The 55,583-nt window shown below is 69.9% G+C and carries 54 protein-coding genes (2 of these 54 only partly in view); 26 read left to right on the forward strand and 28 right to left on the reverse strand.

What is annotated here, in order from left to right; genetic code table 11:
* The 5 genes from IFU30_RS16865 to IFU30_RS16885 all read right to left on the reverse strand — a co-directional run.
* Window positions 1-830: the 5' portion of an ABC transporter substrate-binding protein gene (locus tag IFU30_RS16865; protein ID WP_192006250.1), read on the reverse strand. 745 nt of this gene lie to the left of the window's left edge; 830 of the gene's 1,575 nt are visible here — the first part of the coding sequence; the start codon lies at window positions 828-830; its stop codon lies beyond the left edge, outside the window.
* Window positions 827-2,053: an FAD-dependent oxidoreductase gene (locus tag IFU30_RS16870; RefSeq protein WP_192006252.1), complete on the reverse strand. Its 1,227-nt coding sequence runs from the start codon at window positions 2,051-2,053 to the stop codon at window positions 827-829. The genes IFU30_RS16865 and IFU30_RS16870 overlap by 4 nt, the downstream gene beginning before the upstream one ends.
* Window positions 2,050-3,342 carry an FAD-dependent oxidoreductase gene (locus IFU30_RS16875; RefSeq protein WP_192006254.1) on the reverse strand — a complete coding sequence of 431 codons (1,293 nt, stop codon included), beginning with the start codon at window positions 3,340-3,342 and terminating at the stop codon, window positions 2,050-2,052. Before IFU30_RS16875 ends, IFU30_RS16870 begins: the two co-directional genes overlap by 4 nt.
* 172 nt (window positions 3,343-3,514) lie before the next feature.
* A complete protein-coding gene (gene gdhA / locus IFU30_RS16880; RefSeq protein ID WP_064296885.1) occupies window positions 3,515-4,870 on the reverse strand; it encodes an NADP-specific glutamate dehydrogenase in 1,356 nt (451 codons plus the stop codon).
* 188 nt (window positions 4,871-5,058) lie between these two features.
* Window positions 5,059-6,348 carry an MFS transporter gene (locus tag IFU30_RS16885; protein ID WP_441005556.1) on the reverse strand — a complete coding sequence of 430 codons (1,290 nt, stop codon included), beginning with the start codon at window positions 6,346-6,348 and terminating at the stop codon, window positions 5,059-5,061.
* Between the two features lie 93 nt (window positions 6,349-6,441).
* Here IFU30_RS16885 and IFU30_RS16890 point away from each other — a divergent pair, with 93 nt between their 5' ends.
* The gene (locus IFU30_RS16890) at window positions 6,442-7,110 is read left to right on the forward strand and encodes a GntR family transcriptional regulator (protein ID WP_192006256.1); all 669 of its coding nucleotides are present in this window, start codon (window positions 6,442-6,444) and stop codon (window positions 7,108-7,110) included.
* Between the two features lie 120 nt (window positions 7,111-7,230).
* Here the strand turns inward: IFU30_RS16890 and pheA are convergent, their stop codons facing one another.
* Entirely contained in the window at window positions 7,231-8,193 is a 963-nt protein-coding gene (pheA, locus tag IFU30_RS16895; protein ID WP_086475276.1) for a prephenate dehydratase, read from the reverse strand.
* Window positions 8,194-8,482: 289 nt separating this feature from the next.
* Here pheA and IFU30_RS16900 point away from each other — a divergent pair, with 289 nt between their 5' ends.
* The 4 genes from IFU30_RS16900 to pgm all read left to right on the forward strand — a co-directional run bounded on the left by IFU30_RS16900 (window position 8,483) and on the right by pgm (window position 12,510).
* Window positions 8,483-10,051, forward strand: coding sequence for an alpha/beta hydrolase (locus tag IFU30_RS16900; RefSeq protein ID WP_192006258.1), 1,569 nt, complete (start codon window positions 8,483-8,485; stop codon window positions 10,049-10,051).
* A gap of 125 nt (window positions 10,052-10,176) precedes the next feature.
* On the forward strand, window positions 10,177-10,419 hold the full coding sequence (locus IFU30_RS16905; protein WP_192006260.1) for a ribbon-helix-helix protein, CopG family: 243 nt from the start codon (window positions 10,177-10,179) through the stop codon (window positions 10,417-10,419).
* A gap of 2 nt (window positions 10,420-10,421) precedes the next feature.
* Window positions 10,422-10,862, forward strand: a complete 441-nt coding sequence (locus tag IFU30_RS16910; RefSeq protein ID WP_342450887.1) for a type II toxin-antitoxin system VapC family toxin — start codon at window positions 10,422-10,424, stop codon at window positions 10,860-10,862.
* Window positions 10,863-10,890: 28 nt separating this feature from the next.
* Entirely contained in the window at window positions 10,891-12,510 is a 1,620-nt protein-coding gene (pgm, locus tag IFU30_RS16915) for a phosphoglucomutase (alpha-D-glucose-1,6-bisphosphate-dependent) (RefSeq protein ID WP_079706448.1), read from the forward strand.
* A gap of 133 nt (window positions 12,511-12,643) precedes the next feature.
* On the opposite strand, the gene IFU30_RS16920 is transcribed toward pgm, so the two are convergent.
* Window positions 12,644-13,495 carry a M15 family metallopeptidase gene (locus tag IFU30_RS16920; protein ID WP_342450888.1) on the reverse strand — a complete coding sequence of 284 codons (852 nt, stop codon included), beginning with the start codon at window positions 13,493-13,495 and terminating at the stop codon, window positions 12,644-12,646.
* Between the two features lie 81 nt (window positions 13,496-13,576).
* Between IFU30_RS16920 and IFU30_RS16925 the strand changes: the two genes are divergently transcribed.
* From IFU30_RS16925 to IFU30_RS16940, 4 genes are all read left to right on the forward strand, one after another.
* A complete protein-coding gene (locus IFU30_RS16925) occupies window positions 13,577-14,671 on the forward strand; it encodes an alpha/beta hydrolase (protein ID WP_192006264.1) in 1,095 nt (364 codons plus the stop codon).
* A 109-nt stretch (window positions 14,672-14,780) separates the two neighbouring features.
* Window positions 14,781-16,577, forward strand: a complete 1,797-nt coding sequence (locus IFU30_RS16930) for an MDR family MFS transporter (protein ID WP_192006266.1) — start codon at window positions 14,781-14,783, stop codon at window positions 16,575-16,577.
* 304 nt (window positions 16,578-16,881) lie between these two features.
* On the forward strand, window positions 16,882-18,330 hold the full coding sequence (locus IFU30_RS16935; protein ID WP_192006268.1) for a GH1 family beta-glucosidase: 1,449 nt from the start codon (window positions 16,882-16,884) through the stop codon (window positions 18,328-18,330).
* A gap of 137 nt (window positions 18,331-18,467) precedes the next feature.
* Window positions 18,468-19,481 carry a LacI family DNA-binding transcriptional regulator gene (locus IFU30_RS16940; RefSeq protein ID WP_192006270.1) on the forward strand — a complete coding sequence of 338 codons (1,014 nt, stop codon included), beginning with the start codon at window positions 18,468-18,470 and terminating at the stop codon, window positions 19,479-19,481.
* Window positions 19,482-19,558: 77 nt separating this feature from the next.
* Here the strand turns inward: IFU30_RS16940 and IFU30_RS16945 are convergent, their stop codons facing one another.
* Complete coding sequence (locus IFU30_RS16945; RefSeq protein ID WP_079706442.1) at window positions 19,559-20,425, reverse strand: DNA-methyltransferase; 867 nt, start codon at window positions 20,423-20,425, stop codon at window positions 19,559-19,561.
* A 70-nt stretch (window positions 20,426-20,495) separates the two neighbouring features.
* Between IFU30_RS16945 and IFU30_RS16950 the strand changes: the two genes are divergently transcribed.
* From IFU30_RS16950 to IFU30_RS16960, 3 genes are read left to right on the forward strand one after another with little or no spacing between them, the layout of a single operon-like run.
* Window positions 20,496-20,789 carry a GNAT family N-acetyltransferase gene (locus IFU30_RS16950; RefSeq protein WP_071260637.1) on the forward strand — a complete coding sequence of 98 codons (294 nt, stop codon included), beginning with the start codon at window positions 20,496-20,498 and terminating at the stop codon, window positions 20,787-20,789.
* A 60-nt stretch (window positions 20,790-20,849) separates the two neighbouring features.
* The gene (ppk2, locus tag IFU30_RS16955; protein WP_124767589.1) at window positions 20,850-21,770 is read left to right on the forward strand and encodes a polyphosphate kinase 2; all 921 of its coding nucleotides are present in this window, start codon (window positions 20,850-20,852) and stop codon (window positions 21,768-21,770) included.
* A gap of 41 nt (window positions 21,771-21,811) precedes the next feature.
* A complete protein-coding gene (locus IFU30_RS16960) occupies window positions 21,812-22,312 on the forward strand; it encodes a hypothetical protein (RefSeq protein WP_079706439.1) in 501 nt (166 codons plus the stop codon).
* A gap of 72 nt (window positions 22,313-22,384) precedes the next feature.
* Here the strand turns inward: IFU30_RS16960 and IFU30_RS16965 are convergent, their stop codons facing one another.
* The 4 genes from IFU30_RS16965 to IFU30_RS16980 all read right to left on the reverse strand — a co-directional run bounded on the left by IFU30_RS16965 (window position 22,385) and on the right by IFU30_RS16980 (window position 26,604).
* A complete protein-coding gene (locus IFU30_RS16965; protein WP_192006272.1) occupies window positions 22,385-22,930 on the reverse strand; it encodes a HEAT repeat domain-containing protein in 546 nt (181 codons plus the stop codon).
* A gap of 91 nt (window positions 22,931-23,021) precedes the next feature.
* Complete coding sequence (locus IFU30_RS16970; protein WP_192006274.1) at window positions 23,022-24,071, reverse strand: lipoate--protein ligase family protein; 1,050 nt, start codon at window positions 24,069-24,071, stop codon at window positions 23,022-23,024.
* A 57-nt stretch (window positions 24,072-24,128) separates the two neighbouring features.
* Window positions 24,129-25,547: an NAD(P)/FAD-dependent oxidoreductase gene (locus IFU30_RS16975; protein WP_342450889.1), complete on the reverse strand. Its 1,419-nt coding sequence runs from the start codon at window positions 25,545-25,547 to the stop codon at window positions 24,129-24,131.
* A gap of 172 nt (window positions 25,548-25,719) precedes the next feature.
* Window positions 25,720-26,604: an alpha/beta hydrolase gene (locus IFU30_RS16980; protein WP_192006276.1), complete on the reverse strand. Its 885-nt coding sequence runs from the start codon at window positions 26,602-26,604 to the stop codon at window positions 25,720-25,722.
* Window positions 26,605-26,913: 309 nt separating this feature from the next.
* Between IFU30_RS16980 and IFU30_RS16985 the strand changes: the two genes are divergently transcribed.
* From IFU30_RS16985 to IFU30_RS16995, 3 genes are all read left to right on the forward strand, one after another.
* The gene (locus tag IFU30_RS16985) at window positions 26,914-27,972 is read left to right on the forward strand and encodes a magnesium and cobalt transport protein CorA (protein WP_064295772.1); all 1,059 of its coding nucleotides are present in this window, start codon (window positions 26,914-26,916) and stop codon (window positions 27,970-27,972) included.
* 114 nt (window positions 27,973-28,086) lie between these two features.
* A complete protein-coding gene (locus tag IFU30_RS16990) occupies window positions 28,087-28,539 on the forward strand; it encodes a MarR family winged helix-turn-helix transcriptional regulator (RefSeq protein WP_229939713.1) in 453 nt (150 codons plus the stop codon).
* A gap of 5 nt (window positions 28,540-28,544) precedes the next feature.
* Window positions 28,545-29,960, forward strand: coding sequence for an MFS transporter (locus IFU30_RS16995; RefSeq protein WP_192006278.1), 1,416 nt, complete (start codon window positions 28,545-28,547; stop codon window positions 29,958-29,960).
* A gap of 115 nt (window positions 29,961-30,075) precedes the next feature.
* Here the strand turns inward: IFU30_RS16995 and IFU30_RS17000 are convergent, their stop codons facing one another.
* Window positions 30,076-31,005, reverse strand: a complete 930-nt coding sequence (locus tag IFU30_RS17000) for a methyltransferase family protein (RefSeq protein ID WP_192006280.1) — start codon at window positions 31,003-31,005, stop codon at window positions 30,076-30,078.
* Window positions 31,006-31,033: 28 nt separating this feature from the next.
* Complete coding sequence (locus tag IFU30_RS17005) at window positions 31,034-31,414, reverse strand: DUF3054 domain-containing protein (RefSeq protein WP_124767594.1); 381 nt, start codon at window positions 31,412-31,414, stop codon at window positions 31,034-31,036.
* A gap of 127 nt (window positions 31,415-31,541) precedes the next feature.
* Here IFU30_RS17005 and IFU30_RS17010 point away from each other — a divergent pair, with 127 nt between their 5' ends.
* Complete coding sequence (locus IFU30_RS17010; protein WP_192006282.1) at window positions 31,542-31,835, forward strand: DUF4287 domain-containing protein; 294 nt, start codon at window positions 31,542-31,544, stop codon at window positions 31,833-31,835.
* A gap of 197 nt (window positions 31,836-32,032) precedes the next feature.
* Here IFU30_RS17010 and IFU30_RS17015 read toward each other — a convergent pair whose 3' ends face one another.
* The 5 genes from IFU30_RS17015 to IFU30_RS17035 all read right to left on the reverse strand — a co-directional run bounded on the left by IFU30_RS17015 (window position 32,033) and on the right by IFU30_RS17035 (window position 37,713).
* The gene (locus tag IFU30_RS17015) at window positions 32,033-32,845 is read right to left on the reverse strand and encodes a CPBP family intramembrane glutamic endopeptidase (RefSeq protein WP_192006284.1); all 813 of its coding nucleotides are present in this window, start codon (window positions 32,843-32,845) and stop codon (window positions 32,033-32,035) included.
* A gap of 223 nt (window positions 32,846-33,068) precedes the next feature.
* Window positions 33,069-33,914: a transglutaminase family protein gene (locus IFU30_RS17020; protein ID WP_079706431.1), complete on the reverse strand. Its 846-nt coding sequence runs from the start codon at window positions 33,912-33,914 to the stop codon at window positions 33,069-33,071.
* Window positions 33,911-34,840 carry an alpha-E domain-containing protein gene (locus IFU30_RS17025; RefSeq protein ID WP_064295753.1) on the reverse strand — a complete coding sequence of 310 codons (930 nt, stop codon included), beginning with the start codon at window positions 34,838-34,840 and terminating at the stop codon, window positions 33,911-33,913. The genes IFU30_RS17020 and IFU30_RS17025 overlap by 4 nt, the downstream gene beginning before the upstream one ends.
* Window positions 34,834-36,543 (reverse strand): circularly permuted type 2 ATP-grasp protein, encoded by a 1,710-nt coding sequence (locus IFU30_RS17030; protein WP_192006286.1) that lies wholly within the window; start codon window positions 36,541-36,543, stop codon window positions 34,834-34,836. Before IFU30_RS17030 ends, IFU30_RS17025 begins: the two co-directional genes overlap by 7 nt.
* Window positions 36,544-36,771: 228 nt before the next feature.
* Window positions 36,772-37,713, reverse strand: a complete 942-nt coding sequence (locus tag IFU30_RS17035) for an aldo/keto reductase (protein WP_192006288.1) — start codon at window positions 37,711-37,713, stop codon at window positions 36,772-36,774.
* Between the two features lie 158 nt (window positions 37,714-37,871).
* Here IFU30_RS17035 and IFU30_RS17040 point away from each other — a divergent pair, with 158 nt between their 5' ends.
* The 3 genes from IFU30_RS17040 to IFU30_RS17050 all read left to right on the forward strand — a co-directional run bounded on the left by IFU30_RS17040 (window position 37,872) and on the right by IFU30_RS17050 (window position 39,787).
* The gene (locus IFU30_RS17040) at window positions 37,872-38,312 is read left to right on the forward strand and encodes a GNAT family N-acetyltransferase (RefSeq protein WP_191942152.1); all 441 of its coding nucleotides are present in this window, start codon (window positions 37,872-37,874) and stop codon (window positions 38,310-38,312) included.
* Between the two features lie 90 nt (window positions 38,313-38,402).
* Complete coding sequence (locus IFU30_RS17045; RefSeq protein WP_192006290.1) at window positions 38,403-38,834, forward strand: hypothetical protein; 432 nt, start codon at window positions 38,403-38,405, stop codon at window positions 38,832-38,834.
* A gap of 29 nt (window positions 38,835-38,863) precedes the next feature.
* Window positions 38,864-39,787 (forward strand): SMP-30/gluconolactonase/LRE family protein, encoded by a 924-nt coding sequence (locus IFU30_RS17050; RefSeq protein ID WP_192006292.1) that lies wholly within the window; start codon window positions 38,864-38,866, stop codon window positions 39,785-39,787.
* A 12-nt stretch (window positions 39,788-39,799) separates the two neighbouring features.
* On the opposite strand, the gene IFU30_RS17055 is transcribed toward IFU30_RS17050, so the two are convergent.
* Genes IFU30_RS17055 through IFU30_RS17065 form a run of 3 tightly spaced genes read right to left on the reverse strand, consistent with a single transcriptional unit; the run spans window position 39,800 to window position 42,147 of the window.
* Window positions 39,800-40,837: a LacI family DNA-binding transcriptional regulator gene (locus tag IFU30_RS17055; protein ID WP_192006294.1), complete on the reverse strand. Its 1,038-nt coding sequence runs from the start codon at window positions 40,835-40,837 to the stop codon at window positions 39,800-39,802.
* Window positions 40,838-40,891: 54 nt separating this feature from the next.
* Window positions 40,892-41,386, reverse strand: coding sequence for a carboxymuconolactone decarboxylase family protein (locus IFU30_RS17060; RefSeq protein ID WP_197977606.1), 495 nt, complete (start codon window positions 41,384-41,386; stop codon window positions 40,892-40,894).
* Window positions 41,387-41,397: 11 nt separating this feature from the next.
* Window positions 41,398-42,147: an SDR family NAD(P)-dependent oxidoreductase gene (locus tag IFU30_RS17065; protein ID WP_064295740.1), complete on the reverse strand. Its 750-nt coding sequence runs from the start codon at window positions 42,145-42,147 to the stop codon at window positions 41,398-41,400.
* 301 nt (window positions 42,148-42,448) lie between these two features.
* Here IFU30_RS17065 and IFU30_RS17070 point away from each other — a divergent pair, with 301 nt between their 5' ends.
* The 5 genes from IFU30_RS17070 to IFU30_RS17090 all read left to right on the forward strand — a co-directional run bounded on the left by IFU30_RS17070 (window position 42,449) and on the right by IFU30_RS17090 (window position 50,110).
* Window positions 42,449-43,765, forward strand: a complete 1,317-nt coding sequence (locus tag IFU30_RS17070) for an extracellular solute-binding protein (protein WP_192006296.1) — start codon at window positions 42,449-42,451, stop codon at window positions 43,763-43,765.
* A gap of 129 nt (window positions 43,766-43,894) precedes the next feature.
* Window positions 43,895-44,776 carry a carbohydrate ABC transporter permease gene (locus IFU30_RS17075; RefSeq protein WP_064295739.1) on the forward strand — a complete coding sequence of 294 codons (882 nt, stop codon included), beginning with the start codon at window positions 43,895-43,897 and terminating at the stop codon, window positions 44,774-44,776.
* A gap of 4 nt (window positions 44,777-44,780) precedes the next feature.
* Window positions 44,781-45,725 carry a carbohydrate ABC transporter permease gene (locus IFU30_RS17080; protein WP_228507330.1) on the forward strand — a complete coding sequence of 315 codons (945 nt, stop codon included), beginning with the start codon at window positions 44,781-44,783 and terminating at the stop codon, window positions 45,723-45,725.
* Window positions 45,726-45,759: 34 nt separating this feature from the next.
* On the forward strand, window positions 45,760-46,764 hold the full coding sequence (locus IFU30_RS17085; RefSeq protein ID WP_192006298.1) for an aldo/keto reductase: 1,005 nt from the start codon (window positions 45,760-45,762) through the stop codon (window positions 46,762-46,764).
* Between the two features lie 181 nt (window positions 46,765-46,945).
* Entirely contained in the window at window positions 46,946-50,110 is a 3,165-nt protein-coding gene (locus IFU30_RS17090; RefSeq protein WP_192006300.1) for a glycoside hydrolase family 2 TIM barrel-domain containing protein, read from the forward strand.
* On the opposite strand, the gene IFU30_RS17095 is transcribed toward IFU30_RS17090, so the two are convergent.
* Both IFU30_RS17095 and IFU30_RS17100 read right to left on the reverse strand, forming a co-directional pair.
* Window positions 50,088-51,344 (reverse strand): FAD-dependent oxidoreductase, encoded by a 1,257-nt coding sequence (locus tag IFU30_RS17095; RefSeq protein ID WP_192006302.1) that lies wholly within the window; start codon window positions 51,342-51,344, stop codon window positions 50,088-50,090. The genes IFU30_RS17090 and IFU30_RS17095 overlap by 23 nt on opposite strands.
* A 14-nt stretch (window positions 51,345-51,358) precedes the next feature.
* Window positions 51,359-51,664, reverse strand: a complete 306-nt coding sequence (locus tag IFU30_RS17100) for a DUF3072 domain-containing protein (RefSeq protein ID WP_079706423.1) — start codon at window positions 51,662-51,664, stop codon at window positions 51,359-51,361.
* 136 nt (window positions 51,665-51,800) lie between these two features.
* Between IFU30_RS17100 and IFU30_RS17105 the strand changes: the two genes are divergently transcribed.
* On the forward strand, window positions 51,801-52,517 hold the full coding sequence (locus IFU30_RS17105; RefSeq protein ID WP_192006304.1) for an NADPH-dependent F420 reductase: 717 nt from the start codon (window positions 51,801-51,803) through the stop codon (window positions 52,515-52,517).
* On the opposite strand, the gene IFU30_RS17110 is transcribed toward IFU30_RS17105, so the two are convergent.
* Complete coding sequence (locus IFU30_RS17110; protein WP_192006306.1) at window positions 52,514-53,299, reverse strand: alpha/beta fold hydrolase; 786 nt, start codon at window positions 53,297-53,299, stop codon at window positions 52,514-52,516. The two genes, IFU30_RS17105 and IFU30_RS17110, sit on opposite strands and share 4 nt — an antisense overlap.
* A gap of 73 nt (window positions 53,300-53,372) precedes the next feature.
* On the opposite strand from IFU30_RS17110, the gene IFU30_RS17115 reads away from it, so the two are divergent.
* Window positions 53,373-54,077, forward strand: a complete 705-nt coding sequence (locus tag IFU30_RS17115) for a helix-turn-helix transcriptional regulator (protein WP_192006308.1) — start codon at window positions 53,373-53,375, stop codon at window positions 54,075-54,077.
* Between the two features lie 9 nt (window positions 54,078-54,086).
* Here IFU30_RS17115 and IFU30_RS17120 read toward each other — a convergent pair whose 3' ends face one another.
* The 3 genes in view from IFU30_RS17120 to IFU30_RS17130 are tightly spaced (at most 10 nt apart) and all read right to left on the reverse strand, a layout consistent with a single transcriptional unit that may run on beyond the window.
* Window positions 54,087-54,950: an NAD-dependent epimerase/dehydratase family protein gene (locus tag IFU30_RS17120; protein ID WP_192006310.1), complete on the reverse strand. Its 864-nt coding sequence runs from the start codon at window positions 54,948-54,950 to the stop codon at window positions 54,087-54,089.
* Between the two features lie 10 nt (window positions 54,951-54,960).
* A complete protein-coding gene (locus IFU30_RS17125) occupies window positions 54,961-55,356 on the reverse strand; it encodes an AraC family ligand binding domain-containing protein (RefSeq protein WP_138945500.1) in 396 nt (131 codons plus the stop codon).
* Window positions 55,356-55,583, reverse strand: the 3' portion of a protein-coding gene (locus IFU30_RS17130) for a cupin domain-containing protein (RefSeq protein ID WP_138945501.1). It continues 213 nt past the right edge of the window; 228 of the gene's 441 nt are visible here — the last part of the coding sequence; its start codon lies beyond the right edge, outside the window; it ends in the stop codon at window positions 55,356-55,358. Before IFU30_RS17130 ends, IFU30_RS17125 begins: the two co-directional genes overlap by 1 nt.

Here is a 55,583-nt window from a genome sequence, read left to right on the forward strand (position 1 = left end):
AGGAACCGCACCGAACCGCCCGGCCCCTCGACGACCTGCAGGTCGGAGTCGCTCCGGAGGTCGGCGACGTCCGTCGCGGTCAGTGAGCGGTAGGCGATGTCGACGTCGCCCTTCTCCAGGTCGAGCCGCAGGTTCGACGCCGTCGTGTACGGCTTGAGCACGACGTGCTGCGTCTTCGCGCGCGTCCCGGAGTAGCGCGAGTTCGCCTCGAGGGAGAGCAGTCCGCCCGCCTGGTAGCTGTCGACGGCGTAGGGGCCGGAGCCGATCACGTCGTCGTCGCTCAGCAGCTTGTCCGCCGGGAAGACCTCTTCGTCGACGATCGGCCCGGCCATGCTCGTGAGCACGTAGGGCCAGGTCTGGTCGTTCGGCACCGTGAGGTGGAAGACGACCTGGTTGTCGTCGCCCTCCTCGACGCTGTCGAGGTTCGCGAGCAGCGGCGACGGACCGTTGTCGGCGGCGATCTCACGGACGCGGGTGAAGGAGTAGACGACGTCCTCGGCCGTGAGCGCGTGGCCGTTGGAGAAGGTCAGCCCCTCCTTGACCGTGCAGACGTAGGTGGACTCGTCGGTGAAGTCGCACGATTCCGCCGCGTCGGGGGCAGGGACGACGTCGCCCTCGTCGTAGCTGAGGAGGTGCTGGTAGATCTGGTTCTGCGGCGTGAACGAGCCGCGATCCCAGGCACCGGCCGGGTCGAGCGAGACGATCTGATCGGTCGTGCCGATGACGAGCGCGGTGGTCGTGGTGGTCCCGCCCTGGGCCGTGCAACCGGTGAGGGCGGCGACGACACCGAGGCCGATGGCGACCGTGGCGAATCTGGCGGATCGGTTCATGGAGCGGTTCCTTCGGGTGACTGCGGGGGTGCTGATGCTGATGGCGCGACGGGGACCGCGTGGGAGGCGAGCGCGAACCTCGGGTGCGGTTCGGCTCCGTCGACGAGCTCGGCGATGAGGCGTCCCAGCACCGGGCCGAACTTGAACCCGTGACCGGAGAATCCCGTCGTGACGATGATGCTGTCGATCCGGTCGATCACGAAATCCTCGCTGGGGCTCAGATCGTAGAGGCAGCTGATGGTATGGGGTGCGGACGCGTCGACGCCGGGCACCCATTCGGCGACGTAGGCGGTGAGCCGCGCGAGTTCCACGGGTTCGGCGAGGCCGTCGCGTTCGTCGGGGTGGACGTGGACGGCACCGCCGTGCAGCCCGACCTTGACCCCCTCGCCCGGCGTCAGCAGGCCGTACACGCTCGACCCCTCGGCGGGATAGTGGACGAAACTCGGCCAGGCGTCCGCGCCCAGTTCGCTCGGGAAATGCGCGGGCTGGACCTGCGTCACGACGATCTCGGGCAGCGGACGACCGACGCTGCGAGCGAGGTCGCCGACGAGGTCGGGTGTCCAGGAGCCGGCCGCGACGACCACGTGGTCCGCGGCGACGTCGCCCAGCTCGGTGCGGACGACGGCGCCGGCGGCACCCGCGGTCGGGTCGTTCGACTCGGCCGGTTCGACGCCCGTCACCCGCACGCCGAAGCGCAGGGTCGCTCCGGCCACCTCGGCGAGGTCGAGCAGGGCCTCGATCGCCTCGGCGGAGTACAGTCGCCCGCCGGTCGCGTGGTGGAGGACCTCGCGGTCGAACCGCAGTCCGGGCCAGCGGTCGCTCGCCTGCTCCGGGGTGAGGCGCTCCGACGCGATCCCGCCTCGGGTCATCGCCGCCTCGATCGCCGAGAGCATCTCGGGTCGGCCGTGGTCGAGCGCGCCGGTGAGGTCGAGCAGCGTCCGTCCGCTCGCCGACTCGAGCTGCCGCCAGGCCGCGAGCGCCTCCGACGTCAGGGCGACGTAGTCGTCGGCGTCGTAGCCCTGACGGAAGATGCGGGTCGCGCCATGTGAGGAGCCGTGCTCGTGACCGCGCGGGTACCGCTCGAGGAGCAGCACGTCCCGGCCCTGCTCGGCCAGTGAGCGCGCAGCCGCCGCACCGACGATCCCGGCACCGATGACCACGACCTCGGCGCGCGCCGGCAGCGCGGTCGGCGTCGCGTCCGCTGCCGGACCCGGCGCGGTCATCGGCCCGACTCCGCAGGCAGGCCCGACTCCGTGGTCTCGCGGGTCGCTGCGGTGGCGCGCGCGTCGACCGCACGACGAGCCGGCATCGCGGCGGCCACGGCGGCCTCGTCGGCGAACGGACGGGACGGGAATCGACCGGGCGCGTATCGCGACGCGTCGACGAAGGGGCTCTCACCCGTGACCATCAGTTCGGCGAGCATCCGGCCGAGTCCGGGGCCGTGCGTGACGCCGGACTCGTTGTCGCCGGCCACGACGTACAGCCCGTCGAGCTCCGGCAAGGGGCCCGCGATGAAGCGGCGGTCCGCGGTGTACGACACGATCCCCTGCACGGCTTCGGCGTCGTCGACGACGGGCGCGGCGGCCGGGATGAGCTCGGAGATGATCGGCGACAGGTGCTCCCGCATCGCCTCGACGAGGTCGGGGCGGTCCGGGCGACGGTCGGCCGGGCTGTCATGCAGCGCGAGCGCCTCGTAGCCGACGCCGTTGCCATAGGTGAGACCGCCGAGGTGTTCCCGGATCCACAGTCCGTCGAGTTCCGGGATCATGAGGGTCGGCACCTCGCCGAGGCCGAACGGGGCGGTGGTCAGGCGGCTCGCGATCACGCGTGCGAACGGCAGCACGCGGTCCGTGGCGGCGAGGAGTCCGTTCGTCCAGGACCCGGCGGCGAGGACGACCTCGTCGCCGAGGACGCGCTCGCCGGTGGCGGTCAGCACGCCGACGGCTCGGCCGCCCTCGGCGAGGAGATCGACGACGGGCGTGTGCTCGACGATCTCGACGCCCTCGGCCCGGGCGAGCGCCGCGAGCGCGAGTCCGGCGTCGGGCGCGCTGATCTGGATGCCGTCGGGATGGATGAACGCCCCGACGATGGTCTCAGGGTCGAGACCTGGAACGAGCTCAGCGGTCTCGACGGCGGTGAGCAGGCGGGCGTCCTCGGGTCGGAGCGGGTGCTCGGCGAACGGCAGCAGGTGATCGAGCACGGCCTGCTCGGTGAGCGCGAGCCACACGTTGCCCGTGTTCCGCAGACCGATGTCATATCCGGCCGCGTCGAGCCCGCGGTAGAAGTCGAGGCCCGCCTGCTCGAGGGCGAGTTCCGACTCGTCCCAGTACCAGGCGTAGCCCGCCGCCCACAGGCCGACGAAGCCCGCTCCCGCCGCGGTCGTCGCTCCGGCGGCGGTGCCCGACTCGAGGACCGTCACCCGTCGCCCGGCGCGGGCGAGGTGGACGGCGGTCGCCAAGCCGAAGAGGCCGGCACCGACGATGACGGTGGTTGCGGGGCGGGGGTCGGTCACCCTTCGAGGCTAGTCACTCGCCGTCCAGGAGCCGACCACCCCGTCGCAATCCGACACCCGCCGTGTCCTTCGCCGGCGGATTCCGCGTCCCCGACTCAGGAGGTGTGCGGCGCGCCGGGCCCGTCAAAGGGCGACGCGCCGGAGCACTCCTGAGTCGGGGACGAGGGCGGGACTAGATGACGCCCTGGGCGAGCATCGCGTCCGCGACCTTCACGAACGCGGCGGTGTTCGCCCCGACGACGTAGTCGCCCGGCCGGCCGTACCGTTCGGCGGCCTCGTAGGCGGCGCGGTGCACGCCGTGCATGATGCCGCGCAATTTCACCTCGCTGTCGTCGAAGGACCACCGCTGCCTGGCAGCGTTCTGGCTCATCTCGAGCGCCGAGGTCGCCACGCCACCGGCGTTCGCCGCCTTCCCCGGGCCGAAGAGGACGCCGGCCTGCTGGAACACCCGCACCGCCTCGGGCGTCGACGGCATGTTCGCGCCCTCCGCGACCGCGATGACGCCGTGCTTCACGAGGGCGATCGCGTCGCGTTCATGAAGCTCGTTCTGCGTCGCACTCGGCAGCGCGATCTCCCCCGGGACGTCCCAGACGCTGCCGCCGGCGACGAAGTGGGCTCCCTGACGGCGGGCGGCGTACTCGGAGATCCGGCCGCGCTCGACCTCCTTGATCTGCTTGAGGAGCTCGAGGTCGATGCCGGCGTCGTCGACCACGTATCCGGAGGAGTCCGATGCGGTGACGGCGGTCCCGCCGAGCTGGTGGACCTTCTCGATCGCGTAGGTCGCGACGTTCCCAGAGCCCGACACGATGACGCGCTTGCCCTCGACCCCGCGGCCGTCGACGGCGAGCATCTCGTCCACGAAGAACACCGTCCCGTACCCGGTCGCCTCGGTGCGCACCTCGGCGCCGCCCCAGCCGACACCCTTGCCGGTGAACATGCCCGACTCGTGACGGTTGGTGATCTTCCGGTACTGGCCGAAGAGGAAGCCGATCTCGCGCGCGCCGACGCCGATGTCGCCGGCAGGGACGTCGGTGTGCTCGCCGAGGTGGCGGTAGAGCTCGTTCATGAAGCTCTGGCAGAAGCGCATGATCTCGGCGTCCGATCGCCCGTGCGGGTCGAAGTCGCTCCCGCCCTTCGCACCGCCGATGCCCTGCGCGGTGAGGGCGTTCTTGAAGATCTGCTCGAACCCGAGGAACTTCACGATCGACAGGTTCACGCTCGGGTGGAAGCGCAACCCGCCCTTGTACGGGCCGAGCGCCGAGTTGAACTGGACGCGGAATCCGCGGTTCACCTGCACCCGGTTGCGGTCGTCGGTCCACGGCACACGGAAGACGACCTGCCGCTCGGGTTCGACGAGACGTTCGAGGATGCCCGCCTCGAGGTACTCGGGGTGTTCGTCGAGCGCCGGGCGGATGGACTCGAGGACTTCGAGGAGCGCCTGGTGGAACTCGGGTTCGCCCGCGTTGCGCCGCAGGGCGGCCTCCGCGACGGCGTGGACGGGGTCGGTGGACGTGGTGGTGCCGGTCACTGTGGCGCTTTCTGATCGGCCGACCAGGCGTCTCCGGCTGTCGCTCGACGGTGGTCGGAGGCAGTGGAGCGCGACTCGCCGGCGGGGAGGTACACGGGCCGTCGTGGGGCCTCGGCAAGCCTGGCAGCCGCGATAGATATCCGTCAAACGTCGACTAGACGAGCCGGCCGAACCAGTGGGACGACGACCTAAAGGTGGTCGTGCTCCGCGGCCTCGCTCGGGATGATCGGGATCGCGAGGGCCGGGAGCACCGCGACCGCGAGGAAGGCGAGCGGATAGCCGACCAAGCCGATGAGCGCACCGACCGCCGGACCGACGACCGACGCGGCGATGAACTGGCCGGTGTTCTGCGCTCCCAGCGCCCGCCCGGCCCAGGCGGGGCCGGCCATCTCGGCGACCGAGGTGAAGGCCAGCCCGTTGTCGGCGACCGTCACGGCACTGGCGACGACGAGCGCGACGGCGACAGCCACGGGCCACTGCAGCAGCCCGACGCCGGCGAGGAGCAACATGACGACGACCGCCGACACCGCCACCCAGCGCAGCGGTCGCACCCGGCTGCCGACCCGGTCGCTCAACACCCCGACGCCGATCCGACCGATCGCTCCGACGAACTGCGCGACACCGACGAGCACGCCCGCCGCGAGCGCGTTCCAGCCCTGATCGGTGACGAGCCAGACGAGCGCGAAGGTCGTGAGCGTGAACTGCGGCACCACGAGCAGGATCGACACGGCGTGGATGCGCCAGAGGAAGCCGTCGCCTCGGTAGGGGTTGCGTGGTCGCACGGCCACGGGGTTCGGCGTCGTCTCCGTCGAGACCGGCTTCGGCACGACGGTCCGTGGCGGATTCCGGAGTCCGATGGTGCAGGCCACAGCGAGGACACCCGTCGCGACGAGCGAGATCAGGAGGGCGGCGGAGATGCCCGACGCCGCCGCCACGGACGGCACCGTCACCGCGGCCGCCGTGACGCCGAGCGGCTGTGACATCTGGCGGATCCCCATCGCGAGGCCGCGGCGGTCCTTCGGGAACCAGCCGACGACGATCCGGCCGCTCGCCGAGTTCGTGCTCGCGGAGGCGGCACCACCGAGGAGGAGCAGGATGCCGAGTGGACCGTAGCCGAGCGAGGGGATGAGGCTGTCCGCGGCGATCGCCCCGGCAGCGGCCAACGCGGTGAGGGCGAGGCCGCCAGCGATGACGATGCGCTCGCCGACACGGTCGGCCAGCCAGCCCCAGGCGATGAGCGTCAGCACCATGCCGAGCGTGGGGGCAGCGGCCAGGACGCCGGCCTCGGCGAGCGACATGCCCCGCTCGGCGTGCAGGAGCGGGATGAGGAACGCCGGGGTGCTGACGAAGAGCGTGCCGGCGGTCTGCGCGGCGACACCGAGCCCGAGGACGGTCCAGGCCCGACCGGCGTTCGGCATCGGTGGGCGCGCGCCGCGAGCGGTCGCCGGGGCCACGGGGGCTGGTGTCGTTCCGGTCATCGTGCCGCCTCCTGCGCTGGGCGTCTCCCACTGCTAGCATGACGGTACACCATTTTGGTATACCAATCGCCACCGGCCGGATCGGGAACACGGATGAGCACTCCGACGCAGACCACGCAGCTGTACGAGCGCCTCCGCGGGGCGATCCTGACCCTCGACCTCGCGCCCGGGCAGCCGCTCACCGAGCGGGGGCTCGAGCAACGCTTCGCGGCGTCACGGACGCCCGTGCGCGCAGCACTCACCCGGCTCGAGGCCGAGGGACTGGCGCGTCGCGACGGCCGCGGCTGGATCGTCGCCCCCATCGACCTCGAGGAGATCGGCCTCATCGCCGAGGTCCGTGAGGCGCTCGAGACCGCCGGCGTCCGGCTCGCCGCCGAACGCGCGACCGAAGCGCAGCTCGCCGCGATCCGCACCCTGCTCGACGAACCCCGCCCCGACGACGAGCACACGGTGCTCCGCGTCGGCGGCGACTTCCACGAGGAGCTCGCGGCGCTGTCCGCGAACCACCTGCTCGCCGAAGGGGTGCACGGCGCGATGGTCCGGCTCGCCCGCACCCGCTGGCTCGAGGTACGGACGCCCGAGGCCCGAGAGCAGGCCGCCACGGAGCACCGCGCCATCCTCGACGCGGTCGCGGCGCGCGACCCCGAGCGCGCGGCGGACCTCGTCGCGCGCCACATCCGCGGGACGAACGAGCGGCTCATCGCCTCGCTCACCGCCGACCAGCGGCGCCTTCGCGGTCACGGTGTCGACATCGTCAGCTGAAGCACCGTTGACGCGCGGTCGGCGTCCACAACTCCTGCACCCGGCCGCGAATCCCGCTGACACCCCGTCCCCGAGTTCGGACACGGACCGACAGCAGGAGTTATGCGCGAACGTGACAGCTCAGTCGTCGAGCGGCTCCGCCGAGAGCAGCCCGCGCAACCAGTCGCGGGCCTCGATGAACACCTCGTCGTTGTACCGGGAGTGGTAGTCGACGGCGGTGCGATCGGCGCTCGGGTACGAGCCCAGGAAGATCACATTCGGGCTGAAGCGTCGGAGCCCCAGCAGGGCGTCGGCCATCCGCTCGTCCTCGATGTGTCCGAGGGCGTCGATCACGAAGCGGTACCGGCCGAGCGCGTCGCCGATGGGCCGCGACTCGATGAGGCTCAGGTTCACACCTCGCGTGGAGAACTGCTCGAGCATGCCGAGCAGCGAGCCGGACTCGTCGTTCGGCAGCTCGACGATGAGGCTCGTCTTGTCGGCGCCCGTCCTGGCCGGGATCTCCCGTGAGCGACTGACGACGACGAAGCGGGTCACGGCGTTCGGGTTGTCGCCGATGTTCTCCGCGAGGACGTCGAGGTCGTAGTGGTTCACGATGCCGGGCGGGGCGACCGCGGCGTCGGCGGTGGAGGTGCCGTCGAGGAGCGAGGCCGCGGCGGCGACGTTGCTCGACGCCGGGATGTGTCCGTGCGAGGGCAGCTTGGCGTCGAGCCAGAGGTGGCACTGCCCGTAGGCGACGGGGTGCGCGTTCACGACCGAGACGTCCTCGAGGCGGGTTCCGGGGCGGGCGACGAGCACGAAGTTCACCGGCACGAGCACCTCGCCGACGATGCGGAGACCGGGCATCGTGGCGAGTGCATCCTGCGCCACGGACACCCCTCCGTCGACCGAGTTCTCGATGGCGATGACCGCGGCTGTGCTGCGGCCCTCGAGGACGTCGCCGAGCGCCTCGCCGACGTTCGACACGGGCTTCCAGATCTGGCCCCTGGCCTCCTCGACCTGGCCGAGTGCCACCTCGGTGAAGGTCCCGCTCGGACCGAGGAAACTGTAGCTCCGGAGGGCGTCGTCGGCGGGTGCGGCTGGCATGCCTCCGAGCGTACCGTGTGGTTCGCGACACGCCCTTGGACGACCGTTGACTCCCATCCAGGTCACATTCGGGTGATTTCCAGGAAGATCGGGTCATTTCGGCCCCGATACCCCCCGTTTTGAGCTATTCAAATCACGCCACTACCCGCCACAATGGATACAAGGGTGTATTGAGCGCTGCCGCTCGTCTCGGGAAGCGAGTTCACGGCCGTTCGTCTCCCCGATCTCGATGCGTGATCCATGTCGCGCGAGGCTCCACCCGACGGGCTGAGACAGGAACAGGAGTGACGTGACGAGTGTCTTCACCGACGCCGCCCCGCGGTCCACTCCCCGACTGAACCTGGCGAGCGGCAGCGAGGCCGCGTTCAGCCTCGGCTCCTCCTGGAGCCTCCCGTCGTTGTCGCTGCCGACCTGGGTGCACCGGCCGATCTCGGCGGCCCGCGCGACCCTCGTCAAGTCGCTCGTCATGACCGTCGCGATCGCCGCGATCCTGGCCGGCGTGGTCACGGTGACGCAGACCTCGACCGCCGGTGCGTCCGCGATCTCCGCCGCCGACTTCGCACCGGCGGCCTCCTCCGTCCCGACGATGACGGCCGCCGCCTTCACCACCGCCTACGCCGGGGATCTCGCCGCGGCGGCGACGACCCTCACGACGATGTCCTCATCGCAGGTCGCGCAGCTGTGGACCGAGCTCGCTCCTGGATACCGCGCACTGCTCATCACCGGTTACCCGGCGGTCATCGGCAACCTCGAGGGTGTCGCCTACACGGACCGGGCGACGGCCAACGTCTCCCGGCTCGCCGGCCTCCTCGCCGACACCGAGGCGAGCTACCGCTCGCTGACGGTGAGCAGCGACCAGGTCGACGGGCAGGCGGACTCGGCGGCCCTCGCCACGACCCTGTCGCGCCTGGACGCGATCAAGCTGCTCGCCGACCGGTACGCACCGGACGCGATCGCCGCCCGCCTCCAGCCCGAGTACCTGATCACGTTGCAGGCGGGCGGCTCCGGACCCCCGCGGGTCGCGGTCGCCGTCGGAGACGTGGACACCGCCGCCTACGTCACGGTGCTCGTCCCCGGGATGAACAGCAGCGCCCTCGAACTCGACGACTACCTGCGCGGGGCGAAGCGCATCCAGACCGCCGCAGCCGACAGTGCGGTCATCCTCTGGATCGGCGGACACAGCCCGAGCGCACTCGAGGTGCCGTCGAACGACCGGGCCATCGAGGGGGCTCCCCTGCTCGCCGGGGTGCTCGCCGGATACGACGCCGTCCGTTCCGCTCACGGCGTCGTCTCCCGGTTGAGCGTCGTGGCGCACTCCTACGGCACGGCGACGGCCTCGCTCGCGTTGGCGTCCGGCGACTATCACGTCGACGACTTCGTCATGCTCGGTTCGGCCGGCATCCCGACGGAGATCGGGATCGACGATCTGCACGTCCCGGCCGGCCGCGTGTACGCCTCCCAAGCGAGCGCCGACACCCTCGCCGGTCTCGGCCAGCTCCTGTCCGGTCGAGCCGACCCAGCGACGAGCTCCTGGGGCGCGACCACCTTCGGCTCGGACGGGCTGACGCTCGGCGACGGCGACCACCTCGGCGCCGTCGAGGGACACAACGCGGTCGGGTCGAGCAACGCCGACGACCGGGGCAAGTACCTCGGGCCGGCCACCGAGAGCCTCTACGCCATCCAGCGCATCGTCACGGGTCAGGCCTACGCGGTCGCCGACCTGACGATGCCCGGATCGTCCCACCAGCGCACCTCCGTGCCGGACGCCGCGGGCGCCGGCGCGGGCGCATCCACGACGAGCGCCTCCGCGACCGCCTCCGCTTCCGCCTCGGCCGCGGCGCTCCTCGCCACGCGCTAGTCGACGGCCATCCACAGGCCCCCGGAGCAGCGACCTCTCCACAGATCTGTGTCGGCCCGCCCCTGCGCCGAGGGAACCGGGTAGCGTCGTTGACATACCGACATACACCTTCATAGGCTCGGCTCATGCGAACGACCATCCGACTCGCCGACGAGTTCTACGAGGCCGTCCGCGAGCACGCCTCGCAGGAGGGGAAGACCGTGACCGCCTACATCGAAGAGGCCCTGCGCGCGAAGCTGGCCGCAGCGGCCGCACCGCCCGAGCGGGAGCCCTACAAGGTCGTGCCGTACGGCCAGGGAGGACCCCGCCCAGGAATCGACCTCACGAACAACGCGCAACTCGAGGACATCATGGACGGTTTCGAGTGAAGGTGGTCGACACCAACGTCCTCATCGGCGCGTTCCGACCCGATTCACAACACCACCGCACGCTCGCAACCTGGTTGGAAGATGCCGTCCGATCGAGAGAGCCCCTGGGCGTCAGCGAAGCCGTGCTCGCGGGGTACATCCGGATCGTGACCCAGCGTCGGATCTTCGTCGACCCCACTCCGATCTCCGTCGCGCTCGAGCAGATGCAGCGACTCCGCGACGAGCCCGGCGTTCAGGTTGTCCGCCCTGGCCCGTCGTTCTGGACGGTCTTCACCTCGCTCTGTGCAGCGGTCGAGGCCCAAGGCAACCTCGTCTCGGACGCGGCCCACGCCGCACTCGCGATCGAACACCGGGCCACCTTCGTCACGCTCGATTGCGACTTCGCGCGCTTCCCCGACCTCCGCTGGGAATCGCCACTCGCCACGGGTCAAGCGCCTTCCTGACATCGGTCGTTCCTGCCAGACTGGTGCGATGAACGATCGCGCAGGTACCCCCGCCACCGAAGCAGATCTGATCGACGTCCCGTCGCTCATCGACGCGTACTACACGCTGAAGCCGGACGTCTCGATCCCCGAGCAGCGGGTGGTGTTCGGCACCTCCGGCCACCGCGGCTCCTCGCTGAACACCGCGTTCAACCAGGACCACATCGCCGCCACCACGCAGGCGATCGTCGAGTACCGCGCGAGCCAGGGGATCACCGGGCCGCTCTTCATCGGCTCCGACACCCACGCGCTCAGCGGGCCGGCGCAGACGACGGCCCTCGAGGTCCTGGTCGCCAACGGTGTGCGCGTCCTGGTCGACGAGTTCGACGACTTCGTGCCGACCCCGGCGCTCAGCCACGCGATCCTCAAGTACAACGCCGAGGGCAACGGCGACCAGGCGGACGGCATCGTCGTCACGCCCAGCCACAACCCGCCGGCCGACGGCGGCTTCAAGTACAACCCCCCGCACGGCGGACCTGCCGACTCCGACGCGACCTCCTGGATCGCGAACCGCGCCAACGAGCTCATCGCCGGTGGGCTGCACGACGTCAAGATGGCGGAACCGTCTGCCGTCGAGACGTACGACTTCCGCGGCAACTACGTCGACGACCTGAAGCACATCATCAACCTCGACGCCATCAAGCGCAGCGGGATCCGCATCGGTGCCGACCCCCTCGGCGGTGCGAGCGTCCACTACTGGCAGGCGATCGCCGACCGCTACGAGATCGACCTCACCGTCGTGAACCCGCACGTCGACCCGGCCTGGGCGTTCATGACGCTCGACTGGGACGGCAAGATCCGCATGGACCCGTCGTCGCCCTCCGCCATGGCGGCGCTCGTCGCACGACGCGACGAGTTCGACCTCCTCACCGGCAATGACGCCGACGCGGACCGCCACGGCATCGTCACGCCCGACGCTGGGCTCATGAACCCCAACCATTACCTCGCCGTCGCGATCGACTACCTCTACGCGAACCGGCCGGGTTGGCGCGAGGACGCAGCCGTGGGCAAGACCCTCGTGTCGTCGTCGGTCGTCGACCGCGTGGCCGAGTCCCTCGGACGCCGCCTCTGGGAGGTCCCGGTCGGCTTCAAGTGGTTCGTTCCCGGTCTCGTCGACGGCTCGGTCGGCTTCGGTGGCGAGGAGAGCGCCGGCGCGAGCTTCCTCCGCTTCGACGGCTCGGTGTGGACCACCGACAAGGACGGCATCCTCCTCTGCCTGCTCGCCGCCGAGATCCTCGCCGTGACGGGCAAGACCCCTTCGGTGCTCTACCGCGAGCTGACCGAGCGCTTCGGCGACCCCGTGTACGAGCGCGTCGACGCCGCCGCCTCGAAGGAACAGAAGGCGCGGCTCGGCAAGCTCGACGGCGACGCCATCACGGCGACCGAGCTCGCCGGCGACCCGATCGTCGCGAAGCTCAGTCACGCGCCGGGCAACGACGCGGCCATCGGCGGCGTCAAGGTCGTGACCGAGCACGCGTGGTTCGCCGCGCGTCCGTCCGGCACCGAGGACGTCTACAAGATCTACGCCGAGTCGTTCAAGGGCGCGGAGCACCTCAAGCTCGTCCAGGCGGAGGCGAAGCAGATCGTCGACGCCGCCCTCGGCGCCTAGGCGGCCGACGCCTCGACGGGCTCGGTGAGCGGACACACGCTCGCCGAGCCCGTCGCCTGCATCCGGGCCTGTCGCCTGCATCCGGGCCTGTCGAGGGACGTGCCGACCCCCGGTCCCTGAGCCTGTCGAAGGGCTAGTTCAGGTACCCGGGAGCCGCCGGGAGCCCGAAGAACTCCTCGAGTGTCGTCACGCCCGTGTCGTGCATCTCGGTCGCGAGCGGCACGCCGATGTAGCGGTAGTGCCATGGCTCGAACGAGAAGCCGGTGACGTCGACCTTGTCGGCCGGGTACCGCAGGAGGAACCCGAAGCGGTAGGCGTTCGCGGCGAGCCACTGGCCCTCCGCCGTGTCGCCGAAGCAGGTGTTGAGCGAGCAGTTACCGCTCTCGGCACCGATGTCCATCGTCCAGCCGGTCTGGTGCTCGCTGTAGCCGGGGCGTGCGGTCGTCGAGTCGTCGGGTTCACTGTCGTACACCGACACCTGGCTCGAGTAGCTGCGGTACGCGCTGTTCGAAGCGAGCGACAGGCCGGCCTCTGCCGAGGCGGTGTCGAACAGCTGCACGATCGCGGCGGCGGCCTCGGCACGCAACAGCGGGTCCCACGTGTGGGCGACGGGGACGGACACGAGGTCCGGTGGTGTGTAGTCGACCGGGTTCAGCGGCCGGGTCTTGTTGACGACCACCCACGGGCTCAGCGGGTCGTCGATCGAGTAGGCGGCCTTGTCGAACGCCGGCGGGGCTGGGGGCGCGACCGGAACCGTCTCCGTCGGCGTCGGCGTGGGGGTCGGCGTCGGGGTGACGGACGGGGTCGCGCTCGGCGTCTTCGTGGCGGCGGCCGGGGTGGGCGTGGCGCCGCCGGCGATGTTCACGACGAGCACCACGAGCAGGATCGCGAGCGCGGCGGCCAGGACGCTCAACGCGATCACGCGGTTGCGTCGGACGCGCCGCGAAACCGGGCGTCGGTGGGAGGGCTGGTGGGCTGCGGTCACACGTCGAGCCTAACCGCGACACGGCGCATGCGCCTCTGCCACACTGTCGACAGGCTTGCACACCGGACGAGGGGCCCGACCATGACCGCAGGGACGCCAGCACACCACGCGCCGACGCACCGGAAGCGCCCGCGATTCCGTCGGCTCCTGACCGCGGCCGCCGTCGTGATCGGTCTCGGCCTCGTCGTCGCGGTCATCGCGGCCATCACCCCGTGGCCGTCCGCGCTCCTCATCCGCTCGGTGTTCGAACGCGGCGGTGCTGCGACGGTCGCCGAGATGGAACCGTACGTCCCCGACACGAAGCTCACGGAGTTCCGCGACATCGCGTACGCGGCACCGAGCGGCGGCCGACCACAGGTGGACACCACCCTCGACGTCTTCACCCCAGCGGACGGCACCGAACCGCTGACCACGATCGTCTGGATCCACGGCGGCGCCTGGATCTCCGGCGAGAAGGGCAACGTCGAGCCCTATCTCCGCATCCTCGCAGCAGCGGGGTACACGACGATCGCGGTCAACTACACGATCGCTCCCGAGGCCGTCTATCCGACGGCCGTGAACCAACTCAACGACGCCCTCGCGTACATCTCGGAGCACGCCGCCGAGTGGAACGGGAACCCGGATCGCCTCGTGCTCGCGGGCGACTCAGCGGGATCGCAGCTCGCCAGCCAGCTCGCCGTCCTCACGACCAACCCCGACTACGCGGCGCTGTCGGGCATGACCCCTGGTATCGACGCCGACCAGCTCGTCGGGACGATCCTCAACTGCGGGGTCTACGACCTGCCGTCGATGGCCGAGCTCGACGGCATCGGCGCCTGGGGCCTCCAGACCGCCCTCTGGGCCTACGCGGGTACGAAGGACTGGTCGGAGACGTCGACCGGCGCGCTCATGTCGACGATCGACTTCGTCACCGCCGACTTCCCGCCGACCTTCATCACCGGCGGGAACGGCGACGCGCTCACCTGGTTGCAGTCGGTCCCGATGAGCAGCGCCCTCGAGGACGCCGGCGTCGACGTCACGAAGCTGTTCTGGGCCGCGGACCACGAGCCGGCACTCCCCCACGAGTACCAGTTCCACCTCGACCTCGACGACGCCCACGTGGCACTCACGGCCACCCTGGACTACCTCGCGGCGCTCGACGCGAACCTCGACGCAGCGACGACCACCACGCCCTGACCGAAGCGGTTGCCGCGGAACTTGCGCCGGGTGTAAGTTTGCACACTACGCAAAATCCCCAACGTCGGTGCGCCTGCAAACCGGCGCGCCCAGAGTCGAACGAGACCGCATGTCATCCAGCTCCCCCGCCTCGACCGAGCCGTCGGGATCCGCCCCCGTCCTCAGTCACCGGCAGATCCTCTTCATCATCTTCGGCCTCATGGCCGGGATGTTCCTCTCCGCACTCGACCAGACCATCGTCGGCACCTCGATGCGCACGATCGCCGACGACCTCGACGGCATGGCCCTCCAGGCGTGGGTCACCACCGCCTACCTGATCACCTCGACCGTCTCGACGCCGATCTACGGCAAGCTGTCCGACATCTTCGGCCGCCGCCCGCTGTTCATCATCGCGATCTCGATCTTCCTCATCGGCTCGCTCCTCGCCGGCATGTCCGGTTCGATGTACGAGCTGGCGATCTTCCGTGCCATCCAGGGCCTCGGCGCCGGCGGCCTCATGGCCCTGCCGCTGACGATCATGGGCGACATGCTGGCCCCGCGCGAGCGCGCCAAGTACCAGGGGTACTTCCTCGCGGTCTTCGGCGTCTCGAGCGTCATCGGCCCGCTCATCGGCGGCCTGTTCGCCGGCGCCCCCGAGCTGCTGTTCATCACCGGCTGGCGCTGGGTGTTCCTCATCAACCTGCCGATCGGTGTCATCGCGCTCGCGATCGTCCTCCGTTTCCTGCACATCCCGCACACCCGCCACAGCGTCCGCATCGACTGGTGGGGTGCCGCCACGGTCGTCCTCGCCGTCGTGCCCCTGCTGCTCGTCGCCGAGCAGGGCCGCATCTGGGGCTGGGCCTCGGCCGGGTCCATCGCCTGCTACGCCATCGGGGTCGCCGGCATCATCGGGTTCATCCTCGTCGAACGGGCCATGGGCGACGATGCGCTCATCCCGTTGAAGCTCTTCAAGAACTCGACCTTCCGGGTCGCCACCATCCTCGGCGTGCTCGTCGGGTTCGGCATGTTCGGCGCGATGATGACGGTGCCGCTGTTCCTGCAGCTCGTCGAGGGTGCGACGCCGACCGAGTCCGGCCTGCTGATGCTGCCGATGATCCTCGGCCTCATGATCTCGTCGATCGCAAGCGGCCAGATCATCGCGCGGACCGGCAAGTACAAGGCGTTCCCGATCGTCGGGACCTTCCTGCTCCTGAGCGGCTTCTTCTACTTCAGCTTCGCGACGGCCGACAAGCCCGTCTGGTGGATGATGGGCGGCATGCTGCTCGTCGGCCTCGGACTCGGCCAGCTGATGCAGACGCTGACGATCGCGAGCCAGAACGCCGTCGAGGCACGCGACATCGGGGTGGCGACGAGCTCGTCGACCTTCTTCCGTCAGATCGGTGGAACGCTGGGCACGGCCGTGATCTTCTCCGTGCTCTACACGCGGATCCCGACGACCATCGCGGCGGCGTTCGCCGACCCGACGCTCAGCGAGCGGGTCCGGGCTGCGGCGCAGGACCCGGCCGTGCTGTCGGACCCGGCGAACGAGGGCATCCTCAAGGTGCTGCAGCGGGCGCAGGAGAACAGCGGCTCGGCCGGTTCCGCGCTCGACGGCGACACCTCGTTCCTCGTCGGTGCGAACCACGACCTGGCCGCGCCGTTCCTCACAGGGTTCGCGGATGCGACCGTGACCGTGTTCTGGGTGAGCTTCGCGGTGGTCGCCGTCGCGTTCGTGCTGAGCTGGTTCCTCAAGGCGCCGCCGCTGCGGGCGAAGTCCGCGCTGCAGGAGCGCACCGACGCCCAGGCTGCGGAGGACGCCGAGGACGAGTTGTCGCTCGCCGCCCAGCGTGCCGCCGAGCTGGCGGGGTCGCAGCTGTCACCCGACACGGCGAGCAACCGCGTCGTCGATCCGTCCGCCCATCGCTGACCGTCGTTCGTCGGTTTGCCAGCGCACCGCGCTGACGTGAGCGCGGGGTGACCGCCGCCAGCGCACCGCGCTGAAGGGGTCATCCGGGTGTCAGCGCGGTGCGCTGACGTGACCGCTGTCGAATCGGCGTCACCGCGGCCCCAGCGCGTGAGCGCGCCCCTCCGGAGGGGCGCGCTCACGCCGCAGACCCGCGCTCGCGTCAGCGCACCGCGCTGGCGCCACACCCCACCCACACACCAGACGAGCATGAGAGCGCTCTCAGCAGGCGATAGCATGGGCGTGCACCCAGCCACGAGGAGCTTCGATGACGCACGCCCCCCAGCCCAGCACCCGTCCGGCCCTGATCCTGCCGCCGTTCCTCTGGGGTTCCGCCACCGCGGCCGCCCAGGTCGAGGGAGCAGCGCACGAGGACGGCAAGGAGGACTCCATCTGGGACGCCTTCGCCCGGGTGCCCGGCGCGATCGCCAACGGTGACGACCTCGAGGTCGCCGTCGACCACTACCACCGCACCGCCGGCGACGTCGCGATCATGTCCGAGCTGGGCCTCGACGCCTACCGCTTCTCCACGAGCTGGGCGCGCATCAAGCCGGGCGACCGCGACGTCAACCCCGCCGGCCTCGACTTCTACAGCCGTCTCGTCGACCAACTCCTCGACGTCGGCATCCTCCCCTGGCTCACCCTGTACCACTGGGACCTCCCGCAGGCGCTCGAGGAGCAGGGCGGCTGGACGAACCGCGACACCGCCCTGCGCTTCGTCGACTACGCCGAGGCCACCTACGAGGCGCTCGGCGACCGCGTCCAGCACTGGACGACCTTCAACGAACCGTTCTGCTCCTCCCTGCTCGGCTACGCCGTCGGCGTGCACGCACCCGGCCGCCGCGACGAGGCCGCCGCGCTCGCCGCCATCCACCACCAGCACCTCGCCCACGGCCTCGCTACCACGCGCCTCCGCGAGCTCGGTGCCGAGCAGATCGGCATCACCCTCAACCTCACTAATGCGATCCCGGCGGACCCCACCGACCCGGCCGACGTCGACGCCGCCCGCCGCGTCGACGGGATCATGAACCGCATCTTCCTCGAACCGATCGTCCTCGGCGCGTACCCGGCCGACGTCGCCCACGACCTCGAGGGCCTCGGCCTCGACACGCTCGTCCATGACGGCGACCTCGAGACCATCTCCGCCCCGATCGACTTCCTCGGCGTCAACCACTACCACGACGACCTCGTGTCGGGTCACCCCGACGACTCCGGCGCCGACGGCGGCCACTCGGGCGCGACCGAGCGCGAGACCGGTTCGCCCTGGCTCGCCTCGCCCGACATCTCCTTCCCGAGCCGCGGACTCCCGCGCACCGCGATGGACTGGGAGGTGCACCCCGCCGGCCTCCGCACCCTGCTCGTCCGGCTCGGCCGCCAGTACCCGACGCTGCCGCCGCTGTACGTGACCGAGAACGGTGCGGCCTACGACGACGTCGTCGCAGAGGACGGCCGCATCCACGACGTCGACCGCGACGCCTTCATCCAGGACCACATCGACCAGGTGGAACTCGCGATCGCCGACGGTGCCGACGTGCGCGGCTACTTCGTCTGGTCGCTGCTCGACAACTTCGAATGGGCGTACGGCTACGACAAGCGGTTCGGCATCGTGCGGGTCGACTACGACACGCAGGAGCGCACGATCAAGGACAGCGGACTCGCCTACGCGCGCCGCATCGCCGCCTCGCGTGTGGTGCCCGCCGTGGCGGAGCTTCCCTGACGCACGAACACTCCGGCGTGTCGCGATCGAGGGGACGCGACACGCCGGTCACCTCCTGAGGAGCGGCACCGGCCACGGATGTCCAGACGCCCGGCGATACACTGCACTCGACACGCTCACCCGCTCGGAAGGGGACGATGATGCAGTCCGGTCAAGGAGCCCCCACGCTCGAGATGGTCGCGGCCCGCGCGGGCGTCTCCCGCGCGACCGTGTCGCGCGTCGTCAACGGCTCACCGAAGGTCACGGCCGAGGTCGTCGCCGTCGTGAACGAGGCCATCGCCGCGCTCGACTACGTCCCGAACCGCGCCGCCCGGTCCCTGGCCTCCCGCCGAACCCAGGTCATCGCGCTCGTCGTTCCGGAGTCGACCGCCCGGGTGTTCTCGGACCCCTTCTTCGCGTCGGTCGTGCAGGGCGTCGCGCTCGAACTGGCGGAGACCGACTACACGCTCAACCTCCTCATCGCGAGTGAGGCGAACTCCGAGAAGACCCGTCGCTACCTGCTCGGCGGCAACGTCGACGGCGCGCTCGTCGTGTCGCACCACAGTGGCGACCACTCGTACACCCGACTCGGCCGGGAGCTCCCGATCGTGTTCGGCGGTCGCCCCATGGGTGCCGACGTCGTCGACAGCACGTACGTCGACGTCGACAACGTCGAGGGCGCGAGGACCGCGGCCCGCCACCTCATCGAGGCCGGCCGGACGCGGATCGCGACGATCGCGGGCCGGCAGGACATGCCGGGTGGGGTCGACCGACTCGCAGGGTGGCGTGCGGAGCTCGAGCTCGCGGGTCTTCCACACGACCTCGTCGAGGTGGGCGACTTCTCCCCGGCCGACGGCGCTGCCGCGATGCGGCGTCTCCTCGCCCGGGGCGTGCCTATCGACGGGCTCTTCGCCGCGAACGACCAGATGGCCGCCGGCGCCTACTCCGTCATCCGCGAGGCCGGCCTGACGATCCCCGGCGACATCGCCGTCGTGGGCTACGACGACGACCGCTACGGTGAGACCGCCGCACCGCCGCTTACGACGATCGCGCAGTCGCCCGTCGACCTCGGCGCCGAGATGGCGAGGGTGCTGGTCCGTCGCCTCGCGGGCGAGCCGATCGAGCGCGTCACGATGATGCCGACCCGCCTCGTCCCGCGCGCCTCCGTCTGACCCTCCCGCCAGCCCGCGAACTGTCACCAGACGACAGTCCCGGGCGCAGCGACTGTGCTGAACTGACAGTTCGCGGGCTAGGAGAGGCGGGCGCGGATGATCTCGAGCGCCTGCGGGTTCTCGTCGACGAGGACGTAACGACGGCCAAGCGCCTTCGCGACCGCCCCCGTCGTGCCGCTGCCGGCGAAGAAGTCGAGCACCCAGTCGCCCTCGCGGGAGGACGCCTGCACGATGCGACGCAGGATGCCCTCCGGCTTCTGGGTCGGGTAGCCGGTCTTCTCGCGACCGGTCGGGGAGACGATCGTGTGCCACCAGACGTCGGTGGGCAGCTTGCCGCGCGCCGCCTTCTCCGCGGTGACGAGCCCGGGCGCCATGTAGGGCTCGCGATCGACGGTCGCGTTGTCGAAGTGGTACCCCTTCGGGTCCTTCACGTAGACGAGGATCGTGTCGTGCTTCGTCGGCCAGCGGCTCTGAGCCTTCGCGCCGTAGTCGTAGGCCCAGATGATCTCGTTGAGGAAGCACTCCCGGCCGAAGAGGGCGTCGAGGAGCACCTTCGCGTAGTGCGCCTCGCGGTAGTCGAGGTGGAGGTAGAGGGTGCCGTCGGCGGCCAGGACGCGCCAGGCCTCGACGAGACGCGGCTCGAGGAAGCCCCAGTAGTCGTCGAAGGCGTCGTCGAAACGTCGGAGGTCGCCGCGGATGCGCTCGTACGCCTGCCCCTTGAAGCCGGCGAAACGGTTCACCCCCGTCTCGGCCGTCCGCACCGAGGTCGAGGAGTGACGACGTTGCACCCGCCCGGTGTTGAACGGCGGGTCGAGGTAGATGAGGGTGAACGACTCGTCGGGCAGCTGCGCCACGACGTCGAGATTGTCGCCCTCGAGGACGAGGTCGGGGCCGTCCGGGGTCCATCGCAGCGGCACTTCATCGGCTGCTGCGGCGAGGGACATGTGCCTATTCTGGCAGCCAGCAGCCCGCACACCCGGGAAGGAACGATCGGCCCCGCGCGTTGTACCGCGTATGACCACGGAGTTCGCCAACGAGACCGATGCCCAGCGCTACACCATGCACGTCGACGGCCAGCTGGTGAGCGTCGTCGACTACCGGATCTCGGGCGACTCGATCTCGTTCCCCCGCACCTTCACGACGCCGCCGTTCCGCGGCAAGGGGTACGCGGGCGAACTCGTCGCCTACGCGGTCGACGACGTCGAGCAGCACAGCGACCGTCGGATCGTCCCGATGTGCTGGTACGTGGGCGAGTGGTTCGACGCGCACCCCGAGCGTCAGGACCTCCTCACCCGCTCAGCCGGCTAGCCACCAGCGCGTCACCCACCGGCCACCTGACGGTTACGCGCGGGGACTAGCGTCCCGACCATGCAGCAGCTCGTCTCGCACTACGCCCCGCCGCCCGCGCTCGACCAGGTCGACGGCTACCAGGTGGTCGACGTCGACGACGACGACCCCATCCTGCTCGACGCCTCCGGCAGCCACATCGACACGTGGCGCGAGGGCTACCCGTACGCCGAGCGCATGTCGCGAGAGCAGTACGAGAGCGACAAGCGACTGCTCCAGATCGAGCTGCTGAAGCTGCAGAACTGGATCAAGGCGAACGACCGTCGGCTGGTCGTCGTGTTCGAGGGACGCGACGCGGCCGGCAAGGGCGGCACGATCAAGCGCTTCACGGAGCACCTCAACCCGCGCGGCGCCCGCGTCGTCGCGCTCGAGAAGCCCACCACCCGCGAGTCCACGCAGTGGTACTTCCAGCGCTACGTCCAACACCTGCCGGCCGCCGGCGAGATCGTGCTGTTCGACCGGTCCTGGTACAACCGCGCGGGCGTCGAACGCGTAATGGGGTTCTGCACCCCGGCGCAGTACGACGAGTTCATGCGCCAGGCCCCGCTGTTCGAGCAGATGCTCGTCGGCGACGGCGTCGACCTCGTGAAGTTCTGGTTCTCCGTCTCCGCCGACGAGCAGCGCACGCGCTTCGCGATCCGCCAGGTCGACCCGGTCCGGCAGTGGAAGCTCTCCCCGATGGACCTCGCCTCACTCGACAAGTGGGGCGACTACACCCGCGCGAAGGAGGCGATGCTCGAGGCGACGGACACGGCCGACGCGCCGTGGACGATCGTCAAGAGCAACGACAAGAAGCGCGCCAGGGTCGAGGCGATGCGGCATGTGCTGCACCGCTTCGACTACGACAACAAGGACCACGAGGTCGTCGGCACGCCCGACACCAACATCGTCGGGCCAGCGGCCTCGGTCTACGAACGCGGCGAGCGCAACCTCGGCGACTGAACCGGGGACGCCGGGCCGCAGCGCCCGCTATCCTCTGGATCATGCAGCCGAAACCGTCACCGTTGCGACGCCTCACCTCGTCGAGCGCGATCTACGGCACCGTCGTCTACGCCGGCCTCGTCGGCGCGTCGAGTGTGTACGAGGAGGACGACGTCGAGCAGGTGCTCATCACGAGTGCACTGACCCTCATCGTGTTCTGGCTCGCGCACGTCTACTCGGCCGCCCTCGCGCACCACGGCGACGACCGGCACGAGGCGTTGGTGACGCTCGGCGCGTCGATCAGGCACGGGTTCCAGGAGTCGTCCGGGATGCTCCTGTCCGCCGTCCTTCCGACGATCCCGCTCGTGTTCGGCGTCGCCGGCGTGCTCAGCCATGAGCACGCCGTGATCCTGGCGTTGCAGGTGTCGACGCTGATGCTCTTCGTACTCGGGTGCGCGGCGTTCGTGGTGCGCGGGTCACGCTGGTGGTGGTGTCTCCTCGGCGGCGTCGCGACGGCCCTGTTCGGGATCGTGATCATCCTGCTCGAGGCCGGCACCCACTAGTCCGGTCCGCGACGGGTCCCGAATGGCTGGTGTCGAGCGTCCGGGACCCACCGTTCGAGCCCCTTCGCGAGCTCAGCGGCGGGCGGCGAGTGCTTTCGCGGACTGCTGCGCGGCGCGACGGACCTCGCGGTCGGGGTCGCGGAGGAGCGCCTCGAGGAGCGGCTTGGCGTCCTCACCACCGACGACGGCGAGCGCCCGGGCTCCGGCAGCGCGCACACGGGCGTGGTCGTCGCTCAGCAGTGGTGCGATCGCGGCGACGTCGCCGATGCGGCGTTCGGCGCAGACGCGCGCGGCCATCTCGCGGACGCGCCAGGCCTGATTGCCGAGTGCTCCGATGACGGGCGCGGTCGCCGAGTCGTCCCACACGTGCAGCAGGGCGCGGGTGCCCCAGAGCTCGGGCCAGTACAGCGCGGGCGCTCCGCCGAGGATGCCCTCGGCGTGGTGTCCGCCGACGACGCGGAGGAAGTCCTCACCCTCGTAGCGACCGGCGAGGAGGGACACGCAGCGTTCGACGACCCGGGTCTCGCTCTCGGCGGCCACCGCGTCGGCGAGCCGCTGCTCGAGGGAGGCCTGCGTGGCGGGGGTCGACGGGTCGGGTGTCTCGTTCTGCGCTGTCATCGTCCCCCCACCCTAGCCCGCGAGCTGTCACCAACGGTGGGTGATGCAGCCGCACACCCGCCACTGGTGACAGTTCGCGGGCTGCGGCAGGCTACGGGACGCGGGTGAGCCAGGCGTCGGTGGCGAACTTGTCGGTGACGAGCTGCTCGGCGGCGGCGCGCTCGGCATCCGTGACATGGCCAGGGGTCGCGCCGGTGATCTCGACGAAGGTGTCCTTCATGCGATCGATGATCTCGGCCCGCGAGAGCCCGGTCTGGCTGCGGAGCGGGTCGACGCGTTTGGCGGCCGAGGTGGTGCCCTTGTCGCTGAGCTTCTCGCGCCCGATGCGGAGCACCTGCGTCATGAGCTCGCCGTCCATGTCGTAGCTCATCGTGACGTGGTGCAGCACGGCGCCGTTCCCGAGCCGCTTCTGCGCGGCACCGCCGATCTTTCCCGACGGGCTCGTGATGTCGTTGAGCGGCTGGTACGTCGCCTCGATGCCGAGCGAACGCAGAGCGACGAGCACCCAGTCGTCGAGGTAGGCGTAGGAGCCGGCGAAGGTCATGCCGTTCACGAGCTCGGCCGGGACGTAGAGCGAGTAGGTGATGATGCCACCGCGCTGCATCATCATCGCGCCACCGCCGGAGACGCGGCGGACGACCTCGAAGCCGTTCGCCTTCGCGTTGTCGAGGTCGACCTCGTTCTTGAGCGACTGGAAGCTGCCGATGACGACCGCCGACTGGTCCCACTCCCAGATGCGGAGCGTCGGACCGCGGCGGCCCTCGCCGACCTCGTTCGTCAGCACCTCGTCGAGCGCGAGGTGGAGTTGCGGCGACACCGAGCCCTCATGGATGAGCTGCCAGTCGTAGTCGCCCCAGCCCGTCGCCTTCGCGAGGGAGCGGCGAATGGCCGTCGCGACCGCCTCGGGCGTGAAGCCGAGGAGCACGGCATCCTCCGGCAGCGCACCGCGGATGGCGGCGGCGAGACCTGCGGCATCGGTGGTGGCGGGGAGCCCCGTGACGGCGCGGTCGATCAGCGCGAGCGCGTCGTCGGGTTCGAGGAAGAAGTCACCGGCGAGGCGGAAGTCCGCGATGCGGTCGTCGACCACCTCGAGATCGACGACGACGAGCTTGCCACCCGGGACCTTGTACTCACCATGCATGCCCCCAGCCTATTCCTGGACGGCGTCCGGATTCCCCGGAAGGGGCGTCGAACCAGGTCAGGAGTCGAAGCCGATGCCGAAGCGGTCCATCACCTTCAGGAGCATGCCGTCGCGGCCCTCGTTCGCGTCGGAACGGGCGACCGCGCGGCGGACGGTCTGGATCGCGGGGTTCGCGATGGGCTCCGGCGGGATGGGGATCGGTTTGGACCGCACCATCTTCAGGCGGGTCAGATCGGTCGACTCACCACTCAGGAGATCGAGCATGACCTTCGCCCCGAAGCGCGTCGCGCCGACCCCGAGTCCGGTGAACCCGGCGCTGTAGGCGACGCGCCCGCCGAGTGCCGTGCCTTGGAACGCCGACAGCCGCGAACACATGTCGATCATGCCGCCCCACGCGTGGGTGAACCGGACGTCGAGTTGCGGGTAGGTCGTGAAGAAGTGGTCGGCGAGGGTCTCGAACGTCTCGCGGCGCTGATCGTGCTCCGGTCGGATCCTGCCACCCCGGTGGTAGACCGCGTCGAAGCCGCCGTAGAGGATGCGGTCGTCGGCTGACCGGCGGGAGTAGTGGAACTCACGACTCGAATCGGCGATGCCGAAGCGGTCGGTCCAACCGATGCTCTCGAGCTGTTCCGGGGAGAGCGGCTCGGTCATGAGCACGTAGTCGTACACGGGGATCGTCAGGAGCTCCGTGCGCTTGAGGAGCGACGGGAAGCCGTTGGTGGCGAGCGCGACCTGCCGAGCCTGTACCCCGCCCTGCTTCGTGGTCACCGCGACGCCGTCGCCCGAGCGCCGCAGCCGGGTCGCCGGGGTGTGCTCGAAGACCCGCACGCCGAGCTCGATGCACGCGCGCTTCAGACCCCAGGCGAGCTTCGCCGGGTGGACGAGCGCGGTGCTCTTCCACTCGCGCTGACCAGCCAGGTACACCGGCGAATGCACGAGTGCCTGGACAGCCTCGCGATCGAGGAACACACCGTCCCCCGACACCTCGCGCAGCGCGTCCACCTGGTGCGGCTCGGTCGCGACGGTGAGCACACCCGTGTGCTCGAACTCGGCGTCGATCCCGAGGCGGTCGAGCGTGGCTACGAACTCGTCGAAGTTCTCGTCCGCCAGGCGATCGAGCTCCGGCAGTTCGTCGGCGAAGTGGCGCTCGCCGTTGTCGACGCCGTGGGTGAGGCTCTCCTCGAAGAAGCCGCCGTTCCGGCCACTCGCCGCCCAGCCGACCTCCTTGCCCTCGATGAGCACGACGTCACGCGAGGGGTCGGCCTCCTTGGCGATGAGCGCCGTCCAGAGTCCGGAATAGCCGCCACCGACGACCAGGAGATCCGCCGTGACCTGGCCGACGAGTCGAGGCTCCGGCGACGGCCGATCAGGGCTGTCGAGCCAGTACGGGACCGTGCTCGCTCCCGCGAGCGACAGCGCGATGCGCTCCGCCGAGTTCCGTCTGCGGTGGCTGTAGGTGGGTCCGTCCGAGGTCACCGGGTCTCCTCTGCGTCGAGTGTGGGTGCCGCGACTGTACCCCGCGGCCTCTGAGCTTGTCACCGGGTGGTGGCGTTCGCTGCCCTTCGACAGGCTCAGGGACCGGAGCGGGCGCTCACGGACCGGAGCGGGCGCTCACGGACCGGGGCGGGCGCTGCCGGGCCGGGGCGGCTCAGGTGCGCTTGTCGAGCCACTCCACGACGTCGCGCTCGACGTCCTCGCGGTTCAGCTCGTTGAAGATCTCGTGCCGCGCCTCGGGGTAGATGACGAGCGTCACGTCCGTCAGCTTCGACCGTTTCACGTACGCGTCGCGGAGGAGGGTCAGGCCACGGACACCACCGAGGGAGTCGTCGGATCCGCCCAGAATCAGTACGGGCAGCTTGCGCGGCAGACGCTTCGGCGGGCGACCGAGGAAGGCGAACGCCTGGATCGGGTTCCACACCGGGGTGACGCCGATGTCGAAGTTGCGCTCGTCGGCGGCGAATGCGGCCCAGGCGGCCGGGTCGCGGTTGAGCCACTCGAGACCGGTCTTCCCGGTCTTCCGCCAGCGCTTGTTGAGGTCGCCGGCGTTGATGACGCCGGGCATCGCGAGCGAGGTGCCCGAGAGGACGAGGAGCTCGTAGAGGTCGTGTTCGGCGACGACCTTCTGCGCCATGAGCGAGCCCCAGCTGTGCCCGAGCAAGGCGAGCCGCGACTCGGGGAAGCGGGCCCGCAGGTGTCGGCCGACGGCGGCGACGGAGTCGATCGCGCCCCGGGTCGTCCGCGGGCCGAGCTTGCCGAGGCCGAGGTGTTCGAGCCCCGTGCGACCGTGGCCGCGGTGGTCGTCGGCCGCGACCGTGTACCCCGCGTCGTTGAGCCGTGCGGCGAGGCGACCGTAGCGGAGGGCGTGCTCCCCCGCACCGTGGGCGATGTGCACGACGGCCCGCGGATTCGGCACCTCCCACAGGTAGACGTAGACCGTGACGCCGTCGTCGTCGACGATCGTCTCGGTCGCATACGGTCGCGGCTCGACGGGGCGGTTCGCGTCGTCGACGGGTGGCGGGGTCTGCTCGCTCATCCCGCCAGCGTAGGCCCTCGGCCCGGCGGCGTGGCGAGTCCGTTTGCAGTTCCCGGAGGGCAGGCGTACGGTGAACGAGGCCCGAACGGCGGGCCGGCAGGTTTCGACGGAAGCGAGGTGAGCGGCCATGGCTGGTGACAGTATCCGCGCCATCGCATCGACGAACCGCCTCGCCTCCCTCACCCGGTAGGCGCTGCCACCGCCGGTGCCGAGGCGCCCTCACTCACACCTCCCCGGGTGCGATCCACCGCGATCGCCTGCACCCGCGCGGCCGCCGCACGTTCCCGTCGATCGATGGACGGAGACCTCATGGCACTCATCGACAACGGCATCTACGTGACCGGACGGCGCTCGGCGAGCCCGCGATCGCTCGACGCGACGTACGAGCTCCTCAACGAACAGCGGGGCATGGCCTGGATCGGTCTGTACCGCCCGGAACCGTCGGAGATCCGCTCCGTCGCTCAGGAGTTCGACCTGCATCCGCTCGCCGTCGAGGACGCCCTGAAGGGCCATCAGCGGGCGAAGCTCGAACGCTACGGCGACACGCTGTTCGTCGTCCTGCGTCCGGCACGCTACCTGGACGAGGAGGAGCGGGTCGAGTTCGGCGAGGTGCACCTGTTCGTCGGACCCGGGTTCGTCGTCACGGTCCGTCACGCGGAGAAGCCCGACCTCGGCCAGGTCCGGCGGCGACTCGAAGCCCGGCCCGACATCCTCGCGCTCGGCCCCGACGCCGTCCTGCACGCCGTGCTCGACCAGGTCGTCGACGGCTACGGTCCCGTCGTCGCGGGGCTCGAGAACGACATCGACGAGATCGAGGACGAGCTCTTCGGCGACGCTGCGGACGTCTCGCGTCGCATCTACGAGCTGCTGCGTCAGGTCATCGCGTTCCAGCGCGCGACCACGCCCCTGCGGGCCATGCTCCACGGCCTGCTGCAAGGCGCCGACAAGTACGGTCTCGACGAGGAGCTGCGCAACGGCTTCCGCGACGTCCTCGACCACACCCTCCGGATCGCGGAGCGCGTCGACTCCTTCCGTCACCTGCTCCGGAACGCGCTGACGGTGCACGCGACGCTCATGACGCAGCAGCAGAACGAGGAGATGCGACGCCTCTCGGAGGCGAGCCTCGCGCAGAACGAGGAGTCGCGTCGGATGAGCGAGACGGCGCTGGCGCAGAACGAGGAGATCAAGCGGATCTCCTCCTGGGCGGCGATCCTCTTCGCCCCGACACTCATCGGCACCGTCTACGGCATGAACTTCGACGACATGCCGGAGCTCCACTGGCAGTTCGGCTACCCGGTCGCGATCGGAGCGATGCTCGTCCTCTCCGGCACTCTCTACGCCATCTTCCGAGCGCGCCGCTGGCTCTGACCGCACCCCAGCCCGCGAACTGTCACCAACGGTCAGTCCTGAACCCCGTGCACTGTCGGTTGGTGACAGTTCGCGGGTTTACTTAGGGTGGCTAATTTGCTAGGCTAATGAATCGTGGCAAGCGGAGCAGCAACGAAGACCAGGGCACTGACGATCGCCGAGCAGGCGTCCGAACTCCGGATGGGCACCTTCCGGCTCGCGAGACGACTGCGTGGGGAGAAGTCGGTCGACGACCTCAGCGATCCGCAGTTCTCCGTCCTCGGAGGGCTCTACAAAGAGGGCTCCGCAACCCTGCGGGCACTGGCCGAACGCGACCGCGTGTCCGCGCCATCCATGAATCGCACCGTCAACTGCCTCGAAGAGGCCGGGTACGTCACCCGAGAAACCGACGCGGCCGACCGCCGGAAGGTCACCATCGCCCTCACCGAAGCGGGCCACACCACCGTCACCGAGACCGTCCGGAAACGCGACGCGTGGATCACCCAGCAGCTGCGCGCGCTCACCCCGGACGAACGCGACACCCTCGCCCGCGCAGCCGAGATCATGAGGAGACTCGCCACCCAGTGAGTGCAATGTTCCGTTCCCTGTCCAGCGTCAACTACCGCATCTGGTTCATCGGCGCCCTTGTGTCGAACGTCGGCGCCTGGATGCAGGCCACCACCCAGAACTGGGTCGTGCTGACCGACCTCACCGACAACGACGCCGTGGCCGTCGGCGCCACCATGGCCCTGCAATTCGGACCGCAGCTCGTCCTCGTGCCGATCACCGGTCTCATCGCCGACCGCTTCGACAAGCGGAAGATCCTCATCCTCACCCAGTCGAGCCTCATGCTCCTGGCCGCAGCGCTCGGCGCCCTGCTCATCTTCGGTCACGCCGAGCTGTGGCACATGTACCTCTTCGCGCTGGCCCTCGGCATCATCAACGCCGTCGACGGCCCGGCCCGGCAGACCTTCGTCTCCGAGCTCGTCGACGAGCACAACATGTCGAACGCCGTCGCGCTCAACTCGGCGTCCTTCAACGCGGCGCGCATGGTCGGCCCCGCCATCGCCGGTCTCCTCATCGTCGCGATCGGCTCCGGGTGGGTGTTCGTCGTGAACGCCTTCACGTTCCTCGGCGTCATCGGCGCCCTGTTGGCACTCCGCACCGGCAAGCTCCGTCGCGCGCCGCGCCCACCTCGGGCTCGAGGACAGTTCGTCGAGGGCTTCCGCTACGTCCGCGGGCGGCCGGACCTCATGGTCATCTTCGTGATCGTGTTCATCATGGGCGCGTTCGGCATGAACTTCCCGATCTTCGCCTCGACCATGGCCGTCGAGTTCGGCAAGGGAGCTGGCGAGTACGGCATCCTCTCGTCGGTGCTCGCGATCGGTTCCCTGACCGGGGCACTCCTCGCGGCGCGGCGGGCGAAGGCCCAGATGCGGATGATCGTCGGCGCGGCCGGGCTCTTCGGGGTCGCTGCACTCACGGCCGCGTTCATGCCGAGCTACTGGTCGTTCGCCGCCGTGCTGATCCTCGTCGGCTTCTCGACGGTGACGCTCCTGACCACCGCGAACGGACTCGTGCAGACGAGCACCGAGGCGGCCGTCCGTGGCCGGGTGATGGCGCTGTACATGGCGATCCTCATGGGTGGCACCCCGATCGGCGCGCCCATCGTCGGGTGGGTGGCGAACACCTTCGGGCCGCGCTGGGCGCTCGGCCTGGGCGCACTCGCCGGCTTCGCCGCCTGCGCCACCGGCCTGGCCTACGGGGTGTTCCGTCATCACCTCCGCCTGCGCGTGGCGCCCGACTCCCGCTGGCGCCTGCAGTTCACCCACGACGGCGTCGTCTCCCCGGTCACGCCGGAGGACTTCTCGGAGCAGATCGCGCTCACCTCGCCGATCCCGCTGCCGAAGCCGAAGTCGCGCGCGAAGGCGCCCGAGCCGCGTTCGGAGTCGCGTCCCGAATCGTCGCCGGTCGACGAGTCGACGACCCTCACCGGCTCCCGCCGCTAGACGGTCCTCCGCTCCGACCCGCTCGGCGTTCACAACTCCTGCATCCTGCGACCGCCGGGGCTCCCGGGCGGGCGGGGCGGCGGGCGACGCGGTCGGCCGTCACCGGCAGCAGGAGTTACGAACGAGCCGCCACCGGACGGACGCTCGGGACCCAGCACCGCAGGTCCTCGCGGTAGCGGCGGTACGGCTCGCCGAAGCGCGCCTCGAGGTCGGCCTCTTCGACCGGCCGGACCAGGACGTTCCAGACGACGGCGCCGAAGACCGCGTAGACGACGACGATCCAGGACGACAGCAGGAGTCCGACGCCTACGCCTTGGACGATACTGCCGACGGCCATCGGATTGCGGACGAAGCGATACGGTCCGGCGATGACGAGCCGGTTCGGCATCGCGGCGGGCAGTGGCGTCCCACCCCCGGTCGTCGCCATCGCGGCTGCGGACCAGAGCCCGACGACGCTCCCGAGCACTACGACGACGATGCCGGCGATGACGGCGAGCTGCTCCGCACCCGGCGGCAGGGCGATCGCGACCCGCCACCGCAGCTCGAAGAACCGCAGGACGGCGGGGATCACCGCGAGGAAGACGCCCCAGAACGCGACGATCTCGACGGCGGTCCTCACGAGTTGCGAACCGGTCGACGCCGACGCATCGGCTGGGCGGAACGCGAACGGCCCGATGGCGATCCACGCTCTCGGGATCCCGCCGGTGAGGACGAGCGCGAGTGCCGTGACCGAGCCGACCGCGGCGCCGACCATCAGCAGGGCGCCGATCCCCGCCTCCTGGGTCGCGGCCGCGAAGATCCCCAGTGACACGGTGACCAGCAGCGTCCATCCGGTCGCGAGGATCGCCGCCCATCGGATGGCGCATGCGGCGAGCGCCGAGGCGACGACGAAGAGTGGGACGTCGAGCACGGCCGTGACGACGGGGTCGAGGCTGCCGAGCGTCGCCGCACGGACGGGCGGGACGAGGAACACCGACACCCACCATGCTGCGCCGGCGAGGGCCTGCACGGCGAAGTACCAGCGCCCCCAGCGCTCGGCGCTCATGCGATCGTCGGTGGCGGTGTCGGCGGCGTCATCGACGTCGGCGGGCGATGAGCCACGCGACGAGGCGCCAACCCAGGAGGAGTGCGGCGAGGACCAGGACGGTCACGATGACGAAGCTGAGTTGGACGCCCTGGCCGGAGACCGCGCGCAGCACCATCCCGACGACGACGGTCGACACCCAGACGACGACGCCGGCCCAGCGGACGGAGCGGGTCTCGCGCTGACCGAGGACGAGCGCGAGGACGTGTCCGACGAGGAGTCCGACGGCGAACGGCCACAGCGTCACGAGGAGTCCGAGGATGCCTTCGCCGTGGCTGGCGCGGCCGATGAGGACGAACACGATGACGGCGAGGAGGTCGATGCCGACGGTCGCGGCGAATCCGGCGGGGGTCCTGCTGGGGCGGTCCATCCCCTCACCCTATTGGCGTCGCCGCCGCCCACCCTGGAGGGTGGCCGCATGGCGCGCTGCGGGGTCTGTCGCTCGGTGCCGTCGCTGGCTACGATGGCGCTGACACCCGATCGACGAAGGAGCCGTCATGTCGTTCCAGGCCTATCTCGATGCCGCCGAGGCGAAGACCGGTAAGACCCCGCGTGAGCTCGTCGACGAGGCGAACGCCCGCGGCTTCGACGCGTCGACCAAGGCAGGCGAGATCCTCGAGTGGCTGAAGACGGACTACGAGCTCGGCCGGGGTCATGGGATGGCGCTCGTGCACGTCATCAAGAACGGTCCGACGATCAGCGAAAAGCACGTCGGCACCGACGGGGTGCACCGCGACGAGTCGACCGAACTCTGGCTCGACGGAGCGGCGACGAAGCCCGCCGCTAGCTGACCTGCCCGGGTTGCTGCCAGCGCGGTGCGCTGACGCGAGCGCGGGTCTGGCGCGTGAGCGCGCCCCTCTGGAGCCCCGCGCTCACCCGCCAGACCCGCGCTGAAGCCTGAACACCGCCGCTCGCGTCAGCGCTCCGCGCTGGGTCCGGGACACCGACATTCGCGTCAGCGCACCGCGCGGGCGGGCGGACACACCGCTCAGTACCAGAAGATCGGAATCCAGTCGCGATGGTGCGCGTGCACGATCGCGAGGAAGACGATCGCGTCGAAGAGCAGGTGGACCGCGAGGATGTAGCCGAGCGACCGCGTCTTCGAGAACAGGTAGCCCTGCAGCAGCGCGAACGGGAACGTCAGCAGCGGACCCCATGACCGGTAACCGAGTTCCCAGAGGAACGACACGAAGATGACGGCCTGCAGCAGGTTCGCCTGCCAGACCGGGAAGTGCCGTCGCAGCAGGGCGAAGCAGGTGCAGATGAAGAACAGTTCATCCCACGTGCCGACCGCGTTGACGCCGACGAAGAACCGGCCGAGTTCCCCGGCGTCGCTGATCACCGGCCAGTTCTCGTAGGCGCCGGATCGGATGAAGTAGAACGGCAGGATCGCCCAACCGAGGAGCGGGACGGCGAACAGGTACGCGATCTCGCCCTTCGTCTTCTTCTCGCGACTCCGCCAGGGGAACGTGATCGCCTTCCGCCGGTACACGAAGCGGTCGATGAGGAACGGGACACCGACCGCCAGCAGCAGCACGGTGCCGATCCGGAAGAAGCTCGGCCAGGAGACGTCGGCCTCCACCGACGTGGTCGACACGATGCCGATCCCGATGGCGATGAGGAACAGGTCCTGTGCGAGGGCTCGGTCGATGAGGATCGCGGCGACGAGGGCGGCGACGAGCAGCGGGTAGCCGGCGAGCGGCTGCATGAGGCCGAAGAGGCAGAACGCGGACGCGGCGAGCAGCACCGCGGGGATCAGCTTCATCGGGCGGCGGGCCGGGACGATCATCTCGGTCTGCATGCCGTCGATCCTACGGGTGCCGGCGCGGGGCGCTGGGGCGACCGCGGGGTTGTGGGCGTCGGCGCGGTGCGCTGACACGAGAGCGCCCGAACGGGCACCACCGCGGGGCCAGCGCGTGAGCGCGACGCTCCGGAGACCCGCGCTCACGCGCATGACCCGCGCTCACGCCAGCGCACCGCGCTGGCGCATCCACCGAGGAGGGTCTCCCCGCGGTGCACCCGGGTCAGGCCTCTCGGGTGATCTCGACCTTCACGAAGAGCTTCGAGCGGTAGGGGCCCGCGTACACCCCACGGAGTGGGGAGACGTCACCGTAGTCACGACCCCGCCCGATGAGGACGTGACGCTCGCCCACGTCGACCATGTTGGTCGGGTCGAATCCACGCCAGTCACCGCAGAACCACTCGACCCACGCGTGCGACTCCCCCGTCACCGTCTCGCCGATCGCCGCATGCGGCTTCGGGTGCAGGTACCCCGACACGTAGCGGGCCGGGATCCCCACCGAGCGCAGCGCTCCGAGGACGATGTGCGTGATGTCCTGACAGACGCCCTTGCGGTTCGCCCACGCCTCGGCAGCGGTCGAGTACACACTCGTGACGCCCTGCACGTAGTCCATCTGCTCGCCGATCTCCCGGCTGATGGCCATCGCGGCCTCGCACGGGCTCTCGTAGCGGTCGGCGATGGTCCGGGCGAGCTCGACGAGGTCGTCCGGCGGGGTCGTCCGTCGTGTCTGTTCCAGGTGCTCCACCCGGGTCACGGCGGCCTGGGTCGCGATGTCGAGCTGCTCCCAGCCGGTCGGGTGCGGCTCATGCTTGCGCGGCCGGACCTCGACGAGGCTCGTCGCCGTGAGCGAGAGCTCCTCGTGCGGCGTCAGCACCTCGAACGCCGAGACCTTCATGCCCCAGTAGTCGGTGTACGTCGACTGCGACGCCCCGGGCTGGATGTCGATGTGCGAGTACAGGACGTACTGGTCCTCGGTCGTCACCGGCAGCATGCGCGCCTCGTTGTACGACGCGTTGACCTTGCCGCCGTAGGAGAAGCCCGTGCTGTGCTTGATGTGGAGCCGGGTCATGAGTTCTCTCCGATCCACGCGGGCACCGCATGAGTGGGGAAGTAGCGTTCGCGGATCGCCTCCGACACCTGGCTGGTGACGTTCTGTACGGCGTCCATCCGACCGGGGAGGTCGACGAGCGTGTCCTGGATGGGCCGGTACTCGAGGTCGCTGCGGATCTGACCGAGCAGGCGCTGGGCGGAATCAACCGTCCCGACGCGGCCTCGGCGCGGTTCGAGGTCGCGCATGCACTCCTCGGCCCGACTGATGGAGAACATGACCGACCGGGGGAAGAGCTGGTCGAGCAGGAGGAACTCGGCCGCGTTCTTCGCGCTCGGCATGCCGCGGTACGTGCGGAGGTAGGCCTCGTAGGCGCCGCAGGAGCGGAGGATCGTCGTCCAGGACGGACCGCTCGCCTCGGTGAGCGACCGCGTCGCCAGGAGTCGGGCCGTCATGTCGGCGCGTTCGAGGCTGCGACCGAGGGTGAAGAAGCGCCAGGCGTCGTCACGACTCGTGGCGGAGTCGACGATGCCGACGGCGAGGGCCGAACGCTCGCGCACCCAGCCGAAGAACTCGTGCACCTTGTCGCTCGCGACGCGACGCGGCATCCGGGCACGGGTCGTGTTGAGGCACTCCCAGAGCTCGGTCGACACGATCTCGCGGGCGCGCCGGGCGTTCTCGCGGGCGGCGCCGAGCGAGTAGGCGATCGACGCCGGGTGCGTGCGGTCGACGGCGAGCTGCGCGAGGACGTCCTGGCGGGTGAGCTCCTGGTCGGCGGGCGCGTCGCTGCCCATGACGGACAGCAGCGACCGGCAGGCGGTGTCCTCGTCGATCCACGGGTCCTCGAGCAGCAGCTGCAGGTGGACGTCGAGGATGCGCGCGGTACCGTCACTGCGTTCGATGTAGCGGCCGATCCAGAAGAGGCTCTCGGCGATGCGGCTCAGCATGATGCGTCCTCCTGCGTCGACCCGTCGGCAGCGGGCTCGGCGAGCGTCTGCTGCTGTTGCTCCTGCTGGTCCTGGTTGCCGGCCGGACGGTCCTGGGGCGAGTGCTCGGGGGTCGTGCCGTGGTCGTAGATGATCGGGATCGACGTCGTCTCGGTCGTGGCCTGCTCGGCGACGAGACCCTGGATGTCGTGCGAGGACGCCTCGGGCGCCGCGTTGGGGTCGAACGGACGTCCGACGACCCAGGTGTCCTTCGAGCCGCCGCCCTGGCTGGAGTTCACGACCAACTGCCCCTCGGGGAGGGCGACACGCGTCAGGCCGCCTGGCAGCACCCAGACGTCGTTGCCGTCGTTCACCGCGAACGGTCGCAGGTCGGCGTGGCGGGGACGCATGCCGTCCTCGACGAGCGTCGGGATGGTGGAGAGCATGACGACCGGCTGCGCGATCCAGCCGCGCGGGTCCTCCTGCAGCTTCGTCTTGAGGGTCGCGAGCTCCTCCTTCGACGCGTCCGGACCCACGACGAGGCCCTTGCCGCCGGAGCCGTCGACGGGCTTGATGACGAGCTCGTCCAGGCGGTCGAGCACTTCCTCGAGGGCGAGCGGGTCCTCGAGACGCCAGGTGTCGACGTTCGGGAGGATCGCGTCCTCCGCGAGGTAGTACTTGATGAGGTCGGGCAGGTACGTGTAGACGAGCTTGTCGTCGGCGACACCGTTCCCGACCGCGTTCGCGATGGTCACGTTGCCGAGGCGCGCGGCGAGCATGAGCCCGGGCGAACCGAGCATGGAGTCGGCGCGGAACGACAGCGGGTCGAGGAACTCGTCGTCGACACGGCGGTAGATGACGTCGACGCGCGTGGGCCCGGCGGTCGTGCGCATGAAGACCTTGCCGCCGGAGCAGAAGAGGTCGCGGCCCTCGACGAGCTCGACGCCCATGAGCCGCGCGAGCAGCGTGTGCTCGAAGTACGCGGAGTTGTACACGCCGGGGGTGAGGACGACGACGTTCGGGTCCTCGACGCCGGGCGGGGCCGACGCACGCAGCGCCTGCAGAAGCTTGTTGGGGTAGTCGCCGACCGGACGGACGCGCATCGACACGAACAGCTCGGGGAGCGTCTGCGCCATCACACGACGGTTGGAGATGACGTAGCTGACGCCCGACGGCACCCGGACGTTGTCCTCGAGGACACGCATCTGACCGTGCTCGTCGCGGATGAGGTCGATGCCGGAGACCTGGATGCGGACGCCGTTCGCCGCCTGGATCCCGTAGGCCTGCCGGTGGAAGTGCGACGACGAGGAGATGAGCTTCGCGGGGATGACGCCGTCGCGTACGGCGAGCTGCGGGCCGTAGACGTCGGCGAGGAAGGCCTCGAGCGCCTTGACACGCTGCTTGATGCCGGCCTCGACCTGCGTCCACTCCTGCTGCTCGATCACTCGCGGGACCGCGTCGAGCGGGAACGGACGCTCCTCGCCGGCGAAGTCGAAGGTCACGCCCTGGGCGAGGTAGGAGCTGGCGAGGGCGTCGGTGCGGCCTCGGAGCTCCTCCTGGGTCATCCGTGCGAGGGAGCTGTAGATCTCCTGATACGCCCGCCTGGCGGTCGCGCCACCCGCGTGTTCCGCCGCCTCGCCGAACATCTCGTCGAACGCGGGAACGCCGCCCGGAGTCTTGCGCGGGGCGAGCGTGCCGCCATAGCCGTTGAACAGGTCACCCATGGGCCGACTCTACCGGGACACATGTTGCCGGGGTGTTTCGGAGCGCGGAGAGGACGCCCCACCGTCCACCGAGCCACCCCACCGGCCACCGGGCCACCCCACCGGCCACCGAGCCACCCACCGGTCACCGAGCTTGTCGAGGTGCGCCCTTCGACAAGCTCAGGGACCGAAGGAGGTCGCTCAGGGACAGAAGGAGGTCGCTCAGGGACCGGCGGGGTGAAGCGAGCCCTACGCGACCGAGGCGGCGGTGAGGGCGGCCAGCTCGTCTGCGGAGAGCTCGAGCGTCGCGGAGGCGAGGAGGTCGGGCAGCTGCTCGACCGTGCGGGCACTCGCGATGGGAGCGGCGACGGTCGGCTGCGAGCGGAGCCACGCGAGCGAGACCGTCGCGACCGAGACGCCGTGGGCGGCGGCGACCTCGTCGAGGACCGGCAGGAGCGCGGCGTGGTCGGCCAGGTAGGCCTGGGCACCCTCGGCGCGGACGCTGTCGACCTGTGCCCCCTCGCGGTACTTGCCCGTCAGGAAGCCCTTCGCGAGCGAGAAGTACGGCAGCACGGCGAGCTGCTCGCGCTCGGCGATCGTGCGCAGCTCCCCCTCGAAGTCGCGTTCGACGAGGTTGTAGTGCGGCTGGAGCGCGATCGGGCGGTGGAGACCCTTCGCCTCGACGATCTCGAACCATTCGGCGATGCGCGCTGCGGAGTAGTTGGAGATGCCGAGGTAGCGGACCTTGCCGGCGTCGACGAGCGACGACAGCGCGGTCACCGTCTCCTCCAACGGCACGGACTCGTCGTCGAAGTGCGCGTAGTAGAGGTCGATGTGGTCGGTGCGGAGGCGCTCGAGCGAGGCGTCGGCGGCCTTCAGGATGTTGTCGGCCGCGAGGCCCTTGAAGTCGGGGTGCTGGCTGACCTTCGTCGCGATGACGAGCTCGTCGCGGTTACCGCGGAGTTCCTGCCACTCGCCGATGAGTCGCTCGGAGTCTCCGCCGGTGTTGCCGGGCACCCACGCGGAGTAGCCGTCGGCGGTGTCGATGAAATTGCCACCGCCCGCGACGAAGGCGTCGAGGATGTCGAACGAGGTCTGCCGGTCGGCGGTCCAGCCGAACACGTTGCCGCCGAGGTTCAGCGGGAAGACGGACAGGTCGGACGTTCCGAGGGTGGTGCGGGCGTGAGTCATCTGATGATCCTCCAGAGGTTCGGTGCATCGCTGGTACTTCTCCTCACGCTAAGCCCGCAGACGGCTCGACTATTCCGTCGTGTCGCCCGATGACGAGCGGGCCGCCGAGGCCGGACTGGCTCTCCACGGCCCGGCACCGACCGTCCTACAGTGGGCCGATGGGCTACCGCATCGACGACTCGAAGGACCGCATCGACCGGGACGCCGTGTGGGCCCTGCTCCGTGAGGTCTACTGGGCCAAATGGCGCAGCCGAACCGACGTCGAGGCACAGATCGACGACGCCTGGCGCGTGATCGGCGTGTACGAGGAGGAGACCGGCGCACAGGTCGGCTTCGCTCGGGCGGTGTCCGACGGACTCGGCTTCGGTTACCTCGCTGACGTCATCGTCCACGAAGCACACCGGGGCCACGGTCTCGGTAAGCGGATCGTGCAGGCCATGATCGACGACGGTCCCGGCGCGCACTTCCGGTGGACACTCTTCACGAGCGACGCGCACGGCCTCTACGAGCAGTTCGGGTTCACCGATCCCGGCCCGACGGCGCTCGTCCGTCCAGCCGCGCAGCTCCCCGTCCACCCGAGCCAGGTGCCGACCGCCTGAGGTGCGGAGACGCGTCGCGCGACGGTGACTCGAGGACGAATCGATGCACCTCACCGCAGGCCTCCAGCCGCGACGGGCTAGCGTTGACGTATGTGGATCTCCGACGACGGCCGGTACAACATCGTCGACGTGCCCGCGGAGGCGTATCCGGGGCGCGCCTATCTGCTCGAACTCGTCGCCGGTCTCGAACCCGACGAACTCCAGACGCTCGTGACCCGCATGCAGGCGTTCGACGACGCGATGATCGACCGGCTCGAGGTCCTCGTCGACGACGACGCCCCCGAGGTCGCACCGGATCCGGAGCGTGAGGCACCGTACGTCGACGAGATGATCCCGCGACGCGTCCTCGACTCGATCGACTGGGACGCGATCCTCACGCCACCGTTCCGGATCGAGGCGATCGACGTCGCCGGTGACCGCTGGCGCATGGACGCGTGGGCCTTCCTGGAGTCGATCGTCGAGCCGCCCGTCACCCGACCGAGCGCCCGCAACCTCGGCTCCTCCCCCGTCGACCCGGCGTAGACCGGCACCTGCCGAATAGGCTGGGTGTCATGACCGACGCCGATGTCACGATGCCCGCCTCATCCCCGTTGCTCGCCGAGGGCGCTGTCCTCGAGCACCTGTACACGGGCGCGATCTGGAGCGAGGGGCCCGCGTGGATCGCGGAGACCGGCCGCGTGCGCTGGAGCGACATCCCGAACGACCGCATCCTCGAGTTCGACACCGCGACCCGTGAGACGGCCGTGTTCCGCGACGGCGCCGAGTACACGAACGGGCGCACGATCGACCGCGAGGGCCGGGTCGTGCAGTGCAGTCACGGGCGCCGCGCGGTCGAGATCGAGGGGCCCGACGGCCCGGTCACGCTCGTCGACCGCTGGGCCGGCGGCCGTTTCAACTCCCCGAACGACGTCGTCGTGCACTCCGACGGCTCGATCTGGTTCACCGACCCGCCCTACGGCATCGACGCCAGCGGAGAGGAGGGCCACCCCGGCGAGCAGGAGTACGGCGGGTGCTACGTCTTCCGCTTCGAGCCGGACACCGGAGCGATCGAGCCGGTGATCACGGCGATGGTGCACCCGAACGGGCTCGCGTTCTCACCCGACGAGTCGATCCTGTACGTGTCCGACACCGCCACCGCCGCCCGCCGGATCGCGGCCTACGACGTCGCAGCAGACGGCGTCTCGGTCGTCGCCGGCGACACCCCCGGTCGCACCTTCGCGAGCACCGCGGTTCCCGCGTCCGACGGCTTCCGGATCGACGTCGACGGCAACGTCTGGTCGTCGGCGGGCGACGGCGTCGAGGTCTTCGACCCGTCCGGCGCGACCATCCTGCGCATCCCGGTCCCGGAGCGCACCGCGAACGTCTGCTTCGGCGACCCCGACGGCCGCACCCTCTACATCACGGCCAGCACATCTCTCTACCGAATCCGAACCGCCACCCGCCAAAGCCCGCGAACTGTCACTCCAGCACAGTGACGGGGCGCTGGACTAGCGGTTGGTGACAGTTCGCGAGCTGGCCCGGGGGACGAGTTCAGGGGCGAAGACGATGTGGCGGGATGACGGAGGCGGGACGGGGGCACCGTCGGCGACGGCGAACTCCAGGAGGAGCAGCTCGACGGCGGCGACACCGAAACCCTCGTGCGGCGCCCGCACCGAGGTGAGGGGGATGATCGACGACTCCGCGAACTCGATGTCGTCATAGCCGACGATCGCGATGTCCTCGGGCACCCGGACCCCGTGCTCGACCACGAGCGTCTGCATGATGCCGAGCGCCAGCAGGTCGTTGACCGCGAAGACGGCGTCGGGACGGGCGTCGACCGTTCGTGCGGCGATCGCTCGTCCGAGCTCGCGCCCCTCGGCGATCGTGCGCTCCGTGCCCGCGATCACCTCCAGCGTGGCTCCCGGAACCGCAGCGACGGCGGAACTCGCACCCTCGAACCGATCGGCGACCTGACGGATGCCGAGCGGACCACCGACGAACGCGAGCCGGCGACGACCGGTCTGCAGCAGGTGCTCCGCGGCGAGGAACCCACCACGGACGTCGTCGACCGACACCGACGGCTGGTCCGGTGACGATGCGAGCTGCCCGACGAGAACCGACGGGATGCCCCGCTGCCGGATGCTCGTCAACCGCTCCTCGACGGACTCGTGGGAGGCGACGAGCATGCCCTGCACGCGCTGCGCCTCGAACATGCCGAGATAGGCGTCCTCGCGCTCACGACTCCGGTTCGAGTTGGCGATGAACACCGAGAGACCGTCTTCGGCCGCGCGCTGCTCCACCCCCTCGGCGATGGTCGCGAAGAACGGGTTGCTGACGTCCGGCGCGATGTACGCGATGGTGCCGCTCCGTCCGAGACGGAGCTGCCAGGCGGCGTTGTTCCGCACGAACCCGAGCTGGTCGATCGCCCGCTGGATGCGCTCCTGCTTCTCGGGCGAGACGCGGTCGGGGTGGTTGATGTAGTGGGAGACCGTGCCCATGGACACGTCGGCGAGCGTCGCGACCTCGCGGATTCCGACTCGTCCCATGCTCAACCCCTCCTGTCGTCCTGCGGCGCTGCGGGCGCTCGCCCGCGGCCCGGCTCAGTCTAGATCGCCCGGTCCCGGCCGGTCCTGAGCGCTGCCGGGCTGCTGGTCGCGCGGCTCCGGGCCGGTCCAGTCCGGTCCGAGGGGCTCGGGTATCTCCACGCCGACCTCGATGAGGGCGTCGGTGACGACCCGGATCGCGTTGAGCGCGCGTGGGAACCCCGCGTACTGCACGGTGTGGATGACGGTCTCGAGGATCTCCGTCGCGGTGCAGCCGACGTTGATCGCACCGCGGGTGTGGCCGCGCAGCTGTGGTTCGAGCCCACCGAGCGCGACGAGAGCCGCGAGGGTGATGAGCTCCCGCTGCGCCAGCGTGAGCCCCGGCCGGGAGTAGATGTCGCCGAAGTTGAACTCGATACCGAAACGCGCGAGATCCTGCGCGCGCCCGGTCTGCATCGCGACGAGCCCCTCCGACTTCCCCTCGCCGTACACCTCGTCGAACTTCGCCTTGCCGCGCTCGAGTCTCGTCATGTCCTCTGGTCCTGTCGTCATCGTCCGTCGCCTCAGATCGAGTGTCCGCCGTCGAGCGGCAGGATGAGGCCGGTGAGGTTCACGGCGGCGGGTGAGGCGAGGAAGACGACCGTCTCCGCGAGGTGCTCCGGCTCGCCGAGCAGCCGGGTGGGGATCTGCGCGAGGAGCGCCTCGCGACGCTCCGGGGTGTCGTTGTCGCGGCCGGGGGTCGCCTGGGCTCCGGGGGCGAGCGCGTTGACGGTGACACCCTGCTCGGCGACCTCGATGGCGAGCGCTTTCGTGAGTCCGACGACGCCGGCCTTGGCCGCGGCGTAGGCCGTCGCCCCGCGCACGAGGCGTCCGCCACTGACGGCGGCGATGGACGCGATGCTGATGATGCGACCGGAGCGCTGTTCGAGCATCGACGGCAGGACTGCGCGCGTGACGTTGAACACCGAGTTGAGGTTGCGGTCCATCTGGGTCATCCAGGTCTCGTACGTCATCTCGTGGAAGAAGCTGACCGCGCCGCCGCCCGCACCGTTCAGGAGGATGTCGACCCCACCCCACTCGTCGACGATGCCGCCGACGGCAGCCTGGACGGCGTCGAAGTCGGTCAAATCGGCCGTCGCCGATGCGGCCCGCACCCCGTGCGCACGGACGAGTTCCGCCGTCTCCTCGAGCCCCGCGGCGTTGAGGTCGAGGCCGGCGACGTCGGCACCCTCCGCGGCGAGCTTCTGGGCGATCACCCGGCCGAGCGCTCCTGCTGCTCCGGTGATGACGGCTCGTTTGCCCTGCAACCTCATGTGCGGTTCCGTTCCTCGTCCGGCGGGTTCACTCGCCGTGCATCGTCGTTGACTGTAGTCGTGCCGACATGATCGAGATCACGGGACGACGATCACCCATTCTCGTCGCCGTCTTGAAACGTGTCAATATGCATTCCGTTCAGCCTCAGACGCACTCGAAGCGCCGCACCGAGCGGAACTGATCCGACGCTTGACATGCGACCCGAGCGCGGTTAGCCTCGGCCATTGAAACGCTTCAACTTTGCTCGCGACCATCACCGCTCGCGTCTCAACATCACTGCCACATCTTCAAGGAGGAAATGTGTCCACAGCGCACCGGGCCCCGAAACGTCGGTCGGCCACCGCCATCGCCGCTCTCGGCGTCACCACTCTCGCCCTGACCGCCTGCGCAGGGAACGGCGGCGCATCGAGCGCCACGTCGTTCGACTACCTCGCGGCCGTCGAGAACTCGATCGTCCGCGACGAACTCACCGCTCTCGGCGACGGCGCGTGCGCCGCGAACGAGAAGGCACTGCCGCTCAAGGTCGAGACCCTGCCCCAGGCCGACGTGCTCCAGCGCGTCACGCTGCTCGCCAGCCAGAACGCCCTGCCCACGACCTTCACCGCACCGACCGCACCGCTGCGGCCCGGCGGCACCCTCGGCGACGACGACACCGTCCTCGACCTCGAGGACACCCTCACCGAGCTGGGCGTCATGGACGACATCCTCCCCTCGGCCGTCGCCACCGTGAAGAACATCTACGGCGACCGGTTCGTCTCGATGCCCTACCAGTACAACGTCGAGGGCTTCTTCTACAACAAGACGATGTTCACGGACCTCGGCATCGCGGTCCCGCAGACGTGGGACGAACTGCTCGACGCGGCCGACACCGTCCAGGCCTCCGGCAAGTCCGCCTTCACGGTCTCCGGTGCCCAGGGCTGGACGATCACCCGCTACATCAGCACCTACCTCTTCCGGCTGCTCGGCCCGGACGCGATGAACGACATCGCCTCGGGTGACGCCAAGCTGACCGACCCGGAGTACATCGAGGCGATCACCGCCGTCGCCGACCTCGGCAAGTACTTCGGTGCCGGCATCACGACGATGGACATGCAGACCGCGACGAGCGAGTTCTTCACCGGCAACGCGGCCATGATGTACAACGGCACCTGGATGCTCGCCGACGTCTACAACACCGAACTCAACCAGATCGGTGAGGACGCCGTGGGCTTCATGCCGTTCCCGACCGTCGAGGGCGGCAAGGGGTCCATCGACCAGTACCCGGCGAACACCGGTGCGGCGACCTCGTTCTCCACGAAGGGGTACGACGAGGAGAAGGTCGGAGGCTGGCTCAGCTGCATCGCCGAGAACTACGGCTCCAGCGTGCTGAAGAACCAGGGCGTCATCTCCGGCTTCAAGCTCAACGAAGAGGTCACCGACGTCCCGGCGCTCACCGCCGAGGTGCAGGGCATCATGGCCGACACCGACGAGACGGTCACCTGGTTCGAGACCTTCCTCCCCGAGAAGGCCGGCGTCGACGCCCAGACGAACGCCGCCCCGCTGCTCACCGGCGGCATCTCCCCCGAGGACTTCGCGGCGCTCGTCCAGGCCGGCGTGGACGCGGGTCTCAAGAAGTAACCGGCGATCCGGTCGCCTGGCACCCGCCCGGCGACCGGATCCGTCCGTCCGCGGACTTCCACCCCTGCAGCGGGTCACGCACCCTGCCGCCCCAGCCTCACGGTCCCCCGACCGACTCAGGAGCACAGCATGAAAGACGTCCTCGGCGACAGGAAGGCCATCGCCATCCTGCTGGGCCCGGCCCTGCTCATCTTCACCCTGGTGAAGCTCGTCCCGGTGATGTGGTCGTTCGGCCTCACCTTCTTCCAGGGCGACCTGCGCGGCTTCGAGTTCGTCGGCCTCGACAACTTCGCCCAGCTCTTCGCCGACCCGACGGCACCGGAAGCGATCTTCTTCAGCATCAAGTACTCGCTCATCGCGACGGTCGCGCAGATCGCCCTCGGGTACGCACTCTCCCTCTTCTACGTCTTCGTCCTCAAGAAGGCGTCGACGCTCGTCCGCACGCTCGTGTTCTTCCCGGTCGTGCTGCCGACCGTCGCCGTCGGTCTGCTGTTCAAGCGCCTGTTCGAGGTCGCGCCGCAGACCGGGCCGGTCAACGCCATCCTGAACGGCTTCGGCATCGACTCGGTGGACTGGTTCAGCTCGCCCGACAGCGCGTTCGTCGTGATCATCATCATGGACCTGTGGCGGTCGATGGGCTTCTACGCCGTCCTGCTCTACGCCGGGCTCCTCGACATCCCCGAGGAGGTGATCGAGTCGGCCCGCATCGACGGCGCCCGCGGCCTGAAGCTCGTCCGGTACATCATCGTGCCGCTGTCGCTCCCCGTCCTGCTGTCCGCCGTGATCTTCAGTTTCAACGCGACGCTCAAGGTGTTCGACTCGGTGCTCGCCTTGACGGGCGGTGGGCCCGGGACGGCGACGACCCCGCTGACGCTGTACATGTACAACACGACGTTCACGTACCAGAACTACGGCTACGGCTCGACGCTCGCGTTCGTGCTCACGATCATGTGCTTCCTCGTGACGCTCCTGATCTTCAAGACCTCCCGCAAAGACCTGACGAAGGACTGACGCCATGACGACCGCCATCACCCCGGCGCCTGGCGCCACCACCCCGGCTTCGAGCGGCAGCGGCGACGGATCCGGCACCGCCGTCCGCCGCCCGAAGATGCGACGCGCTCCCCGCTCGCGCGCCTACTACCTGCGGAAACTGCCCTCGGTCATCCTCATCGGACTCCTGCTCGTGATCGAGATCTACCCGATCGTCTGGCTGTTCCTGTCCTCGTTCAAGAACCAGCGCGAGTTCCTGCAGGAGTCCACCTTCTCCCTCCCGGAGTCGTGGAGCTTCGACAACTACGTCACGGCCTGGACGACCGGCAACATCTCGCAGAACCTGCTCAACAGCGTCATCGTGACCCTGCCGTCGCTCGTCTTCATCCTCATCTTCGGCGTCGCCGCTGCCTTCGCCCTCGAGGTGATGGTGTGGAAGCGCCGCAACCTGACACTGCTGCTGTTCATCTCCGGCATCATGATCCCCGGCCAGATGATCCTCGTCCCGTTGTTCGTCGCCTACTTCAACCTCGGCCTGACGAACACCTACTGGCCGATGATCATCACCTACACGGCACTCGGGATGCCCTTGACGGTCTTCATGATGACCGCCTACTTCCGGGCCGTGCCGCGCGAGGTGTTCGAGGCGTCGACGATCGACGGTGCCGGCATCATCCGTTCCTTCTGGTCCATCGGGCTGCCGATGGTGCGGAACGCGCTCTTCACGATCGGGCTCGTCCAGTTCCTCTCCATCTGGAACGACCTGCTCATCTCGCTGACGTTCACGACGAACGCCGACCTCCGCACCATCCAGGCCGGTCTGTTGAACTTCAGCGGGGAGTTCGGCCAGGTCGACTACGGGCCGCTGTTCGCGGGCATCTGCATCAACGTCTTCTCACTGCTCGTCGTGTTCGTGTTCCTCAACCAGCGGATCATGAAGGGGCTGGCATCCGGCGCTCTCAAGGGGTGACGCCTGAGTGCCCGACGATTGCAGGATGGACGACATGATCAACGACGACACGACCCACACGCCCTCCGCCGCCCAGACGGCTCCAGCAGCGGCGACACCAGACGACCTCCGCCTGCTCGGCTCGACCGGACTCCTCGCGAGCCCGGTCACGGTCGGCACCTCCGGCCTCGGCACCCCGGCGAGCGCCGACGGCTCACCGGCCGCCGGCTCCACGGCCTTCGCGTCGGCCGCCCTGCGTGGCCCCAACCTGCTCGTCGACACCTCGAACGCCTACTCGGACGGGCGCAGCGAGACGGCCATCGGTGATGCCATCCGGCAGGGCGGTCTGCCCGAGGGGCGCGGGGTCGTGACGAAGGCCGACCAGGATCCGTCGACGGCGGTGTTCGACCGCGACCGGGTGCTGCGCTCCTTCGAGGAGAGTCTCGAGCGGCTCGGCGTCGAGCGCATCCCGGTGTTCCACCTGCACGACCCGTACTCGGTGTCGTTCGAGGATGCGTCGGCACCGGGCGGTGCGATCGAGGGCATGCTGGCGCTCAAGGAGCAAGGCCTGGTCGATGCGATCGGGATCGCGGCGGGTGCCATCAGCGTGATGCTGCCCTACGTTCGCACCGGCGTCTTCGACGTGCTCCTCACCCACAACCGGTTCACGCTCGTCGACCGCTCGGCGACCGGCTTGCTGGAGGAGGCGCGGTCGCGGGGGATGGGCGTCTTCAATGCGGCGCCGTTCGGGGGCGGGCTCCTCGCCGGGCGTCGTGGCCGCGACGGCAAGCCGGCCACGTACGCGTACCAGGCCGGGTCGCCTGAGCTGCTCGCCTGGGTCGACCGCGCCGACGAACTGGCCGGCCGACACGGCATCCCGCTTGCAGCTGCCGCCCTCGCGTTCTCGACGCGATCGGACCTCGTCGACTCCACCGTCGTCGGGATGAACCGTCCGGAGCGGCTGGAACAGGTCGAGGCACTGCGCACGACCCTCATCCCCGACGACTTCTGGTCGGACCTCGACGCCCTCGGCACACCGCCGAGCACCATCACCGACTGAGCCCCCTTCGCCTCCATCCATACATCCACCCACCAATCCACCAACTCCCCGTTCTCTTCCCCTGTCCCTTTCTCAGGAGTCCCTCGGTGTGGCGGCCGCTGGCCGGGCCGGCGCGCCGAGGACCTCCTGAGAAAGGCACAACAGGCGATGAAGGTTGCACGATGATGAAGGTTGCACGACGATGAACGACTCAGCAGGGCTGGCAGCGTCGTGGGTCGAAGACCCGATCCCGGGAACCGGGCGGCGGCGACCCCGGGCCGACGAACTGAGCGACGCGCGTCGGCTGTCCCTCAACGGCGACTGGGCGTTCACCCTCTCGCCGACGGCCGACGGGACGGGCGACACCGTCGGCGATCCCTCGCTCGATGACGCCTCCTGGGACCGCATCCGGGTGCCTGCCCACTGGGTCCTCGAGGGCCACGGGCAGCCGCTGTACACGAACACCGCGTTCCCGATCCCGATCGACCCGCCTCGCGTGCCCGAGGAGAACCCGACGGGCGACTACCGCCGTACCTTCGTCCTGCCGGTCGGCTGGCGTCGCACGGACACGGTGCTGCGCTTCCAGGGTGTCGACTCCTGCGGGACCGTGTGGCTGAACGGCGTGCTCCTCGGCCACAGCAAAGGCAGCCGTCTCCCGGTGGAGTACGACGTCGGTGAGCACCTCGTCCCCGGTGAGAACGTCCTCGCCGTGCGGGTGCACCGGTGGTCGAGCGGCACGTACCTGGAGGACCAGGACATGTGGTGGTTGCCCGGGATCTTCCGCGACGTCGACCTCCTGGAACGCCCGGCCGGCGCGATCGACGACGTCCAGGTCCGCGCGAGCTACGACCACCGCGACGGCATCGGGGTCCTGCGTGTCGACACCGACGTCCCCGGCCTCGTCGACGTCCCCGAGCTCGGCATCCGCGACCTCCCCACCGGCACCGCGACCGCGCTGCCGGTCGAGCCCTGGAGCGCCGAGGTACCGCGCCTCTACACGGCGCACCTCAGGCCGCGGCCGACCGACGAGACGCCCGTGGCCGGCGAGACCGTCGAGCTGCGCGTCGGGTTCCGCACCGTCGCCATCGAGGACGGCCGCTTCCTCGTGAACGGCGTCCCGGTGCTGTTCCGCGGGGTCAACCGGCACGAGCACGACCAGGATCGCGGCCGTGCACTCGACGTGGCCACCATGCGGCAGGACATCCTGCTCATGAAGCAGCACAACCTCAACGCCGTGCGCACGAGCCACTACCCGCCCCACCCAGACTTCCTCCGCCTCTGCGACGAGCTTGGGCTGTGGGTGGTCGAGGAGTGCGACCTCGAGACCCACGGCTTCATCTACACCGACTGGGCCGGCAATCCGCCGACGGAGCCGGTCTGGCGCGACGCGATGCTCGACCGTGTCCAGCGGATGGTCGAGCGCGACAAGAACCACCCGTCGATCGTCGTGTGGTCGATGGCGAACGAAAGCTGGGTCGGCGAGAACTTCGACGTGCTGGAGCAGTGGATCCGCGAGCGCGACCCGTCCCGGCCGATCCTGTACGAGCGCGATCCGTCGTATCGGAACTCGGACTTCTCGAGCCTCATGTACCCCGACCAGGAGCTGCTCGAGGCCATCGGGCGTCGCGAGGAACCGACCCCCGCGGGCGTGGTGGCAGGTTCGCCGGACGACGTGCGTCGGCGGAGACTCCCGTTCCTGCTCTGCGAGTACGCGCACGCGATGGGTAACGGCCCGGGTTCGCTCGTCGACTACCAGCGGATCCTCGAGTCCTCCGACCGGTTCTGCGGCGGCTTCGTCTGGGAGTGGATCGACCACGGCTTCCGCAGCACCGACGCCGCCGGGAACGCGTTCATCATGCACGGCGGCGATGTCGCCTTCCGACCGAACGGCGGACGCTACTGCCTCGACGGACTCGTCTTCGCCGACCGCACGCCCTCCCCCGGCCTCGCCGAGCTGCACGCCGCGATCAGTCCGGTCGAGCTCCTGCTCGACGTGCACAACTCCTGCTCATGCCCGCCGAACCCGAATTCCGACCCGGACTGGCGAGAGCCGGACACCGCTGCACGTGCGACCTGCAGGAGTTGTGGACGCGAGACCGGGGGCACGCTGACGGTACGGAACAAGCACGACGTGCGGTCGCTCGACCACCTCGCGCTGCGATGGGTCATGGAGGACGACGGTGTCGCGGTCGCGTCCGGTGAACTGGAGATGCCTGGGGTGGGTGCCCGGAGCGAGACGACCGTCGATCTGCCGACCGAGGCGCTCGTCGCACCGACCACCGTCGACGTGGATCCGGTCTCCGGCGCACCCGTCGAGCGTTGGCTCACCGTGCGCGCCGTCCTCGCCGCGGACGAACCCTGGGCGACCGCGGGACACGAGGTCGCGTTCGGGCAGGCGCGGATCGCCGCCGACCGACCGGCGGATCCGACGGGCGTCACCGTTCCCGTGCCGGCCGCCGCGCGCAGACCCCTCGCTCACGCCGACCGCACGCCGGGCCACCGCATCACCCTCGGCGCAGGCTCATTCGACGCCCGCACCGGTCGGCTCGTCGCGCTCGGCGACCTGGAGTTCGACGGCCCCGTCCTCGACATCATGCGCGCACCCACCGAGAACGATCGGGGCCAGGGGCCGCGGAACACGGCCGCAGCCAGTTGGAAGCTCACGGGACTCGACCGCTTCCTCCACCGGACCGACGCCGTCGAGCGGATCGACGTCGGGGTGGGCGGCGGCCTGCGGGTCTCCGGCCGCAGCGCCCCGGCCGCGCACGGGCTCGGCCTGCGCTGGACGTTCGACTGGACCGTCGTGGGCGGCGCCTTGGACCTGTCGGTCACCGTTGTCCCCGAGGGGATCTGGGAGCATACCCCCATCGGCGATCACGTGCTGACGCTGCCGCGCCTGGGCCTCCGAATCGGACTACCGGGCAGCTACACGGATGCGACGTGGTTCGGTCGGGGCCCCGGCGAGTCGTACGTCGACAGCCTCGCCGCGGCGCGCGTCGGTCGCTTCACGAGCAGTGTCGACGGGCTCCAGACCGACTATCCGGTGCCCGAGGAGAACGGCAACCACGTCGGGACGCGTTGGGTGGAACTCACCGGCGACGGCCTGCCGACCCTGCGAGCCGAGCAGCTGCAGGACACCGGCTTCGACTTCACCGCCCGACGATGGACGAGCGAAGCGCTCGAGGAGGCCCGCCACCCGCAGGACCTCCGAGACTCCGGCCGCGTGTGGCTCAACCTCGACCACGCCCAGCAGGGCCTCGGCAGCTCGTCGTGCGGCCCGGCCCTGCCCGAGCGCTACCGCGTGCCGGTGGCGGAGACGACCTTCGGCGTGCGGCTGCGGACGCTCACGCCCGACCCTGCAGAATGAGGTTCCAGTACACCCAGGGCAGGACGTAGCGGTCGGCGATGAACGTGAATCGACGCTCCTTCGCGAGTCCGTTCCAGAACGGGATCGAGGGCTTCGGGCGGTAGCGGTCGTCGAACTCGGCGAAGACCACCGTCCCGCGGGAGACCGTGAACGGGCACACCGAGTAGCCGTTGTAGACCGTGCTCGGCTCCTGACCGGACCGCACGGCGACGAGGTTCTTCGCGAGGGTCTTCGTCTGTTGCCGGAGGGCACCGCCGGACTTCGAACTCATCACCGCGGCGGCGTCTCCGAGCGCCCAGACGTCGGGGAACCGCGGATGCCGCAGGGTCAGTGAGTCGACCTCGACGAACCCACCCGGGTTGCCGGGGTCGGCGAGCGCCGTGGCCGCGAGCCAGTCCGGTGCGGACTGCGGCGGCACGGCGTGAAGGACGTCGTAGGGGATCTCCTCCCGGAGTCCGCCCGTCACGCCGTCCTGCCCGCGATCCGGGCCGTCCTGCGGGTCGGTCTGCGCGATGGTCACCACGCTCCGCTCCGGATCCACCGCGACGAGCTCGCGCGAGAACCGTACCTCGATGCCGTACTCGGCGACCTTTCGGTCGAGTTCGGCGTCGATCATCGGCATGCCGAACATCGTGGGTGTGGGCACGACCAGCACCACACGGATGTCGTCGAGGACGCCCGTCTGCCGCCAGTAGTCGCACGCGAGGTACATCGGCTTCTGCGCGGCACCCGAGCAGCTCGCGGGGCCGGCGGGCTGCGTGAACACGACGGTGCCGGAGCGGACCGACCGGAGCACGCGCGAGGCCTTCTGCGCGTACTCGAAGGTGTAGTTGGAGATCCCGACCGGCGACGCCATCGCCTCCGTCAGACCGGGCACGGCGTCCCAGTCCTGTTGGATGCCCGGAGCGACGATGAGCTGGTCGTACTCGACGGCGGTGCCGGATTCCAGCGTCACCGTCTTCGCGACCGGGTCGATGGACCGGACCCGGTCCTGGATCCAGGTCACGCCCTTCGGCGTCACGGCGTGCTGTGGCCTCGTGGCGACCGACGCGGACGCGGTCCCGCCAGCGACGTGCGAGAACATCGGCTGGTACCGGTGGTGCTCCCGCGGTTCGATGACCGCGACGTCGTCGACGCCGTATCGCCGGAGCCTCCCGGCGACGGAGAGACCGGCGTTGCCGCCACCGATGACGACCACCTCGTGATGGAGCGGTGCCGTCCTGGGATCGGTCACGGTGGCGGCGGCGCTCAGGATCCGGACTGACCGCGACCGGTGGCGTTCTGCAGCCGGTCGATGTGTTCGGAGGCCTGCGCCTTCGTCAGGTCGGCGGGGAGCTCCTCGCCTGCCTCACGGGCCAGGGTGTCGAGGTAGCTGCGCTGCGGGCCGGTCATCGGCTCGTCGCCGGTGACCCAGTCCTCGGGGTCCTTGCTCGCGCTCGTCGAGCTGTCGTCGCCTCGTGCTCCGAGGGTCTCCTCGGTGGCGCCGATCGTCTCGGGTGCACCGGAGGTCGTGGCGTCAGGGGTCGTTGCATCGGTCTGTTCTGCGTCAGTCATGCGGCAACGGTACGTCGAGCGGACGATCGGGCAGGAGGGGTTGCGCGGCCCGCGCGATCGGTGTCGGAATAGCGACGGACGACCCCCGGTTGACCCAGGCGACCGCGTGCGGCCGCACCGTCCACGAAGGAGACCCATGTCCGACACCGCTTCCGGAACCGACCGATCGGCCGACGAGCCGACCCCGTCGCAGGGCACCACCATCGGCATCCTCGGCGCCGGCAAGGTCGGCACGGTCCTGGCACGACTCGCGGTCGCCGCCGGATACCGGGTGCTCATCAGCGGATCGCGCGACGCCGCCCGGATCGCCCTGACGATCGACGTCCTCGCGCCGGGTGCCGTCGCCACGACCGCCGCCGAGGCGGCGGCCCAGGCCGACCTCGTCATCCTCGCGCTGCCCCTCGGCAAGCACCGGTCGGTGCCCGTCGACGAGCTGCGCGGCAAGCTCGTCATCGACGCCATGAACTACTGGTGGGAGGTCGACGGACATCGCGACGACCTCAGCGCGCCAGAGACCTCGACGAGCGAGCTGGTCGCCGCCTTCCTGCCGGAGTCACGGGTCGTGAAGGCGTTCAACCACATGGGGTACCACGACCTCGACGGGGAACCGCGTCCGGCCGGCACGCCGGGCCGCAAGGGCATCGCGATCGCCGGCGACGCCCCCGCGGACCGGGCAGCCGTCTCGGCCGTGGTGGACGCCCTCGGGTTCGACCCCGTCGAGATCGGACCGCTGCGCGCGGGCGTCGTCCTCGAACCCGGACACGAGCTCTTCGGGGCGAACATCGGTGCCGACGAGATCCGCGAGGTCGCCGAGGTGCGGGCGTTGGCCGAAGCCGAGGCGGGCGTCCGCTAGGCGACGCGGCGGGTTCCAGCGTCGGATCGGTCTCGACCGTTCGGTCGCGGGGTGAGCGCCGCTGAGCGGATCACCTCCGCGAGCTCGCCGGCACGGCTCCACATCGGCCAGTGACCTGTCGAGAGGTCGACGACCTCAACGGTCGCGAGCCCCGCGACCTCGGCGAACATGGGGTGTCCGCCTCGGGCCAGGTCCAGCACCTGCGCGCTGGGGATCGAGCAGCACACCAGGGTGGTCGGGACGGCGGCGCGGGCGTCGTTGGTCAGCTCGACAGCCTGTCGGAGGACGGACCCCGGCTCGGGGACCGCCCGGGCGCGGAACCGGTCGAGGACCTCGGCGCTCAAGCCGTCGAGGCTCGCCTGCTGCGCGAGGACGTCGAACGCCGGGAGCGGAAGCTCGTCGACGTCGTCCGGCAGGTCCGGCGCGAGGACGGTTCCTGGCGCCACCGGACCTGAGTCGACCCACACCACCCGGCGGACGAGCTCCGGATGCCGGTCGAGGAGCAGGGTGACGGGAGCGTTGGCGCCGCTGTGCGCGACGATGACGGCCGGGTGGTCCGCGGAGACGTCCCGCCGGACGAGTACCTCCGTGATCGCGGCCACTTGGTCGTCGAGGGTCCTGCTGGACCGGTCGGGATCGGCGCCGTCGAGGCCGGGCAGGGTGATCGCGACGGTGCGCGAACGGTCGGGGTCGAGATGGTCGATGACGTCGTCCCAGGCCCAGGCGCCCAGCCAGTGGCCGGCGATGAGGACGATGGTCGGGGTGTCGTTCTGTGTGTTCATGACTCCAGCCTGAAGCGCGCTCCAGGCAGGTGTGTGTCACTATTTCTGTCATGAATCTCGAACTCGTGAGCCGATGAAGCGGGCAGAGCGACTCCACGCCCTGTCCGAGGCACTGCGTCGGGGTGGATCGCGAGGAACCTCCGCCGAGCGGTTGGCGAGGGACTTCGGCGTCTCGGTGCGCACCGTGAAGCGGGATCTCCAGGCACTCGAGCGCAGCGGCGCGCCCGTCTGGTCCCGCCCCGGACCAGGTGGCGGATACGGGTTGGCCGTCGGGGCGACACTGCCCCCGGTCAGCCTATCCCCGGTGCAAGCGGTGGCGCTCATGTCGGCGGTGTCCGCGGCACCCGACGCCCCGTACGCGGACCTGGCGGCCGCCGGAGTGCAGAAGATCCTGGACGTCCTCGACCCCAGGACCCGGGCACGAGCCGATGCACTGGCCGGTCGGATCTGGATCGATGCGCCCCCGACCGCTTCGCGCGTCGTCCGATCGGCGCTCGAGGACGCGATGGCCGAGCAGCGGGTCGTCCGCATCCGGTACACCTCGCGGGCCGGGAGCACGACCACGCGCGACGTCGAGCCCGTGCTGTTCGCCTCGACGAACGGTCAGTGGTACCTCGTCGGATGGTGCCGGATGCGCGATGCGATGCGGTGGTTCACCGTGGCGCGTATCGAGCGAGCCAGCGTGACGTCGGCGGGCTGCAGCGGCCACACGGTGGAGGAGGTCGGCGAGCCTCCCGCGAACGCGACCCCGGTCCACGGTCGGAGGGAGGATCGCTGAGGCGGCCGGTCAGCCCCGCGCCGACCGCTCGCGCTCGAACTCATCCCGCCAGAAGTACTCGGGCTCGAAGCCGAGCCGTGTGCGGGCCTTGTCGATGGACATGAGCGTCTCGAACTCGCCGAGCCCCGCCCGCAGCGGGACACCGGGGAAGTGCGTCGCCGCGAGCTCAGCCGACGGCACGGTCGTCCCGTTGTCGGAGGCGCACACGTCATAGACCTCGAAGCCGGGCTCCGCTCGGGTCAGCGCCAGCGCGACCGCCTGCGCACCGTCACGTGCGTCGACGTAGCTGAACAGGAGGTCGCGCCGGTACCCGGGCTCCGACGCACGCGCGAAGGTCCCGTACTCCCCCGGCGCCACGACGTTCGTGAACCGCAACGCGGTGATCGACGTCCCGTCGGCCCACCGCACCAACTGTGCGGCCATCGCCTCCTCGGCGACCTTCCCGAGCGCGTAGGTGTTGTTCGCGCGACTGACGGTCTCGTCGATCGGCAGGAACTCGGGCGCCTCCTCGAACGGGAATCCCATGGCCGTGATGCTCGATGCCGTCACGATCGTCCGGATCCCCGCCCGCAGCGCCGCGTGCAGCACGTTGAACGACACGGTCAGGTTGTTGTGGAACGTCGCCGCATCCGGCACGAGCCCGTTCACCGGGATCGCGGCCAGGTGCACCACGGCGTCGAGACCTGCGAACCTCGCCGTCACCCCGAGCAGGCTGTCGATCGTCTGCCCGTAGTCGGCCAGGTCCACGCGGGTGAACCCCGGCCCGGCCGCGCCTGCGACGTCGAGCCCGTGCACGTCGTGGCCGTCCCGCCGCAGTCGCTCGACGGTGGCGGAACCGAGCTTGCCCGAACTCCCGGTGACGGCGATGCGCATACCGACGATCCTAGGCTCGGGCCGGGAAGTCAGCAGGCAGCGGGAGTGCGGTCACCACGTGGCCGGCGGCGTCCTCGTCATTCGCATGCAGATGACCGACGCGCCCACCGGCCGGGAGTCCCGTCTCCGTGAAGAAGCCGCGGATCGTCTCGTACACCTCGACGATGTCGTGGGTGTCGCCGGCCTGCGTCAGCACGATGTCGCCCGACTGCACGTATCGCTCACCACCGTCGACGAGCACCTTCCCCTTACCCTCCGTGATGAACCAGATCTCGTGGTCGTCGTGGTGGTGCCGGTCGAACCGTCCGCCGTCGACCGACACCGCGAAGCGCCCGATCGTGCCGATCTCGCTCCAGTCCGGCTTCGAACCCGGATGCACCCAGGAGCCCGGTTCGATCACCGGCATCAGCGGTCCTGCTTCCAGCTCGGGGCCGTTCCGGCGTCGAGGATGCGCGCGTCGGGCAGACCGTCGAGCCCCGTCTCCGCGCCACCCGGCGTGTACACGACCGACAGCCGCAGCGGGCGCCACGTCGTGTTGTAGGTGGAGTGCACGGTGTCCTTCGGGATGTACACGGCGTCGCCCTCGCGGATCGGGAACGCCGGACCGTCGCCGACCGTCTGCACGCCCTCACC

The sequence above is a fragment of the Plantibacter sp. CFBP 8798 genome (assembly GCF_014841195.1).
GTDB classification, from domain to species: Bacteria; Actinomycetota; Actinomycetes; order Actinomycetales; family Microbacteriaceae; genus Plantibacter; species Plantibacter auratus.

Bases quoted from the DNA above. Each gene is read 5' to 3' on its own strand.
- IFU30_RS16870 (WP_192006252.1), bottom strand. From the start codon at position 2,053: ATGACCGCGCCGGGTCCGGCAGCGGACGCGACGCCGACCGCGCTGCCG.
- IFU30_RS16885 (WP_441005556.1), bottom strand. From the start codon at position 6,348: ATGACCGGAACGACACCAGCCCCCGTGGCCCCGGCGACCGCTCGCGGC.
- IFU30_RS16890 (WP_192006256.1), top strand. From the start codon at position 6,442: ATGAGCACTCCGACGCAGACCACGCAGCTGTACGAGCGCCTCCGCGGG.
- pheA (WP_086475276.1), bottom strand. From the start codon at position 8,193: ATGCCAGCCGCACCCGCCGACGACGCCCTCCGGAGCTACAGTTTCCTC.
- IFU30_RS16905 (WP_192006260.1), top strand. From the start codon at position 10,177: ATGCGAACGACCATCCGACTCGCCGACGAGTTCTACGAGGCCGTCCGC.
- pgm (WP_079706448.1), top strand. From the start codon at position 10,891: ATGAACGATCGCGCAGGTACCCCCGCCACCGAAGCAGATCTGATCGAC.
- IFU30_RS16925 (WP_192006264.1), top strand. From the start codon at position 13,577: ATGACCGCAGGGACGCCAGCACACCACGCGCCGACGCACCGGAAGCGC.
- IFU30_RS16930 (WP_192006266.1), top strand. From the start codon at position 14,781: ATGTCATCCAGCTCCCCCGCCTCGACCGAGCCGTCGGGATCCGCCCCC.
- IFU30_RS16935 (WP_192006268.1), top strand. From the start codon at position 16,882: ATGACGCACGCCCCCCAGCCCAGCACCCGTCCGGCCCTGATCCTGCCG.
- IFU30_RS16940 (WP_192006270.1), top strand. From the start codon at position 18,468: ATGATGCAGTCCGGTCAAGGAGCCCCCACGCTCGAGATGGTCGCGGCC.
- IFU30_RS16945 (WP_079706442.1), bottom strand. From the start codon at position 20,425: ATGTCCCTCGCCGCAGCAGCCGATGAAGTGCCGCTGCGATGGACCCCG.
- IFU30_RS16950 (WP_071260637.1), top strand. From the start codon at position 20,496: ATGACCACGGAGTTCGCCAACGAGACCGATGCCCAGCGCTACACCATG.
- ppk2 (WP_124767589.1), top strand. From the start codon at position 20,850: ATGCAGCAGCTCGTCTCGCACTACGCCCCGCCGCCCGCGCTCGACCAG.
- IFU30_RS16960 (WP_079706439.1), top strand. From the start codon at position 21,812: ATGCAGCCGAAACCGTCACCGTTGCGACGCCTCACCTCGTCGAGCGCG.
- IFU30_RS16965 (WP_192006272.1), bottom strand. From the start codon at position 22,930: ATGACAGCGCAGAACGAGACACCCGACCCGTCGACCCCCGCCACGCAG.
- IFU30_RS16970 (WP_192006274.1), bottom strand. From the start codon at position 24,071: ATGCATGGTGAGTACAAGGTCCCGGGTGGCAAGCTCGTCGTCGTCGAT.
- IFU30_RS16980 (WP_192006276.1), bottom strand. From the start codon at position 26,604: ATGAGCGAGCAGACCCCGCCACCCGTCGACGACGCGAACCGCCCCGTC.
- IFU30_RS16985 (WP_064295772.1), top strand. From the start codon at position 26,914: ATGGCACTCATCGACAACGGCATCTACGTGACCGGACGGCGCTCGGCG.
- IFU30_RS16995 (WP_192006278.1), top strand. From the start codon at position 28,545: ATGTTCCGTTCCCTGTCCAGCGTCAACTACCGCATCTGGTTCATCGGC.
- IFU30_RS17000 (WP_192006280.1), bottom strand. From the start codon at position 31,005: ATGAGCGCCGAGCGCTGGGGGCGCTGGTACTTCGCCGTGCAGGCCCTC.
- IFU30_RS17005 (WP_124767594.1), bottom strand. From the start codon at position 31,414: ATGGACCGCCCCAGCAGGACCCCCGCCGGATTCGCCGCGACCGTCGGC.
- IFU30_RS17010 (WP_192006282.1), top strand. From the start codon at position 31,542: ATGTCGTTCCAGGCCTATCTCGATGCCGCCGAGGCGAAGACCGGTAAG.
- IFU30_RS17015 (WP_192006284.1), bottom strand. From the start codon at position 32,845: ATGCAGACCGAGATGATCGTCCCGGCCCGCCGCCCGATGAAGCTGATC.
- IFU30_RS17020 (WP_079706431.1), bottom strand. From the start codon at position 33,914: ATGACCCGGCTCCACATCAAGCACAGCACGGGCTTCTCCTACGGCGGC.
- IFU30_RS17025 (WP_064295753.1), bottom strand. From the start codon at position 34,840: ATGCTGAGCCGCATCGCCGAGAGCCTCTTCTGGATCGGCCGCTACATC.
- IFU30_RS17030 (WP_192006286.1), bottom strand. From the start codon at position 36,543: ATGGGTGACCTGTTCAACGGCTATGGCGGCACGCTCGCCCCGCGCAAG.
- IFU30_RS17035 (WP_192006288.1), bottom strand. From the start codon at position 37,713: ATGACTCACGCCCGCACCACCCTCGGAACGTCCGACCTGTCCGTCTTC.
- IFU30_RS17040 (WP_191942152.1), top strand. From the start codon at position 37,872: ATGGGCTACCGCATCGACGACTCGAAGGACCGCATCGACCGGGACGCC.
- IFU30_RS17045 (WP_192006290.1), top strand. From the start codon at position 38,403: ATGTGGATCTCCGACGACGGCCGGTACAACATCGTCGACGTGCCCGCG.
- IFU30_RS17050 (WP_192006292.1), top strand. From the start codon at position 38,864: ATGACCGACGCCGATGTCACGATGCCCGCCTCATCCCCGTTGCTCGCC.
- IFU30_RS17055 (WP_192006294.1), bottom strand. From the start codon at position 40,837: ATGGGACGAGTCGGAATCCGCGAGGTCGCGACGCTCGCCGACGTGTCC.
- IFU30_RS17060 (WP_197977606.1), bottom strand. From the start codon at position 41,386: ATGACGACAGGACCAGAGGACATGACGAGACTCGAGCGCGGCAAGGCG.
- IFU30_RS17065 (WP_064295740.1), bottom strand. From the start codon at position 42,147: ATGAGGTTGCAGGGCAAACGAGCCGTCATCACCGGAGCAGCAGGAGCG.
- IFU30_RS17075 (WP_064295739.1), top strand. From the start codon at position 43,895: ATGAAAGACGTCCTCGGCGACAGGAAGGCCATCGCCATCCTGCTGGGC.
- IFU30_RS17080 (WP_228507330.1), top strand. From the start codon at position 44,781: ATGACGACCGCCATCACCCCGGCGCCTGGCGCCACCACCCCGGCTTCG.
- IFU30_RS17085 (WP_192006298.1), top strand. From the start codon at position 45,760: ATGATCAACGACGACACGACCCACACGCCCTCCGCCGCCCAGACGGCT.
- IFU30_RS17090 (WP_192006300.1), top strand. From the start codon at position 46,946: ATGAACGACTCAGCAGGGCTGGCAGCGTCGTGGGTCGAAGACCCGATC.
- IFU30_RS17100 (WP_079706423.1), bottom strand. From the start codon at position 51,664: ATGACTGACGCAGAACAGACCGATGCAACGACCCCTGACGCCACGACC.
- IFU30_RS17105 (WP_192006304.1), top strand. From the start codon at position 51,801: ATGTCCGACACCGCTTCCGGAACCGACCGATCGGCCGACGAGCCGACC.
- IFU30_RS17110 (WP_192006306.1), bottom strand. From the start codon at position 53,299: ATGAACACACAGAACGACACCCCGACCATCGTCCTCATCGCCGGCCAC.
- IFU30_RS17115 (WP_192006308.1), top strand. From the start codon at position 53,373: ATGAAGCGGGCAGAGCGACTCCACGCCCTGTCCGAGGCACTGCGTCGG.
- IFU30_RS17120 (WP_192006310.1), bottom strand. From the start codon at position 54,950: ATGCGCATCGCCGTCACCGGGAGTTCGGGCAAGCTCGGTTCCGCCACC.
- IFU30_RS17125 (WP_138945500.1), bottom strand. From the start codon at position 55,356: ATGCCGGTGATCGAACCGGGCTCCTGGGTGCATCCGGGTTCGAAGCCG.